General features: G+C 38.2%; 53 protein-coding genes (1 of these 53 cut by a window edge). 41 read left to right on the top strand and 12 right to left on the bottom strand.

All coding sequences use genetic code 11. The features are described from left to right. Positions 1-822, top strand: the 3' portion of a protein-coding gene (locus J2S10_RS22975) for an AraC family transcriptional regulator (RefSeq protein ID WP_307412731.1). Its footprint begins 75 nt before the window's first position; the window shows 822 of its 897 coding nt (coding positions 76-897); its start codon lies off the left edge, out of view; the stop codon is at positions 820-822. 958 nt (positions 823-1,780) lie between these two features. On the opposite strand, the gene J2S10_RS22970 is transcribed toward J2S10_RS22975, so the two are convergent. After that, on the bottom strand, positions 1,781-3,067 hold the full coding sequence (locus J2S10_RS22970; protein WP_307412729.1) for an MFS transporter: 1,287 nt from the start codon (positions 3,065-3,067) through the stop codon (positions 1,781-1,783). Positions 3,068-3,168: 101 nt separating this feature from the next. On the opposite strand from J2S10_RS22970, the gene J2S10_RS22965 reads away from it, so the two are divergent. Continuing rightward, entirely contained in the window at positions 3,169-4,062 is an 894-nt protein-coding gene (locus tag J2S10_RS22965; protein ID WP_307412727.1) for a LysR family transcriptional regulator, read from the top strand. Between the two features lie 85 nt (positions 4,063-4,147). Here the strand turns inward: J2S10_RS22965 and J2S10_RS22960 are convergent, their stop codons facing one another. Beyond that, positions 4,148-5,821 (bottom strand): ribonuclease J, encoded by a 1,674-nt coding sequence (locus tag J2S10_RS22960; protein ID WP_307412726.1) that lies wholly within the window; start codon positions 5,819-5,821, stop codon positions 4,148-4,150. A 178-nt stretch (positions 5,822-5,999) separates the two neighbouring features. On the opposite strand from J2S10_RS22960, the gene J2S10_RS22955 reads away from it, so the two are divergent. Further along, positions 6,000-7,106, top strand: coding sequence for an FtsZ/tubulin family protein (locus J2S10_RS22955; RefSeq protein WP_307412724.1), 1,107 nt, complete (start codon positions 6,000-6,002; stop codon positions 7,104-7,106). A gap of 211 nt (positions 7,107-7,317) precedes the next feature. Here J2S10_RS22955 and J2S10_RS22950 read toward each other — a convergent pair whose 3' ends face one another. Further along, a complete protein-coding gene (locus tag J2S10_RS22950; protein WP_307412721.1) occupies positions 7,318-7,974 on the bottom strand; it encodes a Crp/Fnr family transcriptional regulator in 657 nt (218 codons plus the stop codon). Further along, positions 7,971-8,609 carry a Crp/Fnr family transcriptional regulator gene (locus J2S10_RS22945; protein ID WP_307412719.1) on the bottom strand — a complete coding sequence of 213 codons (639 nt, stop codon included), beginning with the start codon at positions 8,607-8,609 and terminating at the stop codon, positions 7,971-7,973. Before J2S10_RS22945 ends, J2S10_RS22950 begins: the two co-directional genes overlap by 4 nt. Before the next feature lie 270 nt (positions 8,610-8,879). Between J2S10_RS22945 and J2S10_RS22940 the strand changes: the two genes are divergently transcribed. From J2S10_RS22940 to J2S10_RS22855, 18 genes are all read left to right on the top strand, one after another. After that, complete coding sequence (locus J2S10_RS22940; protein WP_307412717.1) at positions 8,880-10,358, top strand: 4-hydroxyphenylacetate 3-hydroxylase family protein; 1,479 nt, start codon at positions 8,880-8,882, stop codon at positions 10,356-10,358. Positions 10,359-10,390: 32 nt separating this feature from the next. After that, positions 10,391-10,930, top strand: coding sequence for an FAD synthetase family protein (locus J2S10_RS22935; RefSeq protein ID WP_307412900.1), 540 nt, complete (start codon positions 10,391-10,393; stop codon positions 10,928-10,930). Positions 10,931-10,975: 45 nt separating this feature from the next. Beyond that, complete coding sequence (locus J2S10_RS22930; RefSeq protein ID WP_307412715.1) at positions 10,976-11,542, top strand: NADPH-dependent FMN reductase; 567 nt, start codon at positions 10,976-10,978, stop codon at positions 11,540-11,542. A gap of 73 nt (positions 11,543-11,615) precedes the next feature. Continuing rightward, positions 11,616-12,155, top strand: a complete 540-nt coding sequence (locus tag J2S10_RS22925; protein ID WP_307412713.1) for a 3-hydroxyanthranilate 3,4-dioxygenase — start codon at positions 11,616-11,618, stop codon at positions 12,153-12,155. Then, positions 12,140-13,150 (top strand): amidohydrolase family protein, encoded by a 1,011-nt coding sequence (locus tag J2S10_RS22920; RefSeq protein WP_307412711.1) that lies wholly within the window; start codon positions 12,140-12,142, stop codon positions 13,148-13,150. Before J2S10_RS22925 ends, J2S10_RS22920 begins: the two co-directional genes overlap by 16 nt. 19 nt (positions 13,151-13,169) lie before the next feature. Further along, positions 13,170-13,655 (top strand): RidA family protein, encoded by a 486-nt coding sequence (locus J2S10_RS22915; protein WP_307412709.1) that lies wholly within the window; start codon positions 13,170-13,172, stop codon positions 13,653-13,655. Next, positions 13,639-15,105, top strand: coding sequence for an aldehyde dehydrogenase (locus J2S10_RS22910; RefSeq protein ID WP_307412707.1), 1,467 nt, complete (start codon positions 13,639-13,641; stop codon positions 15,103-15,105). The genes J2S10_RS22915 and J2S10_RS22910 overlap by 17 nt, the downstream gene beginning before the upstream one ends. Before the next feature lie 70 nt (positions 15,106-15,175). After that, complete coding sequence (locus J2S10_RS22905; RefSeq protein ID WP_307412705.1) at positions 15,176-15,955, top strand: 2-keto-4-pentenoate hydratase; 780 nt, start codon at positions 15,176-15,178, stop codon at positions 15,953-15,955. Positions 15,956-16,050: 95 nt separating this feature from the next. Then, positions 16,051-16,842 (top strand): 2-keto-4-pentenoate hydratase, encoded by a 792-nt coding sequence (locus J2S10_RS22900; RefSeq protein WP_307412703.1) that lies wholly within the window; start codon positions 16,051-16,053, stop codon positions 16,840-16,842. Positions 16,843-16,894: 52 nt separating this feature from the next. Beyond that, complete coding sequence (kynU, locus tag J2S10_RS22895) at positions 16,895-18,166, top strand: kynureninase (RefSeq protein WP_307412700.1); 1,272 nt, start codon at positions 16,895-16,897, stop codon at positions 18,164-18,166. 14 nt (positions 18,167-18,180) lie between these two features. After that, complete coding sequence (locus J2S10_RS22890) at positions 18,181-19,611, top strand: amino acid permease (RefSeq protein ID WP_307412699.1); 1,431 nt, start codon at positions 18,181-18,183, stop codon at positions 19,609-19,611. Between the two features lie 72 nt (positions 19,612-19,683). After that, a complete protein-coding gene (gene kynA, locus J2S10_RS22885; protein WP_307412697.1) occupies positions 19,684-20,532 on the top strand; it encodes a tryptophan 2,3-dioxygenase in 849 nt (282 codons plus the stop codon). 94 nt (positions 20,533-20,626) lie between these two features. Next, positions 20,627-21,793, top strand: coding sequence for a tryptophan synthase subunit beta (gene trpB / locus J2S10_RS22880; RefSeq protein ID WP_307412694.1), 1,167 nt, complete (start codon positions 20,627-20,629; stop codon positions 21,791-21,793). Positions 21,794-22,110: 317 nt separating this feature from the next. Further along, positions 22,111-23,031 carry a hypothetical protein gene (locus J2S10_RS22875; protein ID WP_307412692.1) on the top strand — a complete coding sequence of 307 codons (921 nt, stop codon included), beginning with the start codon at positions 22,111-22,113 and terminating at the stop codon, positions 23,029-23,031. Between the two features lie 26 nt (positions 23,032-23,057). After that, positions 23,058-23,726 carry a DUF4129 domain-containing protein gene (locus J2S10_RS22870; protein ID WP_307412690.1) on the top strand — a complete coding sequence of 223 codons (669 nt, stop codon included), beginning with the start codon at positions 23,058-23,060 and terminating at the stop codon, positions 23,724-23,726. Then, positions 23,723-24,862 (top strand): DUF4350 domain-containing protein, encoded by a 1,140-nt coding sequence (locus J2S10_RS22865; protein WP_307412688.1) that lies wholly within the window; start codon positions 23,723-23,725, stop codon positions 24,860-24,862. Before J2S10_RS22870 ends, J2S10_RS22865 begins: the two co-directional genes overlap by 4 nt. Next, complete coding sequence (locus tag J2S10_RS22860; protein WP_307412686.1) at positions 24,859-25,788, top strand: AAA family ATPase; 930 nt, start codon at positions 24,859-24,861, stop codon at positions 25,786-25,788. The genes J2S10_RS22865 and J2S10_RS22860 overlap by 4 nt, the downstream gene beginning before the upstream one ends. Continuing rightward, a complete protein-coding gene (locus tag J2S10_RS22855; protein ID WP_307412684.1) occupies positions 25,739-27,097 on the top strand; it encodes a DUF58 domain-containing protein in 1,359 nt (452 codons plus the stop codon). The genes J2S10_RS22860 and J2S10_RS22855 overlap by 50 nt, the downstream gene beginning before the upstream one ends. On the opposite strand, the gene J2S10_RS22850 is transcribed toward J2S10_RS22855, so the two are convergent. Next, a complete protein-coding gene (locus tag J2S10_RS22850) occupies positions 27,075-28,055 on the bottom strand; it encodes a stage II sporulation protein M (protein WP_307412682.1) in 981 nt (326 codons plus the stop codon). The genes J2S10_RS22855 and J2S10_RS22850 overlap by 23 nt on opposite strands. 111 nt (positions 28,056-28,166) lie before the next feature. Between J2S10_RS22850 and J2S10_RS22845 the strand changes: the two genes are divergently transcribed. Continuing rightward, complete coding sequence (locus J2S10_RS22845) at positions 28,167-28,976, top strand: RDD family protein (protein WP_307412680.1); 810 nt, start codon at positions 28,167-28,169, stop codon at positions 28,974-28,976. A 100-nt stretch (positions 28,977-29,076) separates the two neighbouring features. Here J2S10_RS22845 and J2S10_RS22840 read toward each other — a convergent pair whose 3' ends face one another. Then, positions 29,077-29,646, bottom strand: a complete 570-nt coding sequence (locus J2S10_RS22840) for an isochorismatase family protein (protein WP_307412678.1) — start codon at positions 29,644-29,646, stop codon at positions 29,077-29,079. A 258-nt stretch (positions 29,647-29,904) separates the two neighbouring features. Between J2S10_RS22840 and J2S10_RS22835 the strand changes: the two genes are divergently transcribed. The 7 genes from J2S10_RS22835 to J2S10_RS22805 all read left to right on the top strand — a co-directional run bounded on the left by J2S10_RS22835 (position 29,905) and on the right by J2S10_RS22805 (position 40,740). After that, positions 29,905-32,082, top strand: coding sequence for a malate synthase G (locus J2S10_RS22835; RefSeq protein WP_307412676.1), 2,178 nt, complete (start codon positions 29,905-29,907; stop codon positions 32,080-32,082). A 206-nt stretch (positions 32,083-32,288) separates the two neighbouring features. Then, the gene (locus J2S10_RS22830; protein ID WP_307412674.1) at positions 32,289-33,269 is read left to right on the top strand and encodes a proline dehydrogenase family protein; all 981 of its coding nucleotides are present in this window, start codon (positions 32,289-32,291) and stop codon (positions 33,267-33,269) included. 655 nt (positions 33,270-33,924) lie between these two features. Next, positions 33,925-35,457, top strand: coding sequence for an NCS1 family nucleobase:cation symporter-1 (locus tag J2S10_RS22825; RefSeq protein WP_307412672.1), 1,533 nt, complete (start codon positions 33,925-33,927; stop codon positions 35,455-35,457). 470 nt (positions 35,458-35,927) lie between these two features. Beyond that, entirely contained in the window at positions 35,928-37,202 is a 1,275-nt protein-coding gene (gene ftsZ / locus J2S10_RS22820) for a cell division protein FtsZ (protein ID WP_307412670.1), read from the top strand. A 523-nt stretch (positions 37,203-37,725) separates the two neighbouring features. Then, positions 37,726-38,544, top strand: coding sequence for a formate/nitrite transporter family protein (locus J2S10_RS22815; RefSeq protein ID WP_307412669.1), 819 nt, complete (start codon positions 37,726-37,728; stop codon positions 38,542-38,544). A gap of 192 nt (positions 38,545-38,736) precedes the next feature. Beyond that, positions 38,737-39,909 (top strand): glycosyl hydrolase family 18 protein, encoded by a 1,173-nt coding sequence (locus J2S10_RS22810; protein WP_307412667.1) that lies wholly within the window; start codon positions 38,737-38,739, stop codon positions 39,907-39,909. A 99-nt stretch (positions 39,910-40,008) separates the two neighbouring features. Next, on the top strand, positions 40,009-40,740 hold the full coding sequence (locus tag J2S10_RS22805; protein WP_307412665.1) for a hypothetical protein: 732 nt from the start codon (positions 40,009-40,011) through the stop codon (positions 40,738-40,740). A 76-nt stretch (positions 40,741-40,816) separates the two neighbouring features. On the opposite strand, the gene J2S10_RS22800 is transcribed toward J2S10_RS22805, so the two are convergent. Continuing rightward, positions 40,817-41,236, bottom strand: coding sequence for a hypothetical protein (locus J2S10_RS22800; RefSeq protein ID WP_307412663.1), 420 nt, complete (start codon positions 41,234-41,236; stop codon positions 40,817-40,819). A gap of 7 nt (positions 41,237-41,243) precedes the next feature. Continuing rightward, positions 41,244-41,816, bottom strand: coding sequence for a helix-turn-helix domain-containing protein (locus J2S10_RS22795; protein ID WP_307412661.1), 573 nt, complete (start codon positions 41,814-41,816; stop codon positions 41,244-41,246). A gap of 229 nt (positions 41,817-42,045) precedes the next feature. Between J2S10_RS22795 and J2S10_RS22790 the strand changes: the two genes are divergently transcribed. Both J2S10_RS22790 and J2S10_RS22785 read left to right on the top strand, forming a co-directional pair. Further along, complete coding sequence (locus J2S10_RS22790) at positions 42,046-43,236, top strand: aminotransferase-like domain-containing protein (RefSeq protein WP_307412659.1); 1,191 nt, start codon at positions 42,046-42,048, stop codon at positions 43,234-43,236. Between the two features lie 318 nt (positions 43,237-43,554). After that, entirely contained in the window at positions 43,555-43,818 is a 264-nt protein-coding gene (locus J2S10_RS22785; RefSeq protein ID WP_307412657.1) for an aspartyl-phosphate phosphatase Spo0E family protein, read from the top strand. Positions 43,819-44,021: 203 nt separating this feature from the next. On the opposite strand, the gene J2S10_RS22780 is transcribed toward J2S10_RS22785, so the two are convergent. Beyond that, the gene (locus J2S10_RS22780; RefSeq protein ID WP_307412655.1) at positions 44,022-45,074 is read right to left on the bottom strand and encodes a two-component system sensor histidine kinase NtrB; all 1,053 of its coding nucleotides are present in this window, start codon (positions 45,072-45,074) and stop codon (positions 44,022-44,024) included. Between the two features lie 285 nt (positions 45,075-45,359). On the opposite strand from J2S10_RS22780, the gene J2S10_RS22775 reads away from it, so the two are divergent. Continuing rightward, the gene (locus J2S10_RS22775; RefSeq protein ID WP_307412654.1) at positions 45,360-45,845 is read left to right on the top strand and encodes a hypothetical protein; all 486 of its coding nucleotides are present in this window, start codon (positions 45,360-45,362) and stop codon (positions 45,843-45,845) included. Positions 45,846-45,889: 44 nt separating this feature from the next. Beyond that, positions 45,890-46,354 (top strand): SRPBCC family protein, encoded by a 465-nt coding sequence (locus J2S10_RS22770; RefSeq protein ID WP_307412652.1) that lies wholly within the window; start codon positions 45,890-45,892, stop codon positions 46,352-46,354. Positions 46,355-46,419: 65 nt separating this feature from the next. On the opposite strand, the gene J2S10_RS22765 is transcribed toward J2S10_RS22770, so the two are convergent. Then, a complete protein-coding gene (locus J2S10_RS22765; RefSeq protein ID WP_307412649.1) occupies positions 46,420-47,490 on the bottom strand; it encodes a sulfite oxidase in 1,071 nt (356 codons plus the stop codon). Positions 47,491-47,645: 155 nt separating this feature from the next. On the opposite strand from J2S10_RS22765, the gene J2S10_RS22760 reads away from it, so the two are divergent. The 4 genes from J2S10_RS22760 (at position 47,646) to J2S10_RS22745 (ending at position 51,318) form a co-directional block, all read left to right on the top strand. Continuing rightward, entirely contained in the window at positions 47,646-49,205 is a 1,560-nt protein-coding gene (locus J2S10_RS22760; RefSeq protein WP_307412648.1) for a phospholipase C, read from the top strand. 268 nt (positions 49,206-49,473) lie between these two features. After that, positions 49,474-49,959, top strand: coding sequence for a PaaI family thioesterase (locus tag J2S10_RS22755; RefSeq protein WP_307412646.1), 486 nt, complete (start codon positions 49,474-49,476; stop codon positions 49,957-49,959). A 317-nt stretch (positions 49,960-50,276) separates the two neighbouring features. Further along, complete coding sequence (locus tag J2S10_RS22750; protein WP_307412644.1) at positions 50,277-50,657, top strand: CidA/LrgA family protein; 381 nt, start codon at positions 50,277-50,279, stop codon at positions 50,655-50,657. After that, positions 50,638-51,318: an LrgB family protein gene (locus J2S10_RS22745; RefSeq protein WP_307412642.1), complete on the top strand. Its 681-nt coding sequence runs from the start codon at positions 50,638-50,640 to the stop codon at positions 51,316-51,318. Before J2S10_RS22750 ends, J2S10_RS22745 begins: the two co-directional genes overlap by 20 nt. 344 nt (positions 51,319-51,662) lie before the next feature. Here J2S10_RS22745 and J2S10_RS22740 read toward each other — a convergent pair whose 3' ends face one another. After that, positions 51,663-52,565, bottom strand: coding sequence for a TetR/AcrR family transcriptional regulator (locus tag J2S10_RS22740; protein ID WP_307412641.1), 903 nt, complete (start codon positions 52,563-52,565; stop codon positions 51,663-51,665). Between the two features lie 189 nt (positions 52,566-52,754). Here J2S10_RS22740 and J2S10_RS22735 point away from each other — a divergent pair, with 189 nt between their 5' ends. From J2S10_RS22735 to J2S10_RS22725, 3 genes are all read left to right on the top strand, one after another. Then, the gene (locus tag J2S10_RS22735) at positions 52,755-54,281 is read left to right on the top strand and encodes an MDR family MFS transporter (protein WP_307412639.1); all 1,527 of its coding nucleotides are present in this window, start codon (positions 52,755-52,757) and stop codon (positions 54,279-54,281) included. A 114-nt stretch (positions 54,282-54,395) separates the two neighbouring features. Continuing rightward, the gene (locus J2S10_RS22730) at positions 54,396-54,989 is read left to right on the top strand and encodes a branched-chain amino acid aminotransferase (RefSeq protein ID WP_307412637.1); all 594 of its coding nucleotides are present in this window, start codon (positions 54,396-54,398) and stop codon (positions 54,987-54,989) included. A 26-nt stretch (positions 54,990-55,015) separates the two neighbouring features. Next, positions 55,016-55,780: a cobalamin-binding protein gene (locus J2S10_RS22725; protein ID WP_307412635.1), complete on the top strand. Its 765-nt coding sequence runs from the start codon at positions 55,016-55,018 to the stop codon at positions 55,778-55,780. A gap of 47 nt (positions 55,781-55,827) precedes the next feature. On the opposite strand, the gene J2S10_RS22720 is transcribed toward J2S10_RS22725, so the two are convergent. Next, positions 55,828-56,127 (bottom strand): hypothetical protein, encoded by a 300-nt coding sequence (locus J2S10_RS22720; protein WP_307412633.1) that lies wholly within the window; start codon positions 56,125-56,127, stop codon positions 55,828-55,830. A 248-nt stretch (positions 56,128-56,375) separates the two neighbouring features. Here J2S10_RS22720 and J2S10_RS22715 point away from each other — a divergent pair, with 248 nt between their 5' ends. Continuing rightward, the gene (locus tag J2S10_RS22715) at positions 56,376-57,182 is read left to right on the top strand and encodes a uroporphyrinogen-III synthase (protein ID WP_307412631.1); all 807 of its coding nucleotides are present in this window, start codon (positions 56,376-56,378) and stop codon (positions 57,180-57,182) included. Positions 57,183-57,671 lie beyond the last annotated feature (489 nt).

Here is a 57,671-nt window from a genome sequence, read left to right as displayed (position 1 = left end):
ACAGCATTCGAAATTTATCGTTTCCACGAAGGAGATTGCAGGTATCTCATTGGAAATAATATTTATTATCTTCAACCTGGTGATATTGTTGTGATGAATGGATTAACATTGCATCGTGCATTTCCCTCACCCGATGTTGCCTATGTACGAAGTGTTGTCTCATTTTCGAGTGAGTGGATAAAACCTAGCTTATGTAATGACATCAATTTGCCGGAGCTTTTAGAACCTTTTACAAAAATGGATCATGTGTTGTTACGAATGGGTGATCATGAGTTTTTAAAAACAATCGATTTACTTATGGAAGATATTGAAAAGACAAAACAAAATTGTGATCGGATTGGACATGCAAATCGTGCATCTCTTACCTATCGTATGCATGAAGGGAAATTTAAAACATCATTAATCCAATTGTTAATGATGATTTATGAATTAAGTCAAAGTTATTTCCATTCTGATTGCGATGATTGTTCTGAAAAGGAACATCGAGTATTTCAAATTAAAAAATGGATCGATAAAAACTACACAAAATCTTTATCTCTGGAAAGCATTGCGGGTTCGTTAGCAATCAGTCGGTCATATATGGCTGCTTTATTTAAAGAAGTGACGGGTCTTTCTGTGATGGAATACGTTATGCTTTGCCGCCTAAACTCTGCACGGTATATGCTTGAAATGGAAAATAAAACCATTCTCGCTATATCCATGGATGCCGGATTTGAAAGTGTTTCTCATTTTAGTCGTTATTTCAAGCAAAAATTAGGAAAAACACCTTCTGAATATCGAAAATTAATTCCCAAAAAAATAAGTAAAACAGAAAGGTTTTAATAGATATGAAAGGTTATATTAGTTGTAACTACCATAAACGTAAACTAATTTACGTTTATGGCAGCTATAAATTACACTGTTGAAAAGGAGGTAGCAAAATTGTCTGTAAAAAGGTCAGAAAATATTGAATTTTTAATCTTCGATCTTGTTAAAGGGGATCGAATTTCCTTTTTGTCGGCGAATTCCATTTACAGTGTAAATAGATTTTGCGATGTTAAAGTCAGGGTTAGTCCGTGTTCCGTTAAATACTAGGCTTTCGGAAGAAGAACAATTCCATATGATTGCAGAAACCCCATGACTTAGAGTCTAGCTTTTATAAAAAGATATGAAAGATTTCAGAATTCCTTCAGGATTGTAAAATAAATAGGCGAAACCATTGCATTTGAAGCAATGGTTTTTTTGTATAAAAAATGCTTTTAGCTATTAAGCATGTATGACGGTGTAACTTCTTATTTAAATTGCTAAGATTGTAGTTAATAACGAATAAAGGATGCCTATGTTAATGGGTATTATTAAGATATTTCATATTATTTATTAAAACTCAATCACAAATAACTCTTCAAATTTTTAATAGGATATAGTAAAAAGTAAGCATTAATGTCGAATTATCCTTACCTTGCCACTACAATTTTCTTTACTCAGATTTAACAGAATTCGTTCAAAACTTAACATTGATAATTTTAAGAAAATGATATTATTAAACTATTACCGAATACAGTTGATGTATTCGGTTTTTAATTTTTTACTGACTTTAAAAATTATTAAAAGGGGAAAACCTTCATGTATAATTTATTAATTGAGTTAGGTGGTAGTATTTTTATTACTATTTTTACTTTATATATCCTAAGAGATCTTGATTAAATACGTAGATTTGTCTTGAAAGCATACTGCTTGTTCTTACTTTTTATTGATAAAAAAACCATATCGCTGTTATAGCAAATATGGTTTTTCTAAACTATTAAATTGTTTCTTGAATGGTATATTTATAGTTATGGCGGATTTGAATAACAAATCCGGAAGCAACGGCACATAGGATTCCTGCAAATACAAAAATAAACGTGTAAGACCCGGTCAATGCATGTAAAGTTCCTCCGCCAAACGCAGCGGTTGCCGCTCCTAACTGATGTGATGCCCAGATCCAGCCAAACACGATTCCACTTTTTTCACCGAAAATGGTATTACATAAGCGAACAGTCGGCGGGACAGTGGCGACCCAATCCAATCCGTAAAATATGATGAAAATCGCTAAACCCCAAAAAGAAGTTGAATCCAGCGCTGTCGGTAAAAAAACAAGAGAAAGACCACGTAATCCGTAATACCAAAATAATAGCCATCGGCTATCCCACCGGTCCGATAACCACCCGGAAAATGTGGTTCCGATAATATCAAAAATTCCCATAAATGCTAACATGCTTGCTGCGGTAACTTCAGGGATTCCGTGTTCGCCGCAAGCGGGGATTAAATGGGTTCCAATTAACCCATTCGTAGATAATCCACAAACAAAAAAACTCCCCGCCAGCAGCCAAAATTCTTTGGATCGTATCCCATATCGGAGACCTTTTAAAGCTGAGCTAAAAGGGTTCCCAAGAGGTTTTTGTAAAGGTTCGATGGTCTCTGTCGTACCTGTCGCACCGTATGGGAGAACACCGACATCACTCGGTCTCTCTTTCATAAATAAAAGGACTAAGAGAATGACGAAAAAGGAGGCTAGCGATGTAACCAATACTGTTAATTGCCAGCTTTCTTCTGTAGCCAATTTCGCTAGCAATGGCAGGAAAACAAGCTGCCCCGTTGCACCGCTTGCTGTAAGGATTCCAATTACTAACCCTTTTCGTTCTTTAAACCATCGATTTGTGATTACAGCTCCAAGTACGGAGGAAGTAAAACCCGTCCCGATTCCAATCACCAGCCCCCACAATAGAGTAAATTCCCAGATATTCTTCATCCATGCGGAAAGTCCGGTTCCTACCACTAACATTGTGAGGGAGCATACCATCACCCTTTTAATTCCGTACTTCTCCATAATGGCTGCCGCAAAAGGTCCGCAAAGCCCATATAAGGCTAAATTAAATGCTAAAGGAAAAGTGGTACTCATACTATCCCACCCAAACGCACTTTCCAAAGGCAGGATGAGAACTCCCGGAGTTGAGCGGATTCCGGCGGAAACTAATAAGGATAAAAATGCTATACAGATGACGATCCATCCATAGTGAAGTCTCCTAAAAGAAATAATTTGTTTTTTCATTGTAATTCCCCCTCGTTGATATAAGTATAAATTGTGATATTATATTTGTAAAAACGAATTAAATGGAGAAATGGTTCATTTTTTTTGAATTGAGGAGAAACATGGATATAAAAGCGCTCATTACCTTTCAGACTATTATCAAACAAGGGAGCTTCCAAGGTGCTGCAGAAGAACTAAACTATGTTCAATCAACGGTAACGTCTCAAATACAAAAATTAGAATTAGACTTAGGGGTAAAGCTTTTTGAAAGGGGAAGAAAATTACGGTTAACTGAGGCCGGAAGAATTCTTACTAAACAGGCTGCCTATATTCTGAATGATATTGACAGTCTTCGTAAAACGATAAGTGATTTTACCGAGGGTGAAACCGGAAACCTTCGTATAGGCAGCATGGAGCCTACAGCAAGTCTGCGACTCCCCAATGTATTGAATGATTACTGTAATGATCACAAAAAAGTTCAAATTAATCTAGAGATTGGGAACTCTACCACAATTAGAGAGAGGATTTTGTCGGGACAATTGGACCTGGGAATTTGCACATCACCTGACATTGAAATGGGTTTGGATTTTACCCCTTTGTTTGTCGAAAAAATCGGTTTACTTTTACCGGTAGATCACAAACTTGTTATGAAAAATGATATTAAAGCAAAGGATTTGCAGGGAGAACGACTTATACTTACAGGTAGGAATTGTGCGTATAGAAGAAAACTAGAGAAACTTTTGTTAGAAAAGGGCAATCACGTGATGCCGATTGTTCAAAGCGGAAGTATAGAGGTGGTAAAAAAGCTGGTGGAAAAAGGACTTGGTATTGGAATCATCCCGGAAGTATCACATGAGTTTACATCTACCACTGTGTTAAAGAGTATTAACGACTTTGAACTGGATGTCACAATTGGACTCTTAAAACGAAAAGATGAGAGTCCAAGTAGAGCGATGCAAAACTTAATTAATGCTATTACTATTTCACTTAAACGTTCTGACTGCATGGTAATGTGATTATATTTCTGGTAGACGTTCATTTCTTTAAAAAAAGTGGTGTCAGGCATCATAAATAGTGCCTGACACTCGATTTTAAAAAAATTTATATTTCAATGATGATCGGGAGAATCATTGGCTTTCTTTTTGTTTGGGTGAATAAATATTGCCCTACTGTTTTTTTGATATTTTGTTTTATTACATTCCATTGGCGGATATTCTCTTCCTGTAAGTCATTAACTGTTTTTTTAACAAGGCTATTCACTTCTCTTAAAAGATCTTCGGAATTTTTTACATACACGAATCCACGAGTAATGGTATCAGGGCCTTGAATAATTCTTCGGTCCGTTTTACTTAATGTTAAAACAATCACGAGCATTCCATCTTCAGAAAGCTGTTTTCGGTCTCGTAACACAATTTCTCCTATATCCCCGACACCCATTCCGTCAACATACGTATCCCCTGATGGTATTTTACGAGTCTGGCGGGCAGCCCCGTTTTCAATATCAACCACATCACCATTTTTAATGATAAACGTATTTCCTTTCCCGACTCCAACTAATTCGGCTAATTCACGGTGATGGTGCAGCATTCTAAACTCACCGTGAATCGGAATAAAATAGGTTGGCTTCATCAATGTCAACATAAGCTTTAAGTCTTCCTGATAACCATGTCCGGAAACATGCATACCTGTTGAACTTCCCGAGCCGTAAATCACCTTGGCACCAAGTTGAAAAAGGTTGTCGATGATTCGTGAAACATCCCGTTCATTCCCGGGGATTGGGGATGCTGCTAATATCACAGTGTCACCGGGGTAAATGGCTACATCCCGATAGTTTCCGCTTGCCAGGCGTGCCAGTGCAGCCATTGGCTCTCCCTGACTTCCCGTACATAGGATTGCCACCCTTTCCGGGTCCAACTGATCAACATCGCGTGCCTCGATCAGCATTCCTTCCGGAACAGTTAAATAGCCTCGTTCGATAGCAACCGAGACAACATTTACCATACTCCGGCCAATCAATGCAAGCTTTCGATTGGTCTTCATCGCAGCATCCACCACTTGCTGAACACGATTTACATTCGAAGCAAAGGTAGAGATAAAGATTTTCCCTTGAGCTTTCATGAAAGCCTCGGTCATATGACCGGCTACCATCCGCTCAGATGGTGTTAAGCCGGTTCGCTCAGCATTTGTACTTTCTGAGATTAAAACCAAGACACCTTGACTGCCGATTTCGGCCATTTTATGAATATCCGCAAATTGGTTATTTGCAGGTGTTAAATCGAATTTGAAGTCCCCGGTATGGACGACATTCCCTTCAGGTGTTTGAAAGACAATGCCAAGACAATCAGGTATACTATGGCTTACTTTGAAAAAGGATGCCGTTATCTCTCCGAATTCAAGTTTTGAATTCGAGTCGATTGGAATGAGTTTTGTATCTCTTTTAAGTCGATGCTCGTCTAATTTTAATTCAATTAACCCCAGTGTAAAATGGGTAGCATATATCGGAACATTTATTTTTTTTAAGAAGTAAGGAATACCGCCAATATGATCTTCGTGCCCATGTGTCACAATTAAAGCTCGGATTTTGTCCTGATTCTCTTCTAAGTAGGTAATATCAGGGATAATCAAATCAATCCCTAACAAACTCTCATCGGGAAACTTCCCGCCGCAGTCGATGATTACGATACTGTCCTCATATTGGATCGCATACATGTTTTTACCGATTTCATTAATTCCACCTAAGGCGAATATGGATAATGTATTTTCATTGGCTGTCATTTTAAATCCTCCCAATTCCATAAATATTAGTAGTATTTCATTATGTCTTCCCATTTATTAAGAATTGGTGAAATGGGGATATTCATACTTTTCTCCAATCATTTCAGCCATTTTAAAAAGAACAAGTCTAAATTCATAAAACCTGAGTATTATCATAGTAAGATAAGGAGGCGATCTGGTGAAATCAATAGGCATATTGGGTGTAGGTCAAGCAGGTGGGAATATTGCTGAGATAGCAACAACTATGGGCTTTCAAACCGCCCTTATCAACACTAATCAACGTGATGGCGTAGTTAATACGAGGGTGGAAAAGAAGTATTTTGTCCCCGGGTTGAATGGTGCAGGGCAAGATAGATCGATAGGAATAAAAGCTGTTCAGGATAACTTTCGAGAGATAATTGATTTCGTAAAGAAATCCTATAAGAACATAAAGCTGTTATTAGTAGCGTTCTCTACCGATGGCGGTACAGGTTCCGGTATGAGCCCGATTTTAATGGATTTGTTATTAGACCAACTGCCTGGAATAAACGTTGGAGCGATTGCGATTCTACCTGAACGAAATGTGTTAGCGGGTAACCGAATCAATACAGCTGAGTGCATTGAAGAGATTTCCAAAATAGATGGCATTTCTTCCGTTTTCCTGGTAGACAATGATCAGATGCGTAAGCTGAATCCGCAATCCAGCAAGCAGCAGATCTACCTTGTTTCTAATCATCAAGTGATGGAGGCCATTGATAATGTACTGCAGGTAACGAAAGAGAGTTCTTTATACGGTAACTTTGATGAAATGGATCTTATGAATATTCTGTGCACAAGAGGAGTTACGTTAATATCCTCTGCTACAATCACAGAGTCAAAATCATCGTCGGACGTTGCAAGTAAAATTCAACGTTCTTGGGCTACCTCAATTTTCTGTCCTGTCGAATCAACGGGTGTAATTCGAGCAGGTCTGATTTATGAAGGACCGGTAAATCTTTCAAAGCTAATTAATGTGCCGGCTATTTTTGAAAGGGTTGGAGAACCGCTGCAATTATTCGAAGGAACCTATATCTCAGAATCTGATCCTACTATAACCACCGTCCTAGCAGGGCTGCCGTTTCCTTCCCGTCGATTACTGGCTCTTGAGGAATCTATTGAGAAGAATAAAGAACGGTTACAGAACCTGGTCAACAAGGAACATACCCAGAAATATGAGTCGCGGATATCTTGGTCATCTAATCTTAAAATTAAACCTGAGAGGAAGACTGATTCTGTATCATTCAAGTTATCTAAGTATGAAAGATAAATCGTAAATGTGTATCCCCGCTGGTTTTTCTTACAATTGGCGGGGATATTTTTGTGTCGAAAAAACTTAAATTAATAATTCCGTTTTACCAATAAAAAGTAGTGATTCAATTTCCGAGTGCTGTAGGTTTAGAAGCTGAAAGGGAAAACGGTGAAAATGGAGGACAGGAAAAAATGGTGCCTATGAAAAATGTTAGGCACCATTTTTATATCTAGATGGATAACATTAATACATCCAAGTTTGACAGGTGAACGGCACCGGAGTCTCGGAGGTCTTTTAGGCGATTAATATCCAGGATGTCTATCGTCCGATTCGATAAATGGATTAGCTTTTGATTCTTCCACTTATTTAGAATTTTATTTACGGTAATCCTTGATGAACCAATGTAGCGGGCAAATGACGTTTGGTCAATTGAAAAATTGTCATTTTCGCTGATCAGCTTTAAAAGGAAGTGGGCCATTTGTTGTTCAACAGGCGAGTTAAGAAAAGAAATAATTTCTGCCAGTATCCTAAATTTATAGATGAGCGAATTGGTAAAAATACAAGCAGCTTCAGGATGCTCTTTACAAACCCTTTCTAAAGTTTCATCAGAAAAATAATAAATAACTGATGGAATTGTTGTGAGGGCAGAGGTTAAATAGGATTCCTTTTTTACTCCATGTTCTCCAAATAACATCCCTTCCGGAACATAATTAACCGTCCGTTCCACACCTTCTTGAGATAGAAGGGTAATCTTGATACCGCCTTTGCATAAGTAAAAAAATCCATTTCCTTCTTCACCCTGATGGTAAACGACTGAATTCTCCTTCATCTCCATTTTTTGCCCATATGTTAAAAAGGGCCCCCATGCATAACGAAGATTTTTCATATTATCACCCTGCCAAGAAGCTTTTTTAGTTCATCCGTTTTTTTTATTAAAAACTTTCGACCTTGAATCTCGATGATTTGTTTTTCTTTCCATTGTTTTAAAATCTTATAGATGGTAATTCTCGTTAAACCAGTACATTTGGTAAGGTCTTGTTGTGTGAGAGGGACTTCATAATTTCTAAATTCATAACAAATATTCAAAAGTATTGCGGACAGCTGCTGTTCCGGAGACAGAGTGTCCAAGTAAATTTTTTCAGCAAGATTATGCATTTTATGAATGACGGTTTTGATAAACATGTTTAAGATGGAGGGTTGAAATTTTATTAGTTCTTGAAAATGCTCACAAGAGAAAAAATAAAGAATGGAGTCACTTACTGCTGTCGCTGTTGTAAAATGGGGCTGCCGGTCCATAGTTTGGATACCTAAAAGTTGCCCGGGAATGGCTATGTTTAATAATCGTTCTTGTCCAATAGTAGTAGTGGTTGTCACTTTAATTAATCCCTTTTGTATATAATAAAATCCATCCCCCGACGAGCCTTGTTGGTATATGCAAGATTTTTCTTTGAAAAATTGTCTAGTACCAAACTGCAAACATGTTTCCCAATTTATATCACTGTCAAACAGGATTGCCACCATATCAACTCCTAAGTTAACTATTAGTTAGCTGATTTTTTGTTAGCGCTTTCATTTAGTTATATATTACTTGATATGTATATTTATAGCTTAACAATAGTGTAAAAGATTTAAAATATAAAATCAACGGTAACAACCTTGTCCTTCTCTAAAAGTATAATTTGCTGTTTGAAAAAAATGAAAATTTTATTTTTTGAAAAAATGTTAATTAGACTACAATTGGTCGGAAAATTCAGTTTTATAATTACGTTATGAACTATGAGGAGGATGTTTATGGGAATCCGTACAGGTAAACATTATATTGAAGCGTTAAAGTCCCGAAATCCAGAAGTTTGGTTATCTGGAAAAAGAGTAACAAATATTTTTGAAGAGCCTGTTTTTCACCAGCCAATTCTTGAAATGGCAAAGCTATATGATTTACAGCATGACCCAAAGTATCAAGAGGAAATTACCCATATTTGTGAAGAAACCGGAGAAAGAATATCAAATGCATTTTTGGTGCCAAAAAACTATCAAGATCTAGAAGCTCGAAGAAGAACGTTCGAAGTATTTGCTAAAGCCACCTTTGGTTTGATGGGAAGAACGCCTGATTTCTTAAATGTCGTTCTTACTTCCATGGCGAGCAATTCAGAGTTCTTGGACAAATACAATCCAGAATGGGGAAAAAACATCCGAGCATATTTTAAGCATGTTCGCGATAATGACCTATTTTTAACTCACGCCATCATTAACCCTCAGAATGACCGGAGTAAATCATCACATGAACAACACGATACGTTTACGCATTTAGGTGCTGTAAAAGAGACCCCAGATGGATTACTCGTAAGGGGAGCAAAAATGCTGGCTACACTATCACCAATTACAGACGAGGTGATTATTTATTCTTTCCCTGGGTTTAAGCCTGGTGATGAACGTTATGCGCTTGCTTTTGCACTTCCAATTGATACTCCGGGATTGCGCATTTTATGCCGCGAAGCCATGCAGGATGGAAAACGTTCAGTTTATGACCACCCGTTAGCTTCAAGATTTGAAGAAATGGATGCTGTTTTAGTATTTAATGATGTTTTAGTCCCATGGGATCGTGTCTTCCTTTATAACAATGTCGAAGCCGCCAATTTACTTTATCCGAAAACAGGAATCGCCCAGCAGCCAGCACATCAGTCTGGTGTACGAGGATTAATAAAACTGCAATTTGCTACTGAAGTTGCTTGTAAATTAGCTGACTCCATTGGTGTCGATGGATACTTAAATGTTCAAAATGATTTAGGAGAATTAGTACAATCTGTTGAAACGATCAGGGCATTGCTCCGAGTTGCGGAGTATGAACATGAATTAATGGCTACCGGCGAGGTTATGCCTGCCTACGCACCACTTGAAACCATTAGAGGCTTGCTGCCAAAAATGTATCCGCGTGCGATTGAGGTCATCCAAATTATCGGTGCCGGAGGGCTCTTGATGTCTCCAACAGATGCCGATTTCGAGAATCCTGAATTAAGAGAGGATTTGGATCGGTATTATGTTGGAAGAGAAGATGTATCTGCAGAAGAGCGTGTGCATTTGTTTAAGCTAGCATGGGATCTATGCGGTGAGGCATTCGGACAAAGGCTTCTTCAATACGAACGCTATTATACAGGAGACCCAATTCGCAAGCGAGCGATTTTCTATAACAACTATAAGAGGAATAATTCATTTGAACTGGTTGAGGAAGCACTACAGGTGTATGACCAAAGAAATGAGGTTCCTAGTCTTTAAGATTTTAATACCAATTTGAGGAGGTGTGAAAAATTCAAACGCTAAAAGATGGAGTACTGACACTGGAAGGTTCTGTGATTGCCATAGGTGCATTTGATGGGGTCCATAAAGGTCATCAAGCTGTCATTAAACAAGCTGTGGAAAAGAGTCGGATTTGTCAAGTTCCCAGCGTCATTTATACGTTTGATCCGCCTCCTCGTCATTTTTTTAGAGGGGTTCAAATCCTGACGCCCATTCAGGAAAAGGTCAACAGGATAGCGAAGCTAGATGTAGATTATGTGATTATTGCTAGCTTCACAGAATGGTATGCAACCCGTCCTCCTGAAGATTTTATCTGTGAATTATCGAAGCTTAATCCGGTTGAGGTCAATGTTGGTTCCGATTTTCATTTTGGGAAAAATAGAGAAGGCGATGTAAATCTTTTAGAACAGTATTTTCCAATAAATATGATGCCGCCTGTTTATTGTAAGAGTGGAAAACTTATTTCATCTACGAGAATCCGCCAGCTAATTTCAGAAGGTGATTTTCAGCAGTCCTACTCTTTACTAGGGTGGCGCACAGGAATGGAATAAAGGGGGGCAACCTGAAAGCTTTTTACTATAGGAGGTCTTTAATATATGAAACTAGTAGGAATTTCAGGAACGATTATTGGTGCGAAGACAAGTATTGTCGTGCAAAGAGTGCTTGAGGAAGTGAAAAAACACCATCCTCATGTGGATGTAGAACTGTTGGATTTAAGGGATTATGATATTCAGTTCTGCGATGGACGAAATCCATCCACCTACACAGGTGACACGAAAAAAGTTCTTGATATCGTAAATTCAGCAGATTTCTATATTATCGGTACGCCGATTTTTCAGGGATCTTTATCAGGACCCCTTAAAAATTTATTTGATTTAATCAATCCAAAGGTTATTCGCAATAAAGTAATGGGTTTCGTCGCAACCGGCGGAACATACCAGCACTACCTCGTAATCGAAAATCAATTAAAGCCAATCGCAGGATTTTTCCGGGCATATGTGGCACCTAGCTATGTTTATGTAAATAACGACCATTTTAATCGAGAAAATGAAATTGTCGATTCCGATGTCCTAAGCAGAATCACGTCCTTAGTAAAAGAAGTAGTCTTTATGCAGGCGGCATTAAAATCATCGGAAGAAAAGCTAGTAACACTAACTCAATAAACATATGGATTGTGGGGGGAACTCCAACATCTAGTTCAAAAGGAAAACAAAATTTGAGAGGAGACGATTATTCATGACAAAATCTTTAAAACCAATCAACCTTTGGGGATTTATTGAAGAAAATAAGGAATTACTTAAGCCGCCGGTAAATAATAAAGTAGTTTGGAAGGATTCAGAGCTAATGTTTATGATTCTCGGTGGCCCGAACAAACGACGTGATTTTCACGTAGATCCATCTGAAGAGATCTTCTATCAATTAAAAGGCGACTGCTACGTGGAAATTATTAATGCAAAAGGAAAAAGAGAAGTGATTACCGTTAAAGAAGGAGAAGTATTCCACCTGCCACCGAATGTACCTCACTCTCCGCATAGAGTCGCTGATACGATCGGAATCGTTATTGAACGAGACAGGGCTGATGGTGAATTAGAGGATTTTGTTTGGTTCTGTGATGAATGTGACCATGAAATGCATCGTGTGACCGTCCAATTAACTAATATTGAAGTGCAGGTGAAAGAGGCAATTAATGGCTTTAACGGAAATTTAGAGCTTCGTACTTGTAAGAGCTGTGGACATATCATGCCGCAAGAAGCGAGTGAATGGAAATGCGAGTAGATTTTCATACACATATTATCCCTGAAGATTTCCCGGACTTTGCCACAAAATACCAAAATGACAAGTGGCCTGTACTTCAGCCAACGTGCTCATGTGGTGCAAATATTATGGTGGCTGGCAAGGTTTTTCGGGAAGTGACAGACCAGGTTTGGAGTCCTTCGATGCGAATAAGTGATATGGAAAAAGAAAGTGTAGACCTTCAGGTTTTATCACCGATTCCTGTAACGTTTTCTTATTGGGCACCAATTGAAGAAGCAGCAGTGTTGGCAAGATTTCAAAATGATTTTATTGCAGAGACCGTATCTCAGCATCCAACCAAGTTTATCGGTTTAGGAACGGTCCCCATGCAAAATGTGGAAGTGGCTATTCGTGAGCTGGACCGCTGTGTCCACGAGCTTGGTTTAAAAGGGATTGAAATTGGCACAAACATAAATGGGAAAAATTTAGACGATGAATCATTAACAGATTTCTTTGTCATGTGTGAGAAATGGAATGTTCCGATCTTTGTTCATCCATGGGAAACGCTGGGCAGAGAGCGGTTATCCTCCCATAACTTAATGTATACGGTTGGAATGCCAAGTGAAACGGCTTTAGCTGCTGCTAGTTTAATCCTTGGCGGCGTTATCGAGAAGTATCCGGGACTGAAAATTTGTTTTGCTCATGGCGGCGGGTCACTACCGTATATCCTTCCTCGCCTTGATCATGGGTGGAATGTTTGGCCGCATTTGCGTCAGACCGAGAAACCGCCTAGTTTTTATGCCAAGAAATTTTTCTATGATTCCCTCGTCAATAGCCCTGTGAATATTAAATTCCTAGTGGGAAAATTTGGGGCAGAACAAGTCATTATGGGATCTGATTACCCATTCCTACTCCGGGAAACTCCACCAGGGAAAATTATTGATGATACCTTGACCCTAACAGAAGCACAGAAACGAGCGATGTTAGGTGAAAACGCATTAAGATTCTTAAATTTACCGGTTAATCAATTAATTTAGTAAGAAAAGAGTTGAGAAAATGGTAGAAAATGTGATGACGCCAGAAGAGAGATTAACGGAACTTGGATTGAATCTGCCCCCGCTTCGACCTGCTGCCGGTAATTATGTAAGCTGTGTTCGGACTGGGAATCTTATTTTTACTTCTGGTCAGGGTACTGATGAATACCGTGGAAAGCTTGGAGAGGATGTTTCGCTTGAAGTAGGATATCAAGCAGCCAGACAGTGTATGTTGAATCTTTTAGCGGTAGTCAAACATGAGCTCGGTGACCTTAGCAAAGTAAAGCGAATTGTGAAAATTCTTGGATTTGTCAACTCAACTCCTGACTTTACAGACCAGCCGAAAGTAATGAATGGCTCCTCTGATTTGTTGGTTGAGGTGTTTGGTGAAAGAGGTAAGCATGGAAGATCGGCGGTAGGAATGGCACAGCTGCCAAACAATAACGCTGTCGAGGTTGAGATGATTTTAGAGGTTGAGGATGGTGAAGCAAATGAACAAGGTGATTGAGAAACAACTTAAAATTAACGATGCAAAGCTGTTTATCAATGGAGAATATGTAAACGCAGTGTCCGGTGAGACCTTTGATACCATTAATCCAGCAACGAATCAAAAGTTAGCTGCTGTCGCTAGTGCCAGTGGGCAAGATGTTGAAAGAGCGATTCAAGTTGCACATCGAACCTACGAAAACGGCATTTGGAGTAAAATGCCAGTCGAAGTGAGAGCAAGGATTCTCTGCCGAATGTCCGACCTTGTAATGGAACGGGTTGATGAGTTAGCACTAATCGAGACATTAGATGTGGGAAAGCCCATAAAAGAAAGCAGAGATTTTGATATTCCTAGAGCAGCATCAAATTTACGTTTCTTCGCAGAAATGGCGAAATATATCAATCATGAGCATTACGAGCAATCCAAACATATGAGCTATACAAAATATGCTCCTGCAGGTGTAACGAGTTTAATCATTCCTTGGAATTTGCCGTTCATGCAAATGACCTGGAAAGCTTCTGCTGCCTTAGCAGCTGGTAACACGGTGATTGTAAAGCCAGCATCCTATACACCGCTAAGTGCGGTTATGTTAGGTGAAATTGCCAACGAAGCAGGATTACCGCCGGGCGTGTTGAATATCCTTACAGGACCAGGTGGAACTGTGGGTACTGCGATGACTACCCATCCAAACGTTCGCAGGATTTCTTTTGTTGGCGAAAGCTCAACAGGTAAAACAGTTATGAGAAATGCAGCATCACAGTTAATACCTGTATCATTAGAATTAGGTGGAAAATCAGCCAATATCGTGTTTGAGGATGCAGACCTAGATGAAGCCGTAGCAGGCTCAATTGAAGCGGTTTTTCGAAATCAAGGAGAAATTTGTCTAGCAGGCTCACGATTGTTAGTCCAAGAAACTGTCTATGAAAAATTCCTAGAAAAATTTGTCTCTTCCGTTAAGAACATCAAGGTAGGCGACCCATTGGATGAAAATACGGATATGGGTGCGCTTATTTCAAAAAGTCATTTAGAAACCGTTGACAATTATGTGCAAATTGGAATTTCTGAAGGTGCAAAACTTGCTATTGGTGGTAAACGTGTGGAAGGATTATCTCAAGGTAACTTTTACGAGCCAACCGTGCTTTATGATGTCAATAATAAAATGAGAGTAGCGCAGGAAGAAATTTTTGGCCCTGTTTTAGTTGTCATTCCATTTAAAACGGAAGAGGAAGCAATTCAGATTGCGAACGACTCAATTTATGGTTTGGCAGGTGTAGTTTGGTCCAATGACTTAAGGCGTGCTCATCGTGTCGCTTCTCAAATCAATTCAGGGTTATTCTGGATCAATTGCTGGTATTATCGGGATTTAAGAACTCCATTTGGCGGTTCTAAGGCAAGTGGTATAGGAAGAGAAGGCGGACGTCATAGTTTTGAGTTTTATACTGAAGCCAAAACCATTACAATGAAATTATAAGATGGAAAGTGAATAGGTGGCTTTTTGGCCACTTTTTATCTATGAATATAGCTAAGGTAGGTGTTGGAAAATGAAAACTTTAGTAGAATCGATCGCGAAAGAATTAATAGATGCGGAAAGTCATCAATATTCCGTTGCCCCTCTAACAGAGCGCTATTCTGAATTGAGTGTAAGTGATGCATACCAAATTCAGCTCGAAGTGATTGATAATAAGATAAGAGAAGGGCACGAGGTGATTGGGAAAAAAGTAGGACTGACAAGTGCAGCGATGCAACAAATGCTTGGCGTTGATGAACCGGATTACGGCCACCTTTTAGATTATATGAAAGTAGCAGATGGTGAAAAAGTGAAAATAAGTGATTTCATTAGTCCGAAGGTTGAGGCGGAAATTGGGTTTATCCTTGAACGAGACCTAGTAGGTCCTAATGTGAATTATTTAGATGTGTTAATGGCTACGAAATATGTAGTGCCAACAATTGAGATTATTGATAGCCGTATAACTGATTGGAAAATTAAATTGGTCGATACAGTGGCTGACAATGGCTCATCTGCCAGGGTTGTGATCGGGAATAAGCTTAGCACAATTGAAGGCTTTGATTTGCGATCCCAAGGCATGCTTTTTTATAAAAATGATGAGCTTGTGGGCACAGGGGCTGGAGCTGCTGCTCTTGGACACCCTGCACAAGCCGTTGCCTGGTTAGCGAATAAACTGCATGAATTTGGCATTCACCTCAAAGCAGGTGAGTTAATTCTTCCCGGTGCACTTTCCTGTGCAATTAGTGTAAATGAAGGGGATACAATTTCCGCCCATTTTGGCCATTTGGGTACTGTCTCCGTTACATTCGAGTAAAAGAGGAATTCTCTAAGAAAAAGATAAAAGCAGCTGTATGCTAGTCGTGGGAAAATTCTAATTAAAGGAAAAAGTGAAAAATGGAGGTTCAATTTATGACACTAATACAAGGAACGGAGCAAGAAATTGTAGAGTGCCTGTTAACAGCAGAAAAGGAAAAACGAGAGGTCGAAAAAATTACCACTCGTTACCCATCTTTAACGGTTGAGCAAGCGTATGAAATACAAGAAAAATTAATTGAGCGGAAAGAAAAGGAGGGTCTTCGCCGAGTTGGGGTTAAACTCGGATTAACAAGTAAGGCGAAACAGGAGATGATGGGTGTACATGAAGCAATCTACGGTTATTTATTGGACGATATGCTCTCTCCTGAATGGGAACCGATTCCATTTGGCGGTTTCATCCATCCAAAAGCAGAACCTGAAATTGCTTTTTTGATTGATGAAGACATCCAAGGGACATCCGTTACTGCCGATGATATTTTAGCTGTTACGAAATATATAGCACCTGCCATCGAGATTATTGATAGCCGCTATTTAGATTTTAAGTTTACTCTTGCTGATGTTGTTGCTGATAACTGTTCTTCCTCTAAATTCATTGTAGGCAACAAATGGGTATCGCCGGAGGCTCTTGACCTAAAGGAAATTGGCGTATACTTGTCAAAAAACTCAGAGGTAGTTACTGTTGGGACCAGTGCTGCGGTTTTAGGACATCCCGCTACTGCAGTTGCATGGGCTGTAAACAAACTGGGAGAAACAGGACGAGGCTTAAAGAAAGGTGATATCGTACTTAGCGGTGCGATATCAGAAGCAATTAGCTTTCAGCCAGGTGATACGATTGTAGCTCAGTTTGCTGAACTAGGGAGTGTATCATTCTCCTGCAAACCATAGGAAAGCTGGAGGAAATCACAAAATGGATAATGAAGGAAAGAGGAGGATAAGAATGCTTTTAACATTAGACTATGCAGAACAACTGGACAAAAAAGATAGACTTAACAGATTTCGAGATGAATTTTACACAAAACCGAATTCCATTTATATGGATGGTAACTCATTAGGGCTGTTATCGAAAAGAGCGGAACGGACTCTATTGGAATCTTTAAATGATTGGAAAGAACATGGCATTGATGGCTGGACAAAGGGGAAACATCCATGGTTTTTTTTATCGGAAAAGCTAGGAGAAATGATGGCGCCTTTAGTGGGAGCTTCAGCTGAGGAAGTAATCGTAACTGGTTCAACAACAGTAAATTTGCATCAGCTTGTGGCTACTTTTTATAAGCCTGAAGGCAAGCGGACAAAAATTTTAGCAGATGAATTAACCTTTCCTTCTGATATTTATGCCCTTCAAAGCCAGTTACACATTCGTGGATATGACCCGGATACGTATCTTATACGGGTAAAAAGCCGAGATGGTCGTTTTTTAGAAGAAGAAGACATTATTGAAGCGATGACCGATGAAATTGCTCTCATCATTTTGCCAACTGTACTCTATCGGAGCGGCCAAATCCTGGACATGAAGCGATTAACGGCAGAAGCGAACAAAAGAGGGATTTTAATTGGATTTGATGGATGTCATTCCATTGGTGCGATTCCTCATTCATTTAGTGAATGGGGTATTGATTTTGCGTATTGGTGCAATTATAAACATTTAAATGGTGGTCCCGGTAGTGTTGGTGGTTTATATGTAAATAGAAAACATTTTGGCACATTTCCTGGCCTTGCTGGCTGGTTTGGATCTAAAAAAGAGAAACAATTTGATATGGAGCATACGTTAACCCCTTCTGAAACTGTCGGTGCATTTCAAATCGGGACACCACATGTTTTGAGTCTTGCACCATTACTTGGAGCTTTAGAGATTTTTGAAGAAGCAGGGATAGAAAATATTCGTGCAAAGTCTTTAAAAATTAATCAATATTTAATGGACTTGGTGGATCATGAGCTGTCAGACATGGGATTCAGTATTGGAAACCCTATTGAAGATAAGCGCCGTGGAGGTCATATAAGTTTAGAGCATAAAGAAGCTGCACGTATCTGCAAAGCATTGAAAGAAAATGGTGTCATCCCGGATTTCCGTGCACCAAACATCATCCGACTTGCTCCAGTTGCGCTTTATACCTCTTATTCAGAGGTGTGGCAAGTGGTGCAAATACTTAAGAAAATTATGGGAGAAAAACAATATGAAAAGTTTGAAAATGAACGCGAAGTTGTAGCCTAAAGGGGAGGAATTATATGGAGAACAAAAATACTCATTTGAATAGTGGGAATACAACAGAAAAGGGATTGAAGCGTGCTTTAAAAACCAATCAGCTTTCCATGATTGCCATGGGGTGTGCAATTGGAACAGGCCTTTTCCTTGGAAGTGGCATGGCTATAAATACAGCAGGTCCAGGTGTCATACTCAGTTATGGGATTGGAGCGTTTATCGTCTTACTGTTAATGGGGTGTTTATCTGAAATGACAGTTGCTCACCCAACTTCAGGTTCTTTTGGCACCATCGCTGAAAAATATGTCAGCCCCTTCGCTGGCTATCTTGTGCGGTATTCCTATTGGATCGCAAACGTTCTTGCTGTTGGCGTAGAGGTAAGTGCAATTGCCGTTTATATGAAGTATTGGTTTCCGCATGTGCCTGGTATCGTTTGGATCTTATTGTTCGCGGCAGTACTGATTTATGTAAATGCCACAAGCGTAAATGCTTTTGGAACATTTGAGTATTGGTTCTCTATGATTAAAATAAGTGCCATCGTTGGTTTCATTCTCTTAGGATCCTATGTAGTATTTGGAGGTTCTGATCAGCCAAATATGGGACCAAAAAACCTAGTGAATGACAGAGGTTTTTTACCGTTCGGTTGGTGGGGTATGTGGGTGGCAATCTTTATTTCTCTATTTAGCTTTTTAGGAACAGAATTGATAGCGGTTACAGCTGGTGAAGCGAAGGACCCGGATGTTGCAGTGCCAAAAGCATTGAAGGCAACAGTTTTCCGTTTATCCACCTTTTATATTTTGACTATTGGCATCATGTTAATGATTGTTCCTTGGAAATCTGCGGGAATTGATGAAAGTCCTTTCGTAAAAGTAATGGGGCTCCTGAATATTCCTGGTGCATCCGGAATCATGAATTTTATTATCTTAACTGCCGCGCTGTCATCGATGAATAGTCAATTGTATGCTTCTACTAGAATGATGTTTTCACTATCACGAGGAAATTATGCACCAGCATTTTTAGGGCAATTAAGCAAAAAAGGTGTTCCGCTAAGGGCTCTTGCCATTTCTACTCTAGGAATTTTTCTTGCTGCTTTGGTAAATGCCTTATTACCTGATTCGTCGTATGCATTTATGATGGGAATATCCATGTTCGGTGCTATCTTCACTTGGTTTATGGTGTTCGTTTCCCATTTATTTTTCAGAAGAAAGTGGGAGAGGTCAGGAGGCCGGAAATTACCTGTTAAAATGCTTGGTTTTCCATATTTAACGATTGCAGGAGCCATACTTTTATTGAGTTTAATAATCACCACCTGGTTTACACCTTTTAAAATCATGCTTCAATTCGGTATTCCCTGGCTACTATTTTTAACTGCAGCATATTATATTCTTAAAAAAAGAAAGACCAATCAAATTCCTGTAAAAGAATCAAATGATGAATTAAAAGAGAATATATATTAGTAGATTGCGAGTCTTAGATGAATTGAATATTCTTATAAAAGATAACTATAAATAACGGGGTGGGGATATAACATGAATACACACGAAAAAAATACAAACTCAGGACTAGAGAGTGACATTCAAACCGATTTCCAAAAAGCGATGTCATACGGAGATTATCTTCATCTTGATAAGATTTTATCTAGTCAACATCGGTTATCGGGTCACCATGATGAAATGTTATTTATCATTATCCATCAAGCAAGTGAATTATGGATGAAATTAATTATCCATGAATTGACAGCGGCTATCGAATCTATACGCCGTAACGATTTGGAACCATCGTTTAAAATCCTGTCGCGTGTTTCGAGAATTCAGCAGCAATTGATTCAGTCCTGGAGTGTTCTTTCCACTTTGACGCCTTCAGAATACTTGGAGTTTAGGGACAAACTGGGTCAATCTTCCGGTTTCCAGTCTTATCAGAACCGTTTGATTGAATTTGCATTAGGAAACAAAAATGTTCATACATTAGCAGTCTATCAACATCAAACAGAACTATACGAAAAAATGCTGGAGGCCCTTCAAAAACCAAGTATTTACGATGCAGCCATTCATGCTCTTGCTGCGCGCGGAATACCTGTTGATCTGGAGGTCCTTAATCGGGATTTATCAAAAAACTATGAACCAAATGCTAGTGTAGAAGATGCATGGCTTACTGTATACCGAAATGTCGAAAAATATTGGGATTTATATGAATTGGCAGAAAAGTTAGTTGATATTGGCAATCAACAGCAATTGTGGCGTTTTAATCATATGAGTACAGTGGAAAGAATCATTGGTCATAAAACAGGAACAGGTGGTTCTTCAGGGGTGACCTATTTAAAAAGAGTGCTAGACCAGCAATTTTTCCCGGAATTATGGAGTCTTCGAACGAAATTATAAGATGCATTTATATGAATATTCTTAATTTTCTTTCTGGTGCTGACTGTATTTGTTATAATAATAGAAAAATACTTTATAAGGAGATGGGTACAGGATGAGCAAAAGTATAGTTGAAAAAGGATTTTACGGAGAATTTGGCGGGAGCTACGTTCCTGAAGATTTACAAGAAGTGTTGGATACTCTGGAAGAACAGTTTAACCGCTATAAAGATGATCCCGAGTTTGTAGAAGAATTTCAATTTTATCTAAAAGAATACATTGGACGTGAGAATCCGCTTACCCTGGCGAAAAATGTAAGTGAAAAAATAGGCGGGGCAAAGATTTATCTAAAGCGTGAAGATTTAAACCATACCGGTGCCCATAAAATCAACAATGCGATTGGACAAATTTTACTTGCAAAACGCATGGGGGCAAAGCGTGTTATTGCAGAAACGGGTGCAGGACAACATGGTGTTGCGACGGCAACTGCTTGTGCAATGTTTGGGATGGAGTGCATCATTTACATGGGTAAATTAGATACCGAACGACAGGCATTAAATGTGTTTCGAATGGAATTACTCGGGGCAAAAGTTATTCCGGTTGAGAAAGGTCAAGGCAGATTAAAAGAGGCTGTTGATGAAGCGCTTAATGATCTAGTACGTAACTATAAAGATACCTTTTATCTGTTAGGATCTGCTGTCGGTCCCCATCCGTTTCCGACCATCGTTAAACATTTCCAATCTGTTATTAGTGAGGAATCCAAACGACAAATTTTACATAAAGAAGGGAAATTACCTGCTGCGGTAGTTGCTTGTGTCGGTGGAGGCAGCAACGCCATCGGAGCTTTTGCCCATTATATTGATGATCCATCTGTTAGATTAGTTGGAGTAGAACCCACTGAAGCACCAACGCTAACTGAAGGCATTCCTGCTGTGATTCATGGCTTTAAATGTTTAACTTTATTAGATGAAGAGGGCAATCCGAAGCCAACTTACTCGATAGCAGCAGGTTTGGATTATCCTGGCGTTGGTCCGGAGCACAGTTTGTTAAAAACAAGCGGCAGAGCCGAATATGTGACTGTTTCTGGAAAAGAAGCACTTGAAGCTTTCCAAACCTTATCTAAATTAGAAGGAATTATTCCGGCGTTAGAAAGCTCCCATGCGATCGCTCATGCAATGAAACTCGCTGCTGAATTAGAAAAAGATGATGTGATTATTGTCAACTTATCAGGTAGAGGCGATAAAGATGTAGAGCAAGTATTTAAAATGTTAACATCTAATTAAATTAAGAAACAGTCGAGTTATGGGATTTCATCCCAGGTCATTATTCCTGATTTAAAAAGGAATTTTATACTAACTGACTATTAGTTAATGCTATTCATAAACTATTATCCTAAATGTCGTCAAAATATAAAAAAGGTAAATTAAGAAAGCAATGCAGGTACCTAAAGATGTACTCGCATTGCTTTTTTATTTCTTCAAACTATCGAGGTAATATCTACCAAAATTTTACGTTTATTAAAACTTTTTACTCTGAATGAGAAAGAATAATGATAAAATAATTCTTATTAATCACTTTTCTTTTTAGGAGGGATTCAAATTTGGATTCAAAGTTTAAAAAACCAAAAGGCTTTGGTGAAATTCTTGACCATACGTTTAGTTTAAGTAAAAAACGTTTTAAGGACTTTTTTATGATCTTCCTTATATTATTGGGACCGGTTTATTTGCTTGAAGCAATCATTCAATTAGTTTCCGGGACAAGCTTTTTCAGAGAGTCCGGAAGCGGCGGCGGATTTGAACAACTTCTTGCCAATTTTAATGAATCACAAACAATCGATTCCAGCAGTTTAAGCTCTGACTTAGGACTAATTGTCACGGGACTGTTGGGTTTTCTTTTGTTTCCGGTCGCTGAGGCGGCCATCCTATTTGCCATTAATCACATTCGGAAAAATGAAGATTTTACGGTTGGATTGGTGATTAAACAAGGCTTTTCACGATTTTGGCGAATGCTGGGCAGCAATCTTTTTTTTGGTGTTATTGCTTTTGGAATTATGATCATCCCCATTATTATTGTTAGTTTTACAGGCGTGTTTGGGTCTTTTGTGAATCCCATTCTAGGAATTGGATTAGCAGTCGTTCTTTTTTTAGGTTTTGCAATCGGCATTGGCTTATTATTTACCCGCTGGAGTTTTTATTTTGCTTTGGTCGTACTGGAAAAAGATTCACCGACATCCGGAATTGCAAGAAGCTGGCGGTTAACAAGGAAGCGGACTTGGTTACTGATGGGGCTTTACATCGTGTTTTATATGATTATTTCAAGTATTAGTTTTGCAGGACAAATGACTTTTGGTATCTTGTTAGGTAACAGTGTATTGCTATCCATCATCACGAACATCATCTCTTTATTTACCACGATGTTTTTCTCAGTGGGGTATGGTGTTATGTATCTTGATCTTAAAATAAGACATGATGCCGATGATTTAAAGGATCTGATCGATGATTATAACAAGACAACTCTATAAAAAACCTATTTTAGTAGGTGACGACGATGCTTGATTCCAACCATGCACGAAATACGCTTAAGGGAATTTTGAATAAAAAAGAATATAGAGTCTATTACCATGATTCAAAGAGTTGGCTCGAAACTTGGTGGGATAAAGCAAAACAACGGCTTGCCGAAAGACTTGCAAAATTGTTTCCATCCTTCGAATCTGCAAGCAATGCTTCTGTGCCTATTCTTATTGCGATAATCGTCGCAGTGATTATCGGTTTAGCAATGACCGCTTTTTTTATCTTTCGTAATGTAAGAAGGAATCGAATGCTACGTGACCAAAAACCGCTTCATTCAATGAAAGAAATCAATTGGTCATTTCAACATCATTTAATCGAGGCAAAAAAACGGGAAGCCTTGGAAGAATATACACATTCCACCCGTCATTTATTTTTAGCGTTACTCCTTTACTTTCATGAAAAGGAATGGCTAGTAGCTAGGATTTGGAAAACGAATTGGGAGTACTATGAAGAACTGCGAAAAGTAAATCAACAGGTTGCCGTTCAATTTTTTGATCTTGCCTCTTTTTTTGATGAGGTGACATATGGGGAGCGGGATGTCCGGAAAGAAGAATACCTTCAGTTTCGAATGGTTGCAATGAAATGGTTGGAAGAAAATGAATCAATACTTAAGTCGTATGGTGATAGGGGGGAGGAGGATAATTGAAGAAACCTCAATCGAATAGACTGACATGGATTTGGCTGACGGTACTCCTTCTTCTTTTTGTGCTAATCAATTATTACATATTTTCACAAAAGCCGAAGGATTATCCAATCTTCGTTTCTGATTCTCCTTCTCCTACCGGCGTGAAGGCAATTTATACATATTTAACGAAAGAAATGGAAGGTAAACGGTGGGCGGATTCTCCGGGGTTGCTGCCTAAAAACACAGATAAACAATTACTGGTTATGGTTGAACCTTCTTTAATTCCTGATCAAAAAGAATTGGAAGACTACAAAAGCTTCATGAAGGCTGGGAATACCATCCTGATTTTCAAAAGCAATCCGAAGGGGATGTTTGATTTAAAGACAAAACCGGTAAAAGATGATGCTTCACCAAATAGAACAATGAAGGTATATGATCAAAATCATGCCGTATATAAGGCTGAAATTAGTTCCGCCATTCGTCTCTCTACCCAAACTAAAAATGAAATCTTACTATATGATGATGCGGGTCCCATTGCCTTAAAACAATCTTTTGGTAAAGGTCAATTGATCGTTTCGATTGCTCCGGAGTGGATGACAAATGGCAAATTATTAACCGATGATCATTTACCGCTCATTCTTAAGCTTTTTAAAGATAGTCATACAAAAACGGTATTGTTTGATGAATACATTCATAGCGGCCGGAACGCTTCAACTATTTTCACGGTATACCCAAGGTGGTTTTTACTGCTGGTCCTGCAAGGAATACTATTGATGATTCTCTGGCTTTGGCACAAAGGAAAGCGTTTCGGACCTGTATTTGTCCCAAGGGAGGAATCTGTTCGGTTTAGTGATGAGGGAATTCAAGCTTTAACCGCCTGGTATCTTCGAGGAAGCCGCTATCATGATTCGTTATTGATACAGGCTGAGTATGTTAAACTTTTACTTCAGGAAAAATGGGGGATTCCCTACAACAGGGATTGGCAGGAGCTTTCCGGTATGTTTGAACGAAAGTGGCTTCAACTGCCGGTGAGTGAGATCCGTCCGTTACTAAACGGTTTGACCAATGTAATGAAAAAAGAAAAATTAAGCAAACAAGAATATTTGCTTTGGTCGAGAAAGCTTGAACGCTTAAGGAAAGAGGTGGAGCAAGGATGAGGACAGAATTATCATCCTTTTTGGAGAAATATGAGGAACGAATTTTAGGACAGAGTCTAAATTTAAGGCTCCTGCTTTCGGCCGTTTTAGCAGGAGGTCATGTCCTTCTTGAAGGGGTCCCCGGTACAGGGAAGACGCAAATGGTTCGAACTCTTGCAGGACTTCTGGGTGGCAAGTTTAACCGCATTCAGTTTACTCCCGATTTACTTCCAAGTGATATCACAGGAAGTATGATTTACAATATGAAAGAGGGTTCGTTTCAAACGCTTAAGGGACCTGTTTTTACTAATATCCTATTAGCTGATGAAATTAACCGCACACCTGCAAAGACGCAAGCAGCGCTTCTGGAAGCTATGGAAGAAAAGCAGGTAACCATCCAGGGTGAAACCTATCTCCTGCCAGAGGTATTTTTTGTTGCCGCAACTCAAAATCCGATTGAATTTGAAGGAACCTATCCGCTTCCTGAAGCACAACAGGATCGTTTTCTTTTTAAGCTTCAAATTGATTTCCCATCCTTTGAGGAAGAGAAAAATGTTTTAAAGCAGGTAATCGAAAACCGTTTTGATGAAACGCTTATTGATTCTATCATGGAAATGAACACATTTATCTCGATTCGAAAAGAAATTGAGAAAGTTACGGTTGGAGAAAATGTTTTGGATTATATTATGCAAATTGTCAGAAAAACGAGAGAAGCGGAAGCAATTCGCTTCGGTGCCAGTACAAGGGCTGGAATATCCATTGGAAAAGCAGGTCAAGCATGGGCGTATCTTGCAGGAAGGAATTATGTTTCTCCGGATGATATAAAAATGGTAACCAAACCGGCTTTACGACATCGGATTCAGTTATCCCCGCATGTAGAATTGGAGGGTGTTACGGTTGACCAAATCATTGAAGAGCTTGTGGGGGCGGTTCCTGTTCCGAGGTAGAGGGGTTGTGCCAACGAAGCGGTTGTTGTTGATTTTCCTCATTCTTCCCATCATATTGTTGATTGGGACTGTTTGGGAAACCTCATGGGGATTCATTATCACCGTTAATAGTGTTGTTTTTTTCGTAAGTCTGGCAGATTTATTCTTTTCACCGAACAAAAATCAGCTATTTTTTAAACGTTCGCTTTCGGATGAAATGGAAAGAGGGATTTCCTATTCAGTTGAGCTGGAAGTGAAAAATAACTCACACCATTCTTTTTCTTTCAGATTGATCGATGGAATTCCCCAGTCCTTCAAAAGGCCGTTTCCTTTAGTTGGAATAGCAGGGAAAGTGTCAGATACAATCTTGACGTATGATACGATGCCATCGGTGAGAGGGAAATATGAAATGAAACAGCTTTTTTTTCGTTATAGAAGTTTCATCGGTTTATGGGAAAAGCAAACAACTGTTGAATTAGCAGACTCAGTCAAAGTCATACCTGATTTATCAGAAACAAAGCAGTATTTAGAAAATGCCCAGCAATTTTTATTATTTGAAGGTGTAAAGATTCGAAAGCAACGGAGTGGTGTTGGAGATTTTTCGAAAATCAGAAGTTATGTCGTTGGAGATGACCCGCGCAAAATCAATTGGCGACAAACGGCTAAGCTGCAGGAAGTGATGACGAATGAATATGAACCTGAGCATGGGAAGTATATAACGATCTTAATTGACTGCGGAAGAATGATGGGAGCTGAACTAACGAAGGGGAATCGGTTAGAAAAAACATTAGAGGCGGCATTAACGGTAACAGCTGCCGCTCTGCAAAAAGGTGACTATGTTTCTGTACTTGCTTTTTCAAACGAAATAAAAGTTTATGTTCCGCCCGCAAAAGGAATGTCTCACCTTCAGACCATACTACAAGCCATTTATCATCTGCAAGTTGATGCGGCAGAGTCGAACTATTCAGCAGTATTGCAATATTTAGAAATGGTTCAAAAGAAACGAAGTCTTCTTTTATTATTCAGTGATGTTCGAACCTTTCTTTATGAGGAGAGCGCTCTAAATTACTTAAAGAGGCTAAGACAACGTCATTTGTTTTTGATGATCGGAGTCGAAGACATTTCAGTCTTAAAAAGAGTAAAAAAGGAGCCAATTGATATTCCGGCAGCGATGCTGAAAAGTATTGCCATGCAGCAAATTCTGATAAAGAAACGTGAAAAAATCAAATGGGAAAAACAAGGCCTCCAAATGATTGAGGCCCGTGAGGAAAAATTGGCTGCAGCAGCCGTCTCCTATTATATTGATATCATGAATCAAAATCTTCTGTAGCCTTGTGTTTAACAAGCTTCAGCTTTCCGATGATGACATACAGGATTAAACCTATTACCGTTAAAAAAGCAACGATATATTTAGCTTCTAATGGGATGGCAGCCGGAGTAATAAAGCCTTCAATCACGCCTGCAATGACAAATAAAGGGATGGTCCCAAGAAGTAGTTGGACGGATCGGTTCGCTTGGTTTTTTAATTGTAAGACCCTTGAATATTGTCCGGGGACAAAGAGCTTATAGCCCATTAATAGTCCTGCACCGCCTGCAATAAAAATGGCTGTAAGCTCGATTATTCCATGGGGGACAATATACGCCCAAAAATCATAGTATTTTCCATATTTCCCAAAAAAGGCAGCGAGTGCACCAAGTAGGATGCCATTCGTGACAAGTAAATAGATGGTCAAAATCCCGAAAGTAACGCCTCCGGCAAAGGCGAGCACCGCTACACGGATATTGTTCGTCATAATGCTTGCGGACATCAGGGAGGAATCTACCTTCCCGGCACCGCTGCCAATGTGTTCAGGTGAAATCCCTTGCACCATATCCGCAGGAAGAATCGAATAAATATGAAGTGGATCGTTGAGTACTGAAACAAAGCTTCCTAAAGCACCGATGAAAAAAAGTATCATCGCGGCCAAAACAAACTTCCATTGTTCCACCAATAAACCAATAAATTTTGTACTAAAAAAATACTGAATTTGTTTTAAACTTGAAATTTGATCCTTGTACAATAAATTATGTGCTTTTGATACCAGTCCATTTAAGTATAATGTTACTTCAACATTGGGGAAGTAAGTCTGACAGTATGAAAGATTCTGGGCTGCTTTTTGATAGAGCCGGTAAAATTGAGTGATTTGTTCACCCGTTACGCCATTTCTTCGCCTACTTAATAGAGTAACCATTTGTTCAAGCTGGTTCCATTCTTCACGATGCTTCTTTATAAATTGCTTCACATCCATTTTTTTACACCTTCTTGCTTAAATGGGGATTTTGTTATTCCTAATTATAGTAATTATGTTGAAAAATAGGAACAACTTTAGAAAAAAATCAACCATGTTGGGGGAATCCTGGTGAATCAAGAACAGTTGGATATAAAAACACCTGAATTTGTATCACTTCAGTTTCAGCTTGCCGGTTTAGGAAGCAGGGCTGCTGCATTTATCATTGACAGGTTAATCTTATTGGCGGTTAATATATTGATTTTGCTTGTCTTTTTTTTCGTTACGGAAGGGATGTCATCTCTTCCATTTTTTGCAGAACTGAATTTGAATTTTCTTCCTTTGGCCATCACGATTATTGCTATTTTTATCATTAATGGAGGATACTTTTTTGCTTTTGAATTTTTTTCAGGAGGAAGAACGATTGGTAAGCGAGCGTTAGGGATTCGCGTCATTCAGGAAAATGGTCACAGTCTCACATTGCTTTCAAGCTTTATCCGCAATCTCCTTCGTATGATTGATGCGTTACCGGTCAGTTATTTTCTCGGCTTTGTGATGATGTTTTTCCATTCAAAGCATAAGCGGATTGGAGATATTGTCGCAGGTACGATTGTTGTCCATGAACGAAAAGCAAAACGGAAAAAAAAACCTTCTGCTCTTGAAAAGGAAATTAATAACAGAGGTCTCTCCAAAAATAACCTTAACATAGACGAATGGACGCTAAAAACATTCGGATTGAAGGATTGGGAGCTTGTTTCTACGTATGTAAACCGATTTACCCTATTTACCAAAGCTGAAAGAACTCAATTGACGAAACAAATCGCGGATATTTTGCTTCCGAAAATAGGGATAGATGTTGAAGGCAAAAACGACGATGAATTAGAAAATACACTTTTTGTTCTTTATTTGATCCTTAAAGATGAATGGGAATTTGAGATGTGATCAAAATAACCTAAAAAAAGCTTGGAGACCCAAGCTTTTTTTAGTAATGAACCAGTCTGATATTAATTAAGGGCAGCAGTTAGAAACGAAACTATCTGTATCAATTTGCATCATTTACTTCTGATATAAATTGCTGAAGCAATCTTATCTTACCGATTCTTGGGAATATATATTTACATGATGCCTCGTGTTCTTCCAGGCTGAAAGTAGTCATGGCATCTGAAATGAAAATTTGGTTATAGCCATATTGAAATGCCTCTCTTGCCGTACTTTCGACTCCGATGTTAGTGGCAATCCCGCACAATACAATCGTATCGATGCCTCTCCGGCGAAGTTGCAGATCTAAATCAGTCCCGAAAAAAGCCCCCCACTGACGTTTTGTGACAACATAGTCACGGTTGGCTACTTCAAGCTCCGGAACGAGCTCTGCCCAATCTGCCGGACGCTGAACAGCGGTAACGGGTTGGTCTGTTAACGGCTTTAAAGAATCTTTTCCGTCATGAAATTCAACTTTCACAAACGATATAAACCCGCCTTGTTGACGAAAGAGCTTTACCAGTTCGGCGGTTTTTCCAACAACCTCTTTACCGCCCGGCATACCTACAATCCCTTTTTGTAAATCTATGATAACTAAGGCTGTCTTTTGAAAATCAATTTGCATTGAACTCATTTTAATTCCTCCCCTGTTTTCTTTAAACGTTCTTATGCTACGTTTTAGTAAATGCTTCTCGAATACATTAGTATCATACAAAATTTTGTTTGTATAATACAAATTTTTGTGAATATAATCACCTGTGAAACAGACTATCAAGGATAAAAACAAAAATTCTTTAAGAAAATTTTTACAGCCAGCTTTTCTAGTATTGTATAATAAAGATAACGCTGTCATTTCTTAGAAATAATTGATACATAAGGGGGAAAGGTAACGATGGCAAATTATGTAAAAATAGGTAATCTTAATGTAGCAGATGTACTCTATCAATTTATTAATGACGAAGCCCTGCCCGGAACCGGACTGGACCGTGAGAAGTTCTGGTCTGAATTAGAAACTCTTTTCAGTGAGCTAACACCGAAAAATAAGCAATTATTAGCACAAAGGGATGAAATCCAAGATAAAATCAACGTATGGAAACGGGAAAATAGAGACTTTCGGTTTGAAAACTATAAATTATTTTTACAGGAGATTGGTTATTTAGAACCTGAAGCAGAGGATTTTCAAATTTCTACTGAAAATGTGGATGATGAAGTTGCATTAAAGGCAGGGCCGCAGTTAGTCGTACCTGTTGATAATGCAAGATATGCTCTAAATGCCGCCAATGCCCGCTGGGGAAGCTTATATGATGCATTATATGGGACAGATGCCATCAGTGAAGAGGATGGAGCTCAGCGTGCAGGGAGCTATAATCCGATTCGAGGGGAAAAAGTCATTACCTTTGCAAAAGAATTTTTGGATCTAGCGGCACCGTTAAAACAAATTTCCCATAAAAATGCTGTCAAATATTCAATTGTAGAAGGGAAATTAGCAGTTTTACTTAGCGATGGAACAACAGCAGGCCTTCAGGACGATTCTAAGCTGGCAGGGTATAATGGAAATCCTGAAAACCCAACAGCCATCCTGTTGAAAAATAACGATCTCTATTTTGAAATCGAAGTGGACCGCAGTCATCCGATTGGTAAAACAGATCAGGCGGGCGTAAAAGACATTCTTTTAGAAGCTGCTTTAACGACCATTATGGATTGTGAAGATTCCGTCGCAGCTGTAGATGCTGATGACAAGGTTCTTGTTTACCGCAATTGGCTGGGTTTAATGAAAGGAAATTTAACTGCCAATTTTAGTAAGAACAATAATACTGTGACCAGGACTCTTAATCCTGATCGTTTTTACACTTCCCCAACCGGTGAGGATATTTCCTTAGAAGGGCGGTCACTCATGTTTGCCCGTGTCGTCGGCCATTTAATGATGAGTAATGCTATCCTTGATCCGGATGGAAACGAAGTACCTGAGGGGATTATGGATACGGTTCTTATCAGTTTAATTGGTAAGCATTCTCTTTTAGGCACTGGAAAATACCAAAACTCTGCTAAAGGCTCAATCTATATCGTAAAGCCGAAAATGCATGGATCAAAGGAAGCCGCGTTTGCTAACGAAACATTTAACCGTGTTGAAGATATGCTTGAACTTGAACGGTATACACTAAAAATCGGAGTTATGGACGAAGAGCGCCGTACATCTCTAAACTTGAAAGCTTGTATCCGCGAAGTAAAGCAAAGAATCGTTTTCATAAATACAGGTTTCTTGGATCGAACCGGCGACGAAATCCATACATCTATGGAAATAGGGCCGATGATTCGGAAAAATACCATGAAATTTTCAACTTGGCTTCAAAGCTATGAAAAATCAAATGTTTTTGTTGGCCTGGCAGCCGGTTTTCAAAACCGTGCACAAATCGGCAAAGGAATGTGGGCTATGCCGGATTTAATGGACGAAATGCTGAAGCAAAAAATTGGTCACGTTAAAGCTGGTGGTACAACCGCTTGGGTACCTTCACCAACGGCTGCAGCTTTACATGTTCTTCACTATCATCAACTGAATGTCAAAAGAGTGCAGGAAATCCTGGCAAAAGACATCCATGATTTAAAAGATGACATTTTAAATATTCCGGTAGCAGAAAATCCTACTTGGACTCCTGAGGAAATTCAGCAAGAGCTTGATAACAATGCACAAGGAATTCTTGGGTATGTTGTCCGCTGGGTAGATCAAGGTATCGGCTGCTCTAAGGTACCGGATATTAATAATGTTGGGCTTATGGAAGACCGTGCCACACTTAGGATTTCAAGCCAGCATATTGCCAACTGGATGCACCATGGAATTTGTACGAAAGATCAAGTGCTCGATACATTAAAGAGAATGGCAAAAGTTGTAGATCAGCAAAATGCAGGGGATTCAGCCTATCGTCCCATGGCGACCGATTATAATCAGTCCGTCGCATTTCAGGCCGCATGTGACTTGGTTTTCGAAGGCTACGTACAGCCAAACGGCTATACTGAGCCTATTTTACATCGTCGCCGCTTAGAGGCAAAAGCAAAAATGTCTGTGGAAAAATAAAGATATAACAAGATAACTTAAAAAGATCAGCTACCTTTATTTTGTAAAGGAACTGACCTTTTTTTTGTATACTTTCCGGCAACATTCAGCAAACTACGGAAAATGAGAAACGTACAAAATTAGAAATTTCACAAAATAATATATAATGAAAGCGTATGCTATAATGAATAATGATGATGAAAAAACAACAATAAGGAGCATCCGCTATGTTGAAAGACTTTTTTATGGGGTTATCTCAAAACCAATTTCTTAATAGTACAGCAAAAAAATATGGGCTGAAAATGGGAGCGCAAAGTGTTGTTGCGGGAACAAATATTGAAGAAGCAATTAAAAGCATTAAAGAACTTAACGCCCATGGAATCTCTTGTACCGTTGATAATTTAGGAGAATTCGTCTTTAAAAAAGAAGAGGCGACCGCAGCAAAAGAACAAATTCTTGAAGTTATTGAAGCCATTCATAAGAATAATGTAGATGCACATATCTCATTAAAGCCTACCCAATTGGGGTTGGATATTGATTACTACTTTTGCTTGGAAAACTTAAGAGAAATCGTTGATAAAGCCAATACCTATGATATATTTGTCAATTTTGACATGGAGGACTACGGTCATCTAAAGCCATCTTTTGATCTTTTGGACGAGCTATCGATGGAATACAATAATGTAGGAACCGTTATTCAGGCTTATTTCTTTGAGGCAGGAGAAAACCTTGAAAAATATAAAAATTATCGTCTTCGTATCGTAAAAGGTGCTTATAAAGAACCGGAACAATATGCCTACCAAGATAAGAAAGATATCGATAAAAACTTTATTAAGCTAATCGAATGGCACTTATTAAACGGAAAATTCACATCGATTGCTACACATGATCATCGAATCATTAATCATGTGAAAGATTTTGTTAAAAAGAATGATATTCCTAAGGATAAATTTGAGTTTCAAATGCTTTACGGTTTCCGTAAAGACCTTCAACTCAAACTTGCCAATGAAGGCTACAATTTTTGTACCTATGTGCCTTTCGGAAATGACTGGTATGGTTATTTCATGAGACGTCTTGCAGAAAGACCGCAAAACTTAAATCTTGTTGCCAAACAAGTTTTTAACAAAAAAACTAACACGATGATTGGCTTGGCAGCAGGTGCATTCTTAATCGGAAGAATGTCTAAACAACAGAAAAAACGTAAATAATTTTGTGTTTATATTTGGTAAACTGACAATACAGCTTCTGCTGTATTGTTTTTTTTTAGATAAGAAGCATAAATTTTGACTTTGAGAATTGTCCGGCTCCAGCGCCCAGCGACTAGTGTATTTCGCTCTTCTCCCTATGATAAGTCAACATCGAATCGCCAAAAACGCGATTCGTGTTTCCTTTATCTCAGTCGAAGCGCTCCAGTCCTGTCGTGCGCTAAACGGGCGCTTCCGCTTTTCTTACAATCTTACAAAACATATAACATTCAGTAGGAATGATTTTACTTTTTGTCCAATGACAGCATTTTTAGGTGAGATATAATATAAGATAGGAAGGTAGGTTGTTTGTTTTGCAGCCAACAGGTAATTTTTGTACAAGGACTTTGGAATCGCAAAACTCTTTGGATGAAGGAAAAAAGCAATAGGATGGTGATGCTATGGGCAATGCCAGAAAAAGCAGCTGAAATTTTCGCAATATTCTCACGAATTGGTATAATGACTGTTTACTCCATAACTGAATAATTGTAAATCAGAAATTGGTTGACGATACGGGATATGGAAGAAGGGGAAGAATCAAGAAATATTCATGATCGTAAACTGCCGCAAAGTTTCGCTTGAAAAGCTCCATTAAAAACGAAACAAGGGGGAATTTTTGTTGAAAACGCAAATTGAGCAAAATGGGATTGTAACCCTGACACCGGAAGTGGCAAATGGATTGAGTAATAGTGAAATGTGGAATGATGATTTACGGCCCACAACACTCTCAGAACACTCATGGAAAGGTTTAAACTTTGCTACATTATGGATCGGCATGTGTTTATGTATTCCTGCCTATACAATGGCTAGCGGGATGATTTCTTTAGGAATGAACTGGTGGCAAGCAATTGGAACAATATTTCTCGGAAATGTCATTGTCCTTATCCCTATTCTATTAAATTCACATGCAGGTACCAAATTCGGAATTCCCTATCCGGTTTTTGCCCGACTTTGGTTTGGCTCTAAAGGGGCTCACATTCCTGCGTTAGCTCGTGCAATTGTAGCTGCCGGTTGGTTCGGGATTAATACGTGGATCGGAACGACTGCTATCGATACGCTACTATCAGCTTCTTTCTCTGCTTGGGCAAATTTAACTGGCCATACGGCGATTGTATTTGCAGTGTTTTGGGCTTTAAATGTAGTCGTTGCCTATAAAGGCCCTCAAGCAATTAAAGTACTCGGTTTAATTGCTACCCCTGTAGTTGGGATCTCTGCTATTATTCTACTCATTTGGGCATTTACACATTCCGGCGGTTGGGGACCAATTTTATCGACCCCATCTAAATTCAATACTGCAGGTGAATTCTTTAAAGTGTTTTTTCCGGCGCTTACAGGTGTTATAGCATTCTGGGCTACACTTGCTTTAAATATTCCTGACTTTTGCCGTTATGCTAAGAGTCAAAAATCACAGATGATCGCACAAAGCTTTTCACTGCCGATTACCATGAGTATCTTCTCTTTTATCGGAATCGCCGTCACATCTGCAACTGTGGTCATTTTTGGTTCAGCTCTTTGGGATCCCGTGCAATTGCTGGCTAAATTTCCGCCATTTGTTATCTTCTTGGGAACACTTGTCATTGTCATTGCTTCTTTAACGATTAACGTTGGAGCAAATATCGTAGCTCCTGCCCGTGCAATCGAGAATTTAAATCCAAAACGGATTACATTTGGTCTTGGCGCCCTTATTACCGGTTTATTTGCGATCTTAATGCAGCCATGGTATATTATGGAGAACTTTGGAAATTATATTTTTGGCTGGTTGGGAACATATGGCGCATTACTTGGACCAATCGATGGAATTGCGATTGCGGATTATTGGCTTGTTCGCCGGCGACAAATGGCGCTTAATGAACTATATGATCCGAATGGCCGATATAGTTATTTGAGCGGCTTTAATAAAAACGGCGTCTATGCGCTAATCATCGGCGTGGCCATTCCTGTACTTGGTCTATTCATTCCGGGACTTCACTTCCTGTGGGATAATGCATGGACGTTTGGTTTGTTTATCTCGATTGCCGCCTATACGTTCTTAATGAAAGGTGACAAAAGTGTTCTTCAGCCGGGAGAATATGAGCAAATTACGAGTTTCAAAAATTCTACATCTGATTCTTTAACAGATTCAGTGGAAAATATGAACGTAGACCTTTACTAGAATAAAATTTACAAGAGAATATCATTTTGAAAAAACCGTTCCCGTGTTGCTTCTAGAACGGTTTTTTGTTTTGTAACATTTTTTACCGGTAATTATACTGTAAAAAAGAGAGCTCCAATTAGGGATTTGTAATTCAAACAGGTGAAATTGTTCTAAAGGGTATGGAAAAGATTTAATGACAAACGAACAGGTCCAAGAGGCATACTTAGCTTGATGTACAAATAAAAGACATAAAAGACTAAAACATGACGAAAAGGTCATGTTTTTTTGTAATCTCGCAACATTTTTGGGATTAGGATGGAAAAGCAGCCCTAGGTATATTATGATTAAATAATAGAGTTAAATAGTGAATCTATTCCAATTGTATAGGAGTGACAAGAGTACTATATAAAAAACCAGATTATTTTGCTAAAATATTAAATAGTAAAAATGAAATATGTAATCGATAACATAGGCAGGTGGACCATTGAATGTGGGATTTTGACATGAATATAGATCAAATAGCTAGAATTAAGGTAATCGGTGTCGGCGGTGGGGGAAATAACGCTGTTAACCGAATGATTGAGGATGGTATTCAAGGCGTCGAATTTATTGCCGTTAATACAGATGCTCAAGCTCTTAAACTATCAAAAGCAGAAATTAAAATGCAAATTGGAACAACCTTAACAAGAGGTTTGGGTGCAGGTGCAAACCCGGAAGTGGGCAGAAAAGCAGTGGAAGAGAGCAAAGCCCAGCTCCAAGAGGCACTAAAAGGAGCAGACATGGTCTTCGTAACAGCCGGAATGGGCGGCGGCACAGGTACAGGAGCAGCTCCTGCAATTGCCCAAATTTCCCACGAGCTGGGCGCGCTGACGATTGGTGTCGTCACCCGTCCGTTCGGATTTGAAGGACGTAAGCGAGCAGCAAATGCAGCAAACGGTATCGATATGATGAGGCAGGCGGTGGATACATTAATTATTATCCCAAATGATCGATTATTACAGATTGTCGATAAAAAAACCCCAATGCTTCAAGCTTTCCGTGAAGCGGATAACGTCCTGCGGCAAGGTGTTCAAGGAATTTCGGATTTAATTGCGGTTCCTGGATTAATCAATCTTGATTTTGCTGACGTAAAAACGATTATGTCCAACAAAGGAACAGCGTTAATGGGTATTGGAGTAGCAAAAGGTGAGGGCCGTGCTGCTGAAGCTGCAAGAAAAGCGATTTCAAGTCCGTTGCTTGAGACTTCCATTGATGGAGCTCAAGGTGTCCTTATGAACATCACCGGCGGCAGCAATTTGAGTTTGTATGAGGTTCAAGAGGCGGCAGATATTGTTGGTGCTGCTACAGATCAGGAATTAAACATGATTTTTGGTTCGATTATTAACGAAAGTCTTAAAGATGAAATTATGATCACGGTTATTGCGACTGGTTTTGTTGATAAAGAGGATCCTTTCTTAACCCAGGCTTCCAATTCTTCCAAGGAAGTAATGTCAAAAACCCGGTCCCAAGTACGGCCTAGACGTGAACAGATAATACGTGAAGAACCTAGGTATGAAAATAGCCGTCAATGGCAGGAGCCAGAACCATCGGTATATGAAAATAGTCGCCAATGGCAGGAGCCAGAAGCATCGGTATATGAAAATAGCCGCCAATTGAAGGAGGCAGAACCATCGGTGCGTGAAAATGGGCGACAAATGCAGGAGTCAGAAGATTCATTGGATATCCCAACATTCTTGCGCAATCGAAATAAAAGGTCTTACTAGTTTTTTATACCTACAAAAGGCTGTTGAGTATCACTCGGCAGCCTTTTTCTGTTCTGAGTTTACTGGAAATTTAAAAAAATGGTTTAACGAGCTAAGCAAATGATCTGATAAAACACAACTAAAATCTGTTCGTGAATTATTATGATGTGCTCACAGAAGAAGAATTAGATCTAATCTTAAATGTTTACGACATGACAGAACCGGGGATTGCAGGTGCCGCTCTTTTAGATAGAGATTAACGTTTTTCTAACGGAATTGCCTATTACAAATCTATATTTGCAAGTGAAATAGACCGGCCTACTTTAAAAAAAGAGTAGGCTCTTTTTTGTGGCTCTTTTCTAAAAGATAGTTGTTTTTTTGCAATAGGTGAAGGTTTACGAAAAGATAGATATGGATAATTGAAAGCGCTATAAAAAAAGTTGAAAACTTTTCACAAGTAAATAGGGAGAAATACGATAAAATCAAAGTATGTTCAATGATTCACAATTTATTTACAAGAATGTCACTATAAAGGAGTGCTCTTATGGCTTACAGTAAACCCGAAAAAATAATGGAGATCACAGTGGAAAACGGAATTAAAAAAACGAAGTACCCTTTTATGGAAACTCTTATATTAGGGTTTGAAGCAGGTGCATTTATTGCCTTGGGTTATTTACTTTTCATCCGTGTAACAGCTACATTATCTGTAAATCTAGAAGGGTTAAGCAGTTTGATTGGAGCATCTGTTTTTCCTGTTGGTCTTATTCTTACCTTACTTGCAGGCGGTGAGCTTTTGACAGGGAATATGATGGCTGTGCCAATCGCTAGGATGGCAAACAAGATAAGCACTAGGAAGGTTTTCTATAATTGGTTCCTTGTTACCGTTAGTAACTTTGCCGGAGCAGTTTTTATTGCCTACTTTTTCGGTCATGTTATTGGCCTTACAGAAACGGCACCTTACTTGGCCAAGACCATTAGTATCGCCCAGCATAAACTGGAGGCATCATTCCTCCAAGCCTTTCTTTCCGGAATTGGCTGCAATTGGTTAGTTGCGTCGGCAGTTTGGCTGTCTTATGGGGCAGAAGATATGATGGGGAAAATTGCAGGTATTTGGTTTCCAACAATGACATTTGTTGCAATCGGTTTTCAACACGTAGTGGCTAATATGTTTGTCATCCCTGCTTCGATTTTTGCAGGCCATTTTACCTGGATGGAATATATCCATAATTTTATCCCGGTTTTTTTAGGAAATGCGGTTGGCGGAACTGTGTTTATAGCCATGGCCTACTGGCACGCCTATAAGAAAAAGAACAATACAATGCCAAGAGTTATTCAGCCCATCTTAAAAAAAAGCGTAAGATAATCAGGGTGCCAGGCACCATCCGTAATTTGTAAATCCCGAGAGTGGTGAATTTGTCCAAAAAGCTGACGTTTTAGAACGTTAGCTTTTATATATTTACGTATATTAAAAAAATATAACAATACTAGTTTTGGTTCTTGTCCCAATGATTTTACATATGAATAGAAAAGAAATATCAAAATGGAGGTATTAATCATGAAAGACACCTCTAATCATGGTTTTGGGTCAGCTACCAAACTTCGGTTTAAAAAATCAATCTGGGTTCTATTTGTTTTTCTCGTCCTTATTGTCATGATTATTCCCAGCATCATTATCATGTTTTTTGGAGCAGGGACTGCTTCTGTTCATTTCAATGAATTATTTACGGCTTCAAAGCAAAATCAAGCATCATCAAGATTCAATAGTAATCAGATAGCAAATAATACTTCTTCCCAAAAATCTCCACTTGACATAGGGTGGATTTCCGGCAACAGCATTAACATTCAACATTTAGCTGATTATCATAATTTAAAGGTGGTTTCTCCGGAATTAGCCGCTATTGATAATCAATTTAATCTGCAAGTAATATCGGCCCCATCCTTAACCAACACTATTCGCCAGCAAGGAAAAAGAATCTGGACAAGAGTAATCATCGGTAGAGATACATATACAAATGTTCATACATTTTTAACTAACTCTAAAAAAATCCAAGAGGTGATTGTTAAGATTATTCAAAGTGCAAAATCCAATCATTGGGATGGAGTAAATGTAGATATTGAAAATGTAAGTAGTGAGGATCGAAATGCCTTTTCCCAATTTGTAAAAACTTTATCGGACGGATTAAATAAGTCCTCAGTTATTCTTTCTATTGATCTCCCCCCCGAAACAATTGGAAGTAATAATAAAGGCACGCCATTTGATCATGAACTCCTCGGGAGGTATTGCAACTATATTATTTTTATGGGATATGATCAACACTGGTCAACCGATCCAATTCCAGGGCCTATTACCTCTTTATCATGGTTAAAAGAAAATTTACAAGAATATCTTCAAACCGGGATTCCTGCTGAAAAATTAATACTGGGACTTCCCGCCTATACAAGAATTTGGGAACAAAATCATCAGGACCATGTTGTAAAGAATCCAGCCGAACCTCTTCAATATGTTGAGAAATTAGTAGCTCAAAATCATCGGAACTTTTCTTGGGATTCAACGTTGGGGGAGTATTTTATTTCATATACTGCACAGAACGTACAATATAAAATCTGGCTTCCCACAGCTAAATCATTTAACTTATATTTGGACTTGATTCCTCAATTACACCTAGCTGGTTCTGCTGTGTGGGATCTAAATCAAATGAATTCAGCTTACTGGAATGAAATATTTTAATGCCTTCTTGTTAATTAATTTAATAATTTATTCATAAATTGGTAATAATTTCTGGGCATCCTATCTTCTGTAAAACCAACAAATGAAGGAGGAAGTTACATGAAGAAGAGGATGTTTATAACTTACATTTTTTCAGCAGCATTTTTGTTTGGTTTGATTGGATCCACGCAAGCTTTTGCCGTAAATGAAGGAAATATCGAAACACATACAGCAAGTCATGATAATGCCCATAAAGGTCATCTTTGGGACAATCCGGAGTTTATCAAAAAACAAGCACAAATGCTAGGAATCCAAACGGAGGGTAAAAATACTCAGACATTGGCAAAAGAAGTTAGGGAAGCGATGATCAAGAAGAAGGCTGAAGCACTTGGGATTGAAACCAAAGGAAAAGATACTGCCACATTAAGAAATGAATTACGTGACACGTGGATAAAGAATAAAGCAAAAGAATTAGGAATTAATACTACAGACAAGGATACGAAGGCGTTGTTCAGCGAAATACGAGATAAACAAATTAAGAAAGATGCCAAAGAACTAGGAATTTCAACCGAAGGAAAAGAACTTAAAGATTTGGCCCATGAAGTGTTTGAAGCCCGTAATAATCAGCAGGCAAAACAATTAGGAATTAGTACGAAGGGAAAGGATCTTCGTCAAATCTCCCATGAAGTACGGCAGAAAACGATTCTTAACGCAGCTCAAAAGTTAGGAGTTGACACGAAAAATAAGTCAACACGGGAAATCTTTACTGAAATTATCACTAACCACCCTGACAAGGTCAAAGAGTTAAAGCTTTTTCCGGCAGATAGAGGAAATTGGCATTTCTTTCGATAAAAAGATAGGAAATAACATGATAAAAAATCCTCAATTGAGGATTTTTTATATTTTACTAATTAGATTTCAAATAAAATTATGCACCGAGATTCACGGAATTATAGGAAGAATTCTTCTCATCCCATTTAAAAATACCTTCTTGAAGTTTAATAAAGCGCTCAAACGGCCGTGGGACGGAAAAGTCCTTTTCTAAGGGTTTATCATTATTTTCAATTAATTGATTCTTTAATAAAAGTATTTCCTGTTTTGAAGCAATACGAAGAATTTTATCAATAGTAATCTTGTTTTCTCTTATTCCATGTTTGTGACAAATGCTATCTTGAAAACTCTTGTTAAATTGAATCATCAATTGTAGATCCTTGACACAAGCAACCCCAAACACATCTTTTATGATATTTTCATACGCCAATTGGGTGCCTGTTGCAAATTTAATTATTTTCTTTTCGGGGTTTTCGAGTATATAAACCGTTTCTATTTTATTTTCCAAGAAAAACACCCTTTCCTTAAAGTTGAATAGTTGGAGTGGAATAGTAAATGACCAAGTTAATTTCACATACATCATTAGAGGTATTTTCATAAATATGATACACATCTGAAGAAAAAGAGACACAGTCTCCTATATTTAAAGAATAATGATCATCTTCGCCAATCCTAATCGAGAAAACTCCTGAATGAACGGTGATTGATTTAAGTGTTCCGATTCCGGTTGGTTCAGATAGATGTTTGCATCCGGGTAACAAACGAACGCGATAGCTTTCAAAAGGAACGCCAGGAGAAGCAAATGTATTATAGACTTCAAATAAATCATCATCCTCTTTGAAAAAAGGCTGTTCATCCTCGCGAATTATTTTAACTGAGGGATTCGCGGTTAAAAAGGAAGCGAAGGGAACCTGAAGACCTGCAGCAATTTTCCAAAGAATCGAAACTGTAGGATTAGAGATGCCCCGCTCAATTTGTCCCAACATTGGTTTACTGACACCTGTTAATTCAGCCAGTTCATCTAAAGTCAAATTGCGCTGCTGCCGGTTATAGCGTAACCGCTGGCCTATTTGAGCCGACAAAAAGTCTTTATCCATTTACTTTCTCCCTTTGTTTGTATGTTATATAATATTTTAAATACATTATAGCATATTAATCGACATCCAGGTTAGAAGGCAAACTATCCGCCACAAAGTAAATATTTTTTCTGAATATTTAGTAAAAATAATTGCAAAATGATATTCTATATTATACTATTAATGACAATATAACATATCATATTGATTTATCACGAAAATGATTTATTTAAAAAAGGAAGGGACTTCTATGAATTATTCATTTGCGCCACAAACTAAAACCTATCAATCTTCTGCAGTAAGAGACATACTTAAAGTAACTCAACAAGGACATGTGATTTCATTTGCCGGAGGATTACCTGCCGAAGATATCTTTCCGTTGGAGCAAGTGAAAATCGCTTATGAAAAAGTATTCGCATCGGGAAATTCCTCCTTGCAATATGGCTTAACAGAAGGATTCAAGCCACTTAGAGATGCAATCCAAACGAAAATGGAACCTAAAGGGATATCATCCAATCCTGATAACATCCTTATTACAACCGGTTCGCAACAAGTAATCGACTTGTTTGCTAGAATTATGCTTTCCGAGGGAGACGTTGTTCTAACAGAAGATCCCACTTACTTATCAGCCTTACAGGTTTTTCGATCTTATGGGGCACATGTAGTAGCTGTTAAAAGTGACGATCATGGTATGGAACCGGAAGACCTTAAAGCAAAAATGGAGATTTTACGGCCCAAATTTGTTTATATCATTCCTACTTTTTCTAATCCTGATGGGAAGGTCTGGAACAATGAACGTCGTCAAAATTTACTCAACCTATGTTATGAATATAACGTCCTTGTGCTTGAAGACGATCCATATGGTGATATTCAATTTCATCAGGATGAAGAATATCATCCTGTAGCAGCTTTTGATACTTATCAGAGTCATGTTTTATATACAAGCACTTTTTCAAAATCAGTAGTTCCTGCTTTAAGGACCGGATGGGTAACGGGTCCAATTGAAGTGATCCGGATGATGGCCCAAGCAAAGCAAATGAATGATTTACATTCCAGCTCTATAGACCAGCAAGCACTTTATTACTTGTTACGGGACTTTAACCTTACTAGTCATATAAATCTATTAAGAAGTGAGTATTACTATCGAATGACGATCATGAGGGATTATTTAAGTAAATTAGGTTCTGATTTATTCACATGGAAAGAACCGAAGGGCGGAATGTTTATGTGGGTAGAAGGTTGTGAACAGCTAAACACAACCAATTTACTCAGTAAGGCAGTTGATAATGGTGTTGCGTTTGTTCCGGGAGCACCTTTCTACGTTGACCGGCCTAAAAACAACACCTTCCGATTAAACTTTAGCCATTCCACACCTGATATGATAAAACTGGGGATGGATCGCTTGGTTGAAGTGTTGCTGCCTGCCACGACACAGGTTTAGTAGATTTTTTCACAAAGCGAAAAATGTCAAAGTAAAATATCGATGAGACAACACTCAAAAACCGTTAGGATATAACAGTCCTGACGGTTTTTTTAGGTGCTAAGGAAAAAAGGTATTTCCAACTAGTAATAAGAGGATAAAAGGGAAAGTAAAATTGTCGAAAAAATTCAAATCCCGTCTACATTTGTCTATTTTTAACTTGTTTTATCGAAGTCATTTAATATCAGTCAAAAAATGCTATAATTCTGTTCATGACTAATAGAATCAGCTGATTATCAATAAAACAATTACTAGTTTTTTACGGGGTGTATGTTTGCTATGAGACTAGACAGATTAAAAGAGAAAATAAATGAAAAAAGAGAAGAAATGATAAAATTAGGAATTGAAAAAGGATTAATAAATGAAGAAACAATATATTGCAGCCAAGAACTGGACGAGCTGTTAAATGAATATAACAGATTATTATCGGAACATCAACGTACCGGACCAATAAATAAATACATTGAAGTATTTTTACATCTTGAAAAACAGGCATTTAATCTTTTATGGATGCCCTATAGTTATATTATTAATCACATGTAACATTAATACTTTTGGTAGAAGGTTAATACGGGACCTAAATGGTTCTTTTTTTCTTTTGGAATTTTGAAAAGCAAACCGGTTAGATAAGAAAAAGATACTCCCTTCAAGAAGTATCGAATTAATTAAAGATATTTTTCTTTCGTTTTGACCGATAGTCATTCAACTATTAAAATACAAAACGGAACAGCAATAGTTTTGCTTAATTAGCTTTTTTCTTTTAAAGGGAGTTGAACATGAATGGTTGTTCCTTTTCCGACTTCACTCTGAATAAAAATATTACCTTGATGTTCATGAACCGTAGTAAAGACCTGTGTCAGTCCAAGGCCGGTTCCATCGGTTTTGCTGGTAAAAAATGGTGTGCCTAACATTTTTAATTTTTCTTTTGGAATACCAATTCCGGAATCAGTCACTTTTATATGAATCCAATCATTTTTATAATAATGTTCAATTCTAATTTTTCCTTTGTCCTCAATTGCCTCAAGTGAATTCTTTAAAAGATTGAAAAAAGCTTTTTGAAATAAGTTTCGCTTTCCAACGATCTTCTTTTCAGAATCTCTTAAATCCAGTTCTACATCTACTTTATAAAGTCTGTCTTGGAATAAATAGATGAGAGAAGCTAACTCATTACATAAATCGATGGAAACCAATGGTTCATCGTGTAAATCAGGCTTGGATACCTGTAATAAATTCTGTAAGGCTGCTAATGCCTTCATTAATTCATTTTCCATGATATCTAAATAGGGGTGCGATTGGGATTCCTTTATTAACTGTAAAAATCCTTTTACCGATGTAAGGGGATTTTTAACTTCATGTGCAATACCTGCAGCGATTTGACCAAGTGATGCTAGTTTTTCTCTATTATTCAAAAGCTTTTCTGCAGCTTTACGGTGTGTAATGTTTTGCATCGTAACCTGGGCGAAAACTTTGTCTTTTATAAAAAAGGGTACTGACATGACTTCAACATCTATTTCTTCCCCATTGCTCTTAAGCATTTTTAATTCTGCTGTTTTTAATACTTCCTGATTTTCAAGGATCCTTCTTAGGCGTTCTCTACTTTTATCATGGAAATCAGGGTGAAGAAAAAGCCAAATCCCTTTTGATATTATATCTTTTGAAGTTTTTAAATGAAACAAATCCAAACAAGCCTTATTGTAGTATAATATTTTACCCTCTTGTCCAACAATCCAAATTGAATTCAGGGAATTTTCAACCAATTGATGAAAGTCTATATCTTTGGACTCAAGATGCAATTTCAAGTGAATTCCTCTTTTTCTATCTAGTATTAAAATTAGTATAGCAGGAAGCACTTAAAACATAAATGTTATATTGAAATTTAGTCTTTATACTGTTAAAAAACCATCAAGAAAAACGATATGTAAAAGGACAAGGAACCATTCCATTTTGAACAGAGGATTGTTAAGCCTTATTATTAGAGGGAAGTCTTTTATTTTTATTAATGGAGCTGGATGGCTGTTGAATTTACCATTTGAAAAGGAAATTCCATTAGTAAAGTAAAATAAAGAATAAAGGAGGGAAAAATAATGTTGTTAATTAGTATTGTGATTATCATTTTATTAGTCCATTTTTTAATAATCCGCCCTCTTACACAACGAAATCGTCCGCAAAGAATGGATCGGCGAAGAGGCTATTATGAACAACCCGAATATTATGGGTCATCTGGAGGCAATGGGGGATTGGGCAAATTTGGATCATTTGCCGGAGGTATAGCTGCCGGGGCTTTGCTTACGTATTTGTTTGAACAAGGTAGAATCGGATTTAATCAATATAATGCTTGGCAGCATTTAGAAGATCAAGAAATCATGCAGGAGCTTATGGACCAAAATATACTCCAGGAGCATGAAATTGCTCAACTGCAAGAGGAGGTTGGACATCCGGAAAATGACCAACAATCAGCTTGGGATAATGACAACAGAGATAACAATCAGGATTTTGACTATGATGATCAAGATTATCAACAAAATGATGGATCAAATAATTGGAATAGTGAAACTGATAATTGGGTTTAATAAATTTTCACTTCATTCATGCAATAGAAGGGATTGAAATTCAGATGACACAACCTATTACTGTTCCTGATCTTTCCTCAAGACCGTTTTCTCTAACGGTGGAAAGACAGATGGAATTATCCCCCAATGTTCTTTTCAGAGCGTGGACACAGCAAATTGATCGCTGGTTTGCCGCGCCGGGATCAGTGTTAATGAAAGGTGAAATCAATACACCATTTTTCTTTGAAACGATATACAAATTCGAGGAACAAAGTGAGGCACAGCGTCACCCTCATTACGGTAGATTTCTTCGGCTCGAAGAGGATCGACTTGTCGAATTGACGTGGGTTACTGGGGAGGGGGGTACAAAGGGAGCTGAAACAGTAGTTACAGTTGAACTGGAACCGCTTGGTAATGGTTCCTATCTTCGTCTTACACATGCAGGATTTCCCGATGAAGAGTCGAAGAACGGGCATGAATATGCATGGCCATTTGTGCTTGAGCAACTCGATAAACGTATGATGGAATAAAAAATTGAGTATTTTAAAAAAAGCCCTGCAGCCGACCTTTTGGAAGTCGGCTGCAGGGCTTTTCGTTATTCAATTTTTATCTTAATTTTATCAACTGAATTATAGCCATATCCTTTTCGATTCCAAAAGGGACTAGCCGGCTGAGTTCGATTGAAAGAATCTGTTGCTTTGGTCATAATGGTGTATTCACCCTTTTCTAAAGCAGGCCATTCAAAGGTCCATGATATCCATTCATAATTGCCTTTCTTCTGATTCGTTATTTTTGCATCAGACCAGCTTTTTCCACCATCCGTACTGACTTCAACCTTTATAATAACTCCATTTCCCGTCCAAGCAATTCCGTTAATGAAATGGAAACCGGTAGTAAGCACTTCCCTATCCAGTGGTTTTTGGATTGTAGAATTCACGTTTATGGTTGTGACAGGGAGTGTATCTATGTTATTTTCCCTATTTGGATAATAAACATAATCAATTACTTGAAAAGGACCTTGAAACTCCGACTCTATTACTCTAATTTGCTTAATCCATTTTACTGAAGCCATGGCATACCACTGTGGAACTATTAATCTTAGCGGAAAACCGTGCTTTAAAGGAATAGGTTGGTTATTGTATTCGTAGGCAATGATTGTATCGGGATGCAGGGCCTTATCTAATGGTAAGCTTCTTGAAAAAGAATAGACCTGATCAGAGTCCGTTCTTTTCCCATAATCAAACCCTTCCACCACAACTTCTTTGGCACCCTTTTTTATACCGGTTAATTCGAGGAGCGCCCTCAGCGGGACTCCTTTCCAGTACCCCTGACTAATCGCGCCTTTTTGCCATTGTTCACCAAACACTTTAGGCTCAAATAGACCGCGTTTATCACCTGAGCATTCCAGAACAAGTTTGATCATTTTTGAAGGTATGTTGAGGATCTCTTGCATAGAAAACAATCTTGGTATTTCAACCGATCCATTAATAGGAAGCCAATAATTAGAAGAAGTAAGAAGTGGATAAGAAAAGTGGTTTCTTCGATAAAACAAATTAGGGTCGATGGTGTCACCATTTATAAATTGAATGGGTGTTTCTTGATTTTCAGGCTGCAGGCTTCGGACTATAAGGGACGGTTTTACAGAAGAATGAAGTGGTTTTGACATGTTTACCTCCTAAAGTTAATGTCAGGTAATAATTTTTATGCTTTTAAAAAAAAATTATTAATCTCTAATCTTAACAATACTTAACACTGGATTAATACTGGCTTTACATTAGTTCGGTAAAGTACAAATGTAATAGATTAATAGGAGGCGTATTTATGAATGCAAAGAAGCTTAGTAAAATTTTTAATGTTCTAAGTGTTGCTGCTTTGGGTACTTTGTTATCTGCTGCTCCGGTGGTTAACGGACAAGTTAATGCACAGGCAAATGCACAGGTAAAAGCACAAGCAAATGTACAGGTTAAGAATGCAAAGGTGGAAACTAAAACACCGATTAAACATGTCGTTGTGATTTTCGGGGAAAATGTTTCATTCGATCATTACTTTGGTACATATCCATATGCGCTGAACATTAAAGGGGAACCTCAGTTTATGCCAAAGGGAAATACGCCTGAAGTTAATAATCTCTTAACTCCAAAAGATTATAATGGAACACAGCCAGGTATTTCTAATAGCAATTTAATAACAAATAATCCAAACGCAGCCAACCCTGTACGTTTAGATCGTTCACAAGCTATGACAGCTGATATGGACCACGCTTATCATGATGAAATCGCAGCTACTGATGGTGGAAAAATGGACAAGGCAGTCGAGACTACTGGAAAAGGTGCTAATCCTGGAATCGTTATGGATTATTATGATGGAAACACCGTAACAGCTTTATGGAATTATGCTCAAAACTTTGCCATGAGTGATAACTCTTTTGGAACTACTTATGGGCCATCAACACCAGGTGCGTTAAACCTGATTTCTGGTGAAACTCATGGGGCAACATTATATGATAAAAATGGCAAGGTTGAATCTGGCAACGTTTTAAATGAGTTTGAAAATGGTACTGTAACAGGCGACCCAAATCCTTATTTTGATAAAGCTTCAACTGGTGCGACGGTTGCAATGAATGACACAAATAAAAATGTCGGTGATTTGCTAAATGGAAAAGGACTTACATGGGGCTGGTTCCAAGGCGGCTTTGCTGATCCAACAGCGAAGCACACCAATATTGGCGGCTCATCAGTAACTGATTATAGCCCGCATCACCAGCCATTCGAATATTATAAATCAACTGCAAACAAAGATCATGTAGCTCCAAGTTCTGCTGACATGATTGGGAAAACAGATCAAGCAAATCATCAATATGATATGAAGGATTTTTGGACAGCTGTTGACGGAGGAAATATGCCAAGTGTCAGCTACTTGAAAGCACCTATGTACCAAGATGGTCACGCTGGTTATTCAGATCCATTAGATGAACAGCAATTTATCGTTAATACAATAAATCACTTACAAAAGACACCTGAGTGGAAGGATACTGCCGTTGTAATTGCTTATGATGATTCTGATGGCTGGTATGATCATGTATTTGGACCAAACAACGGACAATCGGTTGAATCAGGTAAAGCTGGATATGGGCCAAGATTACCACTATTAGTTGTTTCACCATATGCGAAAAGTAATTTCGTTGATCACACATTAACGGATCAATCATCTATCCTTAAATTTGTTGAAGATAACTGGAACTTAGGCCGTATCGGCGGTACTTCACTTGATGCCAAAGCAGGTAGCATCGAAAACATGTTTGACTTTAACAAGGGTCCTCGGAATAAAAAACTATTCCTCGACGAGAAAACAGGACAACCTGTAAAAGGAAACGATGAGTAAAGATTTAGAATATAAATAAGAATACAAAAAAGACCTTCCTGAAATTACGGAAGGTCTTTTTTAGGTTTTAAACTAAATGTCCACTACAGGCGGACATTTTGGTGGAATGTCCATATACGGTGCCTGTCACCGTATCAGGTGAGACGTTTTTCAACCGTTTTATCCAAGTAAAATCTCCTCCTAATTTTTACTTATAATTAAGTATAATCATTTATTATTAGAACTTTTAAGCCAATATGTTATACTATTCAGAAAAGGAGGAGAGACAATGGAAGAAATAGTACATAAAGCAATTCAAGATGAGTATCCGGACGATTTTGCCTGGTGCTATGGCTGCGGCCGTTTAAATGAAGAAGGACATCATTTTCGTACCGGATGGCACGGTGAGCAGACACTAACGATTTTTTCACCTGAACAAAAACATATGGCACTCCCGGGATTTGTTTACGGTGGCATCATTGCTTCATTGATTGATTGTCACGGTACAGGGTCCGCTTCTCTGGCGCTTCATCGAAAAAATGGCCATGAAGTAGGTGACGGAGCCGAGTCGCCTCGTTTTGTAACCGCTTCCTTAAAAGTGGAATTTGTTAAACCAACCCCACACGGTGTGGCATTAAAGGCAATCGGAACCGTGACAGAAATTCATCCAAAAAAGTTTAAAGTGGAGACTGAGGTATTTGCCAATGATGTGCTTTGTGCCCGCGGTGAGGTTGTTGCGGTGGTTATGCCCAGTACTTTTTTAAAAAACGAATAAGTGTGGTTACTATCTCCTCCGCCAATCCTGCGGAGGAGAATTTTTTTATTTCTAACAATAATTCGAATTCGATTCCTAAGTGTACAAGTGTAAACTATATTACTAACTTCTTGTCAGTGCTCCCTGGGATGTCTAAACAAGTATGATGATCTGACGATGATTTATTATTCTTTGAACATTCAAGTTAGATATCCTTACAAGTTTAGAGAAAATCATTTACTGTTATGCCATACTTACTTTAAAGAATGTCGATGTATATTTGTTTTCTTGTATTAGAGAGTAAACGAGGGTAATTTAAAAAACGGAGGTGGAGCCGATTGGTTCGGATTATTGCTCAATTCCTCACAATCCTCTTTGTTTATCTTATTGGGAATCAAATCGTGACATGGTTAAAACTACCTATCCCCGGGAGCATCGTCGGTATGGCTTTACTTTTTATTGCCTTAGTGTCGGGGGTATGTAAATTAAAGTGGGTGGAAAAGGTAGCTCAGTTGCATATCAAACATATTACGCTTCTCTTTATCCCTTTTGCAGTAGGTGTTTGGCATTATGCAGGAATTTTTCGGATTGAAGGATTAAAACTAGCGATTATTTTGGTAACGAGCAGTTTGTTTGTACTTTTTGTGACAGCTTATAGTGCAGAGTATTTCGAAACGAAAAGAACAAGGAGGAAACAAAATGGAGACATTAATAACTAATGTGCTTTTATGTACAGTAATTACTTTTTTGAGTTATGTAATTGGATTAAGGGTGTTTCAGAGATTTAATAAGGCATGGCTAAATCCTTTGTATTCTGTTACAGTTTTCATTATCTGTCTACTTCTTCTCTTTCATTTAGACTTTGCCCGATATTCCTCAGGAACGGGAATTTTCTCGCTGCTTTTGGGAACAGCAACTGTTTCATTAGCTGTTCCCCTATACAAACAGATAAAAGTAATTAAAAAATATTTCTTACTCATTGTTTGGGCAGTAATTCCAGGTACGTTAGCGGGAGTCGCAGCAGTGGTGCTGTTAAATAAGGTGCTGCATTTGAATCAAGAAATGATGTATACTCTTATACCTAAATCCGTTACCGCACCTATTGCCTTGAGCATTTCACAGTCTATGGGAGGAATACCATCTCTAACAGTCATGTTTGTTTTCATATCCGCTATTTTTTCTCTTCTCACCGGACCATTTCTTTTTAAATTCATTCGGATCAAAAGCGGGATTGCAAAAGGTCTCGCATTAGGAACCTCTGCCCAAGCTATCGGAGCAAATCGGGCATTTGAGTGGGGGGAACTAGAGGGAGCAATGGGAAGCATCGCCATGATAACATCTGCATTGTTCATGTCATTGATTAGTGTATTAATTCGTTAAATCACTTGGGGGATTTTCCCCGGTGATTTAATATGTTGGAGGAACTGTGAAAATTCGTTAACAGTCTTAATTGGAGGATGATAGAAGAAAGCGAATCCACTATCATGCTAATTGAAATAACCAATGATCAATCCCGGGACAATCACTCAAAAACATGCTGCGGCATTGAAGGCAGGACAAAAAGATCGATTGACTAAGAGCCTCGACCTTAAAGCTGTTAATGTTAATGATCATCAGGCAATGGATACGGGCATTTAATAGTTGTCATTGAGCCAATTGAAGTGCGGATTCATTTCCTCACTTTTTTCGATGGGCATATAAAATCCTAATCCGTAATAAATGGATTAGGCGCTTGTTTCCTCTAATTGATTAAAATAGGAAGAAATTATCTCTTCCAATAATTGAAGTTCTTTTTTCCAAAGGTCTGCTTGATTGGCTTTTAAAGAAAAAAGAGCGCTGTTAATTAGAAATTTCCTTGGTGTTCTTGAGTTCTGCAGCTCTTCAGAAATAAAGTCAAGCAGCTCAATATATTTTATTTGTTCCTCGTCATTGGTTAGCGTCTTTTTCAACGATAGAACGGTGTGAAATAATTTCTTTTGAAACCCTTTGTTGTTTTTTTCGCAATCCGGCAGCCATGTTTCTAAAAACTCCTGTTCTATCAATTGATCCCCGCTTTCCGCTACCTCGTCTACGATTTTTACAATCCGATCAACACTATAACGGACTACCTTGTGAATTTTTGCACCTGAACCATTCGCCATTAATTTGAAATGAAGGTTCTGATGTAAAATTCCCATAAACATAATGGCACAATCCAGTAAATAGGGTTTTTTACTTTCCCCGAAAATGTCGATAAACCGGTTATATAACCAGTGAAGCATCATCAAATGACCGCGTTTAATGAATTCTTTCAGATCCTCATCATTCGAAAACAATACTTCTTCGAAAAGGGTAAATAAGTTATTTTTTTTGTTCGACTTCATTTGCAATTCCATTTGTTTGATAAAAATCTCGATATCTGATTTATCCTTTCCAATTAGTAATTCATCCCGCTCCTTATCCATTTTCTTGAAAATTGTTTTAAATATGGCTTTTAATAATTCGTTTTTTGAAGAAAAATAATTATAAAAAGTTCCTTTCGAAATTCCACTATATTCCAAAATATCCTGGATGGACGTAGCTTGAAAACCTTTTTCGATAAATAATTGATGGGCCATACCTATAACATGCTGTTTCCGGTCGTTCATCACATTCACCTTTACTTTTAAATTAGACTGCGTGTATAAAAATATAGTACCCTATTTATTTTATTAATACAAATCCAGTAAATAACAGGTTATTTTATGATTGCAAAAAGTGAACTGCCGGTATATGATATTGTCTGTATGAAATATCAGTATAAAAAAATGAACTATGAGTTTATAGGAGGAGATACAATGGACCATTCCATTTCAAAGACTAATCGCCCGCCGTACGGGATTATCGCTATCCTGCTTATTGGGGCTTTTATTTCCATGTTAAATGAAACACTTTTGAATGTTGCCCTGCCAACGATTATGAAGGACTTGAATATTTCAGCATCGACTGTTCAATGGCTGGCAACTGGTTATATGCTGGTAAATGGAGTCATGATTCCATCCACAGCATTTTTGATTCAAAAATATTCTGTCCGACGTTTATTTTTAACTGCGATTAGTATATTTACCGTCGGTACGATTCTCGCAGGTTTTGCACCACACTTTTCTATATTATTAGTGGCTAGGATGATCCAAGCATCAGGTTCAGCAATCATGATGCCGCTCTTAATGAATGTAATGTTAACAGGCTTCCCTGTTGAAAAACGCGGAGGCGTGATGGGACTTTTCGGATTGGTGTTTATTTTTGCACCTGCAATTGGACCGACATTATCCGGCTGGCTTCTTGAACATTACGATTGGAGAATGTTATTCCATTTAGTGACACCGATCGCTATTATTGTTTTATTAATTGGGGTCTTCTTGCTTAAAGATAAGAAGGATAAAGTTGATCTTCGTCTTGATTTATTTTCACTCTTATTATCAAGCGTAGCCTTTGGCGGTATGTTATATGGATTTAGTTCTGCAGGCAGCAAGGGCTGGGATAGCCCTCAAGTATACATTACGATAGTTGTTGGGGCTATTTCATTGGTTTTATTCATACTTCGACAATCTAAACTTGAAAAGCCAATGCTTAATTTTAAGGTCTATAAATACCCGATGTTTGCTTTATCATCAGCTATTTCAATTGTTATATCTATGGCTTTATTTTCAGGTATGCTGTTATTACCGATTTATGTTCAAACGATTCGCGGGATTTCAACGCTCCATTCAGGATTATTGATGTTGCCGGGTTCTCTATTGATGGGAATCATGTCCCCGATTACGGGTAAATTATTTGATAAGTTTGGCGGCCGTGTACTAGCGATTATTGGATTGACAATTACAACGATTACAACTTATTTTTTCAGTAAATTAACACTTGATACCTCATACACACAATTAATTATTTTATATTCTGCACGGATGTTTGGGATGTCAATGGTGATGATGCCTATTATGACAAATGGATTAAATCAATTGCCAGCCCGCTATTATCCGCATGGAACAGCAATGAATAATACGCTACAGCAGGTTTCAGGTGCAATTGGCTCAGCGTTGTTGGTAACGATTATGTCGAACCGCACGAAAACACATGCGACTGATTTAGCAGCATCTGCCATGAAGCATTTAACAGGTCAACCAACACCTGCGGTAATTGCTCAAATGAAGCAGCAAGTTGCCATGAAGGCAATGTTAGAAGGGATTAATGATTCATTCATAGTGGCGGTTGGAATTTCTTGTGTTGCTTTAATCCTTGCTTTCTTCATTAAACGTGCTAAACAAGCTGAAGATCCAATGGAAAAACAAGCAGGTAATAAGGTTACACCAAAGTTAGCAGAAAATTAGAAGGTGCAAGGAACCATCCGCTATTTGGATGGTTCCTGTTTTATTTTGTTAAGAAAACTTGATATTCTTATTAAAAACAGTGAAAATGAACTGATATAAAGGAGGAATTCTGCTATGTTACATAAACAATTGCAACAATTTATTTCAGAAGCTTGTCAACAAGGGGAGAAGGTTGAAATTTTTAAAGAAGAAAGAGAGTTCGCAGTAAAACATGGGTTATTCCCAAATAATATAGAAGCTGTAACCGAAAAAGATCCCGTCTTTCGTTTTGCAGATGCATATATCGAGCGCTGTGATAAGGAATCCGAAAATTTGCTTGCAAATGAAACAGCTACGTTTTTAAATCAACCTATTACATATTTGAAAAAACATCAGAATGAATTTATTTACGTAGAATCTAATTGGTTTGAGTTGATTGGTGTGGAGGCTGTATCATTAGAAGTTGATGATGTTTTCGGGACATATGATGTGATGTTAGGCTTGAGACTGCAGAAGAAATATGGTGAAGCGGTAAAGGAACAGCTTAAATCTGTTTTAGCCGGAGACAGCGGAAATTTCGAGTTAATGTTTAGCTCTGAGGATGGTTTATGGAATTTGAACTTTGACCTGAATTTTGTTGACGGGTTCAACGAAGGAATGTCATTAAATGAGGCATTTCAGCTAATTTATCGTTTTTTGTTTAAGCTTGTTGAGGCGATGGAAGTATAAAAATCCAAATTGAAATAGGTGAGATCGTGAGAGTCATTTCTTTATGCCCTAGCAATACCGAAATTATTGGATATTTAGGATTAACCCGGCTTTTGGTAGGGGTTGATGATTTTTCGGATTGGCCGGCGTCGATTTCCGGGCTGCCAAGGTTAGGTCCGGATTTATCGATCAATATGGATTTAGTAGAGCAATTAAAACCGGATATGGTTCTGGCCTCATTAAGCGTTCCGGGGATGGAAAAAAATGTCGCAGCCTTAGTAGAACGAGGCATTCCGCATATCGTCTTAAATCCGCAATCACTTCCCGATATTGAGCAGGATTTGATCAAAACAGCTGAAATTCTTGGTGTTGCGGAACGTGGATTGCAAGCGTCAAAGGAATTTCGTTTGCGGCTCAATGCAGTAAAGCAACAAAGTGAAAATAGTGGCAGGAAGCCCAGGCTTTACTGGGAATGGTGGCCTAAGCCGATTTTCACGCCTGGCAAAATAAACTGGCTGACGGAAATATCTGAAGCAGCCGGAGGAGTCAATGTTTTTGCTGATATTGAACTGGCGAGTATTCAAACAGATTGGGAAGATGTGTTGAATCGGAAGCCTGATTTTATTTGCCTTGCATGGGTTGGAGTAAGGAAGGAAAAAGTTCAAAAAAGCATCATTACCAAGCGACCAGGCTATCAAAGGCTAAACCTGCCAACTGAAAGCCGGATTCTCATCCTTGAAGAGGAATTATATTGCCGGCCATCACCAAGACTCCTTGATGGGTTAGAACAGCTTTTTAGATTAATTCACTAAAAGTACTTATTGTAAATTTTAAAAGGAGAGCTATTGGCTCTCCGAGATTAACTCAGCTCTTCTTCTGTAATTGAAATCGCCGAACCTGTTGAGGTATGTTGATTAACCCATCCAAGAGATGAATCAGATACGGCAGGCCAGTTTGGAATTTGGTCCTGATGCTTTTCAACCCAGCTCATGCAAAATTGTGGATCGATATTATAATCCAGGCATTGTGCTAAAAATGATTGAATGTTTGTCTCATTACAATTCTGCCATGTTCCGCACGTATTACTCCAGACATTTTCCATTTTTGTTTGAATTGAAAGTTCATTTATAAAGTTACTAAATTGATTCTCATATGTCATATTTGTTCCTCCTTGTCATAAATTACATAACCTAACAAAAGATGACATAATCAGTATGTCCAAGGAAAGTGAATTCATTCCATGAAGATTAAACTGGAGGCTGCATATTTAACTCCTATTTTATGTATATTCACCTAGATGTAATTTTGCGATATTTATTTTGTCGCTTGAAATTGTTAATGATCTTTTATCTCCAAAGATTAGATAATAGGATAGTAAAAAAACATAATTGTCAGAGAGGTATTGCTATGGAAAAAGGGTTGGCAGGGAAACGAATTGTGATTGGCGGTTCACGAAAAATTGAAGAAATAAGCACGATAATAGAAAAACAAGGCGGTGTACCGCTTGTTCGTTCCCTTCAAGGAACGGTATTTTTAGCCGATAAGGAAGTTGAACCTGAGTTAGTGAAATTTGTTAAAGAGGGCGCAGATTGGGTCATTTTTACTACCGGGGTTGGGATTGAAACACTGGTAAATGTGGCTGCGAAATTGGGAATTGAAGACCGGTTTTTAGAAGTGATTCGTCAAGCTAAAGTAGCATCAAGAGGTTATAAATCCCTTGCGGCACTTAGGAAATTAGCGATAAATCCTGTTGCAGTAGATGAGGATGGTACTACAAAAGGGTTAATGCGTTCCCTTGAAAATGTTGACTTTAGCGGAAAAAAAATAATGATTCAGCTTCATGGCGAGTCAGCTCCATTATTGACTAAATACCTTGAGGACCAAGGCGCAACTGTACAAAAGATTCTCCCATATCAACATATTGCTCCTGATACTGAAACGGTTTGTAAATTAACTGAAGAACTTCTTTCGAACGAATGTGATGCTGTCTGTTTTACTACCGCTACGCAAGTTCGTTCCCTTTTTGATTTTGCCGGGGAACAAGGCAATATATCCGATATTGTCCAAGTTTTTAAGGAAAAAGTTTTAGCAGTAGCTGTCGGCAAAGTGACGGCAGAAGCTCTAATTGAAGCCGGAGTTGAAAGAGTACTGGCTCCTGAAAATGAAAGAATGGGAGCTATGATTATTGAATTGTCCAAGTATTATAATAGATAGTATTCTAAATCTTATTTTATTACAGAAATTCTTTTCAAACAGTGTACCTGATCAAGGTATGCTGTTTTATTTTTAGTATTTGTCGAAATGCGTCGAGAAATTTTTGATCCTGATTCATTTCTTACATGTTGATATATCAGCATTCTTCATGCAGAAGCATTGATAATTAAAGATATTGATTAAGATTTTAAAAAGTATGTAAGAAAAATTAACAATTCGATATAATTTTACAAATTTAATTGTATAATTGTGATAAATTGAAAAAGGATTCAGATAATTGTACAAGAAAGCTTTTCCTCACCGCTCTTGTTGTACCGGCTTTTTACCTTCCGACTAGTAAAAAAAAATTTTTAGTCCACGATTACTACTTTATTTCTTTGTTAGGGAAACAAATCAATTTTACATACTGGATAATCAAATGCTTGCAGCATTTTACAGGTTGTATAATGTAATGCCCTTGTATAGCCTGTAAAATTTAGAATAGATGCA

Source organism: Neobacillus ginsengisoli (genome assembly GCF_030813055.1).
Note: the sequence above shows the minus strand (reverse complement) of the source record. Positions and strands in the feature narration are given on the sequence as shown.

Bases quoted from the DNA above. Each gene is read 5' to 3' on its own strand.
- J2S10_RS22805 (WP_307412665.1), top strand. From the start codon at position 40,009: ATGAAGAAGAGGATGTTTATAACTTACATTTTTTCAGCAGCATTTTTG.
- J2S10_RS22945 (WP_307412719.1), bottom strand. From the start codon at position 8,609: ATGGTGGCAATCCTGTTTGACAGTGATATAAATTGGGAAACATGTTTG.
- J2S10_RS22735 (WP_307412639.1), top strand. From the start codon at position 52,755: ATGGACCATTCCATTTCAAAGACTAATCGCCCGCCGTACGGGATTATC.
- J2S10_RS22740 (WP_307412641.1), bottom strand. From the start codon at position 52,565: ATGAACGACCGGAAACAGCATGTTATAGGTATGGCCCATCAATTATTT.
- J2S10_RS22925 (WP_307412713.1), top strand. From the start codon at position 11,616: ATGACAAAATCTTTAAAACCAATCAACCTTTGGGGATTTATTGAAGAA.
- J2S10_RS22755 (WP_307412646.1), top strand. From the start codon at position 49,474: ATGGAAGAAATAGTACATAAAGCAATTCAAGATGAGTATCCGGACGAT.
- J2S10_RS22730 (WP_307412637.1), top strand. From the start codon at position 54,396: ATGTTACATAAACAATTGCAACAATTTATTTCAGAAGCTTGTCAACAA.
- J2S10_RS22905 (WP_307412705.1), top strand. From the start codon at position 15,176: ATGAAAACTTTAGTAGAATCGATCGCGAAAGAATTAATAGATGCGGAA.
- J2S10_RS22970 (WP_307412729.1), bottom strand. From the start codon at position 3,067: ATGAAAAAACAAATTATTTCTTTTAGGAGACTTCACTATGGATGGATC.
- J2S10_RS22965 (WP_307412727.1), top strand. From the start codon at position 3,169: ATGGATATAAAAGCGCTCATTACCTTTCAGACTATTATCAAACAAGGG.
- trpB (WP_307412694.1), top strand. From the start codon at position 20,627: ATGAGCAAAAGTATAGTTGAAAAAGGATTTTACGGAGAATTTGGCGGG.
- J2S10_RS22760 (WP_307412648.1), top strand. From the start codon at position 47,646: ATGAATGCAAAGAAGCTTAGTAAAATTTTTAATGTTCTAAGTGTTGCT.
- J2S10_RS22785 (WP_307412657.1), top strand. From the start codon at position 43,555: ATGAGACTAGACAGATTAAAAGAGAAAATAAATGAAAAAAGAGAAGAA.
- J2S10_RS22850 (WP_307412682.1), bottom strand. From the start codon at position 28,055: ATGGATGTGAAGCAATTTATAAAGAAGCATCGTGAAGAATGGAACCAG.
- J2S10_RS22835 (WP_307412676.1), top strand. From the start codon at position 29,905: ATGGCAAATTATGTAAAAATAGGTAATCTTAATGTAGCAGATGTACTC.
- ftsZ (WP_307412670.1), top strand. From the start codon at position 35,928: ATGTGGGATTTTGACATGAATATAGATCAAATAGCTAGAATTAAGGTA.
- J2S10_RS22815 (WP_307412669.1), top strand. From the start codon at position 37,726: ATGGCTTACAGTAAACCCGAAAAAATAATGGAGATCACAGTGGAAAAC.
- J2S10_RS22950 (WP_307412721.1), bottom strand. From the start codon at position 7,974: ATGAAAAATCTTCGTTATGCATGGGGGCCCTTTTTAACATATGGGCAA.
- J2S10_RS22715 (WP_307412631.1), top strand. From the start codon at position 56,376: ATGGAAAAAGGGTTGGCAGGGAAACGAATTGTGATTGGCGGTTCACGA.
- J2S10_RS22960 (WP_307412726.1), bottom strand. From the start codon at position 5,821: ATGACAGCCAATGAAAATACATTATCCATATTCGCCTTAGGTGGAATT.
- J2S10_RS22720 (WP_307412633.1), bottom strand. From the start codon at position 56,127: ATGACATATGAGAATCAATTTAGTAACTTTATAAATGAACTTTCAATT.
- J2S10_RS22910 (WP_307412707.1), top strand. From the start codon at position 13,639: ATGAACAAGGTGATTGAGAAACAACTTAAAATTAACGATGCAAAGCTG.
- J2S10_RS22860 (WP_307412686.1), top strand. From the start codon at position 24,859: ATGAGGACAGAATTATCATCCTTTTTGGAGAAATATGAGGAACGAATT.
- J2S10_RS22745 (WP_307412642.1), top strand. From the start codon at position 50,638: ATGGAGACATTAATAACTAATGTGCTTTTATGTACAGTAATTACTTTT.
- J2S10_RS22810 (WP_307412667.1), top strand. From the start codon at position 38,737: ATGAAAGACACCTCTAATCATGGTTTTGGGTCAGCTACCAAACTTCGG.
- J2S10_RS22790 (WP_307412659.1), top strand. From the start codon at position 42,046: ATGAATTATTCATTTGCGCCACAAACTAAAACCTATCAATCTTCTGCA.
- J2S10_RS22920 (WP_307412711.1), top strand. From the start codon at position 12,140: ATGGAAATGCGAGTAGATTTTCATACACATATTATCCCTGAAGATTTC.
- J2S10_RS22840 (WP_307412678.1), bottom strand. From the start codon at position 29,646: ATGAGTTCAATGCAAATTGATTTTCAAAAGACAGCCTTAGTTATCATA.
- kynA (WP_307412697.1), top strand. From the start codon at position 19,684: ATGAATACACACGAAAAAAATACAAACTCAGGACTAGAGAGTGACATT.
- J2S10_RS22770 (WP_307412652.1), top strand. From the start codon at position 45,890: ATGACACAACCTATTACTGTTCCTGATCTTTCCTCAAGACCGTTTTCT.
- J2S10_RS22900 (WP_307412703.1), top strand. From the start codon at position 16,051: ATGACACTAATACAAGGAACGGAGCAAGAAATTGTAGAGTGCCTGTTA.
- J2S10_RS22775 (WP_307412654.1), top strand. From the start codon at position 45,360: ATGTTGTTAATTAGTATTGTGATTATCATTTTATTAGTCCATTTTTTA.
- J2S10_RS22940 (WP_307412717.1), top strand. From the start codon at position 8,880: ATGGGAATCCGTACAGGTAAACATTATATTGAAGCGTTAAAGTCCCGA.
- J2S10_RS22870 (WP_307412690.1), top strand. From the start codon at position 23,058: ATGCTTGATTCCAACCATGCACGAAATACGCTTAAGGGAATTTTGAAT.
- J2S10_RS22915 (WP_307412709.1), top strand. From the start codon at position 13,170: ATGGTAGAAAATGTGATGACGCCAGAAGAGAGATTAACGGAACTTGGA.
- J2S10_RS22890 (WP_307412699.1), top strand. From the start codon at position 18,181: ATGGAGAACAAAAATACTCATTTGAATAGTGGGAATACAACAGAAAAG.
- J2S10_RS22930 (WP_307412715.1), top strand. From the start codon at position 10,976: ATGAAACTAGTAGGAATTTCAGGAACGATTATTGGTGCGAAGACAAGT.
- J2S10_RS22795 (WP_307412661.1), bottom strand. From the start codon at position 41,816: ATGGATAAAGACTTTTTGTCGGCTCAAATAGGCCAGCGGTTACGCTAT.
- J2S10_RS22830 (WP_307412674.1), top strand. From the start codon at position 32,289: ATGTTGAAAGACTTTTTTATGGGGTTATCTCAAAACCAATTTCTTAAT.
- J2S10_RS22765 (WP_307412649.1), bottom strand. From the start codon at position 47,490: ATGTCAAAACCACTTCATTCTTCTGTAAAACCGTCCCTTATAGTCCGA.
- kynU (WP_307412700.1), top strand. From the start codon at position 16,895: ATGCTTTTAACATTAGACTATGCAGAACAACTGGACAAAAAAGATAGA.